Origin of the sequence: Methylobacterium sp. WL6 (assembly GCF_008040095.1) — a bacterium.
In the GTDB taxonomy this organism is placed as follows: Bacteria; Pseudomonadota; Alphaproteobacteria; order Rhizobiales; family Beijerinckiaceae; genus Methylobacterium.
This window is the reverse complement of record NZ_VRVH01000011.1, coordinates 1-48,650: the sequence shown is the minus strand read 5'-3', so window position 1 is coordinate 48,650 and position 48,650 is coordinate 1. Positions and strand designations below refer to the sequence as shown.

Annotated in this window: 43 protein-coding genes; 30 read left to right on the top strand and 13 right to left on the bottom strand. The window is 70.9% G+C overall.

Translation table 11 applies throughout. The annotated features are described in order from the left end of the window. On the bottom strand, positions 1 to 1,246 hold a 1,246-nt coding region (locus FV230_RS03280), incomplete at its 3' end, for an ABC transporter transmembrane domain-containing protein (protein WP_147841235.1). A 177-nt stretch (positions 1,247 to 1,423) separates the two neighbouring features. On the opposite strand from FV230_RS03280, the gene FV230_RS03275 reads away from it, so the two are divergent. From FV230_RS03275 to FV230_RS03230, 10 genes are all read left to right on the top strand, one after another. Then, positions 1,424 to 2,728 (top strand): glycosyltransferase, encoded by a 1,305-nt coding sequence (locus FV230_RS03275; RefSeq protein ID WP_348642120.1) that lies wholly within the window; start codon positions 1,424 to 1,426, stop codon positions 2,726 to 2,728. Next, a complete protein-coding gene (locus tag FV230_RS03270; RefSeq protein WP_147841234.1) occupies positions 2,725 to 4,032 on the top strand; it encodes a glycosyltransferase family 4 protein in 1,308 nt (435 codons plus the stop codon). Before FV230_RS03275 ends, FV230_RS03270 begins: the two co-directional genes overlap by 4 nt. Further along, positions 4,020 to 5,969 (top strand): glycosyltransferase, encoded by a 1,950-nt coding sequence (locus FV230_RS03265; RefSeq protein WP_147841233.1) that lies wholly within the window; start codon positions 4,020 to 4,022, stop codon positions 5,967 to 5,969. The genes FV230_RS03270 and FV230_RS03265 overlap by 13 nt, the downstream gene beginning before the upstream one ends. After that, a complete protein-coding gene (locus FV230_RS03260) occupies positions 5,966 to 7,807 on the top strand; it encodes an ABC transporter ATP-binding protein (protein WP_147841232.1) in 1,842 nt (613 codons plus the stop codon). The genes FV230_RS03265 and FV230_RS03260 overlap by 4 nt, the downstream gene beginning before the upstream one ends. Further along, entirely contained in the window at positions 7,804 to 8,718 is a 915-nt protein-coding gene (locus FV230_RS03255) for a hypothetical protein (protein ID WP_147841231.1), read from the top strand. Before FV230_RS03260 ends, FV230_RS03255 begins: the two co-directional genes overlap by 4 nt. A 134-nt stretch (positions 8,719 to 8,852) precedes the next feature. Then, complete coding sequence (locus tag FV230_RS03250; protein WP_246694709.1) at positions 8,853 to 10,712, top strand: ABC transporter substrate-binding protein; 1,860 nt, start codon at positions 8,853 to 8,855, stop codon at positions 10,710 to 10,712. After that, positions 10,709 to 11,725: an ABC transporter permease gene (locus FV230_RS03245; protein WP_147841230.1), complete on the top strand. Its 1,017-nt coding sequence runs from the start codon at positions 10,709 to 10,711 to the stop codon at positions 11,723 to 11,725. The genes FV230_RS03250 and FV230_RS03245 overlap by 4 nt, the downstream gene beginning before the upstream one ends. Positions 11,726 to 11,727: 2 nt before the next feature. Next, entirely contained in the window at positions 11,728 to 12,882 is a 1,155-nt protein-coding gene (locus tag FV230_RS03240; RefSeq protein ID WP_246694710.1) for an ABC transporter permease, read from the top strand. A gap of 76 nt (positions 12,883 to 12,958) precedes the next feature. Next, a complete protein-coding gene (locus FV230_RS03235) occupies positions 12,959 to 14,101 on the top strand; it encodes a dimethylmenaquinone methyltransferase (RefSeq protein ID WP_147841228.1) in 1,143 nt (380 codons plus the stop codon). A 159-nt stretch (positions 14,102 to 14,260) separates the two neighbouring features. Continuing rightward, on the top strand, positions 14,261 to 14,764 hold the full coding sequence (locus FV230_RS03230) for a MarR family transcriptional regulator (protein WP_147841227.1): 504 nt from the start codon (positions 14,261 to 14,263) through the stop codon (positions 14,762 to 14,764). Positions 14,765 to 14,878: 114 nt separating this feature from the next. Here FV230_RS03230 and FV230_RS03225 read toward each other — a convergent pair whose 3' ends face one another. After that, entirely contained in the window at positions 14,879 to 15,241 is a 363-nt protein-coding gene (locus tag FV230_RS03225) for a c-type cytochrome (protein ID WP_147725000.1), read from the bottom strand. Between the two features lie 306 nt (positions 15,242 to 15,547). On the opposite strand from FV230_RS03225, the gene FV230_RS03220 reads away from it, so the two are divergent. After that, positions 15,548 to 16,981 carry an FAD-linked oxidase C-terminal domain-containing protein gene (locus FV230_RS03220; RefSeq protein ID WP_147841226.1) on the top strand — a complete coding sequence of 478 codons (1,434 nt, stop codon included), beginning with the start codon at positions 15,548 to 15,550 and terminating at the stop codon, positions 16,979 to 16,981. Between the two features lie 226 nt (positions 16,982 to 17,207). After that, entirely contained in the window at positions 17,208 to 19,916 is a 2,709-nt protein-coding gene (locus FV230_RS03215; RefSeq protein ID WP_147841238.1) for a PAS domain-containing sensor histidine kinase, read from the top strand. 23 nt (positions 19,917 to 19,939) lie between these two features. On the opposite strand, the gene FV230_RS03210 is transcribed toward FV230_RS03215, so the two are convergent. Continuing rightward, on the bottom strand, positions 19,940 to 21,346 hold the full coding sequence (locus FV230_RS03210; protein WP_147725005.1) for a TAXI family TRAP transporter solute-binding subunit: 1,407 nt from the start codon (positions 21,344 to 21,346) through the stop codon (positions 19,940 to 19,942). Between the two features lie 107 nt (positions 21,347 to 21,453). On the opposite strand from FV230_RS03210, the gene FV230_RS03205 reads away from it, so the two are divergent. The 4 genes from FV230_RS03205 to FV230_RS03190 all read left to right on the top strand — a co-directional run bounded on the left by FV230_RS03205 (position 21,454) and on the right by FV230_RS03190 (position 25,375). After that, positions 21,454 to 22,044, top strand: coding sequence for a RecX family transcriptional regulator (locus FV230_RS03205; RefSeq protein WP_243984810.1), 591 nt, complete (start codon positions 21,454 to 21,456; stop codon positions 22,042 to 22,044). A 95-nt stretch (positions 22,045 to 22,139) separates the two neighbouring features. After that, complete coding sequence (locus FV230_RS03200; RefSeq protein WP_147841224.1) at positions 22,140 to 22,571, top strand: OsmC family protein; 432 nt, start codon at positions 22,140 to 22,142, stop codon at positions 22,569 to 22,571. Between the two features lie 112 nt (positions 22,572 to 22,683). Continuing rightward, positions 22,684 to 23,895 (top strand): putative DNA modification/repair radical SAM protein, encoded by a 1,212-nt coding sequence (locus FV230_RS03195; RefSeq protein WP_147725011.1) that lies wholly within the window; start codon positions 22,684 to 22,686, stop codon positions 23,893 to 23,895. A 64-nt stretch (positions 23,896 to 23,959) separates the two neighbouring features. Beyond that, positions 23,960 to 25,375 (top strand): UdgX family uracil-DNA binding protein, encoded by a 1,416-nt coding sequence (locus FV230_RS03190; RefSeq protein ID WP_147841223.1) that lies wholly within the window; start codon positions 23,960 to 23,962, stop codon positions 25,373 to 25,375. 17 nt (positions 25,376 to 25,392) lie between these two features. Here FV230_RS03190 and ybaL read toward each other — a convergent pair whose 3' ends face one another. Further along, complete coding sequence (gene ybaL / locus FV230_RS03185; protein ID WP_147841222.1) at positions 25,393 to 27,246, bottom strand: YbaL family putative K(+) efflux transporter; 1,854 nt, start codon at positions 27,244 to 27,246, stop codon at positions 25,393 to 25,395. A 195-nt stretch (positions 27,247 to 27,441) separates the two neighbouring features. Between ybaL and dapB the strand changes: the two genes are divergently transcribed. The 10 genes from dapB (at position 27,442) to FV230_RS03135 (ending at position 37,007) form a co-directional block, all read left to right on the top strand. After that, positions 27,442 to 28,239 carry a 4-hydroxy-tetrahydrodipicolinate reductase gene (dapB, locus tag FV230_RS03180; RefSeq protein WP_147841221.1) on the top strand — a complete coding sequence of 266 codons (798 nt, stop codon included), beginning with the start codon at positions 27,442 to 27,444 and terminating at the stop codon, positions 28,237 to 28,239. A 121-nt stretch (positions 28,240 to 28,360) separates the two neighbouring features. Further along, positions 28,361 to 28,996: a 2,3-bisphosphoglycerate-dependent phosphoglycerate mutase gene (locus FV230_RS03175; protein WP_147725019.1), complete on the top strand. Its 636-nt coding sequence runs from the start codon at positions 28,361 to 28,363 to the stop codon at positions 28,994 to 28,996. 10 nt (positions 28,997 to 29,006) lie between these two features. Further along, positions 29,007 to 29,654: an alpha-ketoglutarate-dependent dioxygenase AlkB gene (locus FV230_RS03170; protein ID WP_147841220.1), complete on the top strand. Its 648-nt coding sequence runs from the start codon at positions 29,007 to 29,009 to the stop codon at positions 29,652 to 29,654. A gap of 183 nt (positions 29,655 to 29,837) precedes the next feature. Further along, entirely contained in the window at positions 29,838 to 30,797 is a 960-nt protein-coding gene (locus FV230_RS03165) for a hypothetical protein (RefSeq protein ID WP_147841219.1), read from the top strand. A gap of 110 nt (positions 30,798 to 30,907) precedes the next feature. Continuing rightward, complete coding sequence (locus FV230_RS03160; protein ID WP_147841218.1) at positions 30,908 to 32,050, top strand: YihY/virulence factor BrkB family protein; 1,143 nt, start codon at positions 30,908 to 30,910, stop codon at positions 32,048 to 32,050. A gap of 41 nt (positions 32,051 to 32,091) precedes the next feature. Continuing rightward, positions 32,092 to 32,388: a nucleotidyltransferase domain-containing protein gene (locus FV230_RS03155; RefSeq protein ID WP_147841217.1), complete on the top strand. Its 297-nt coding sequence runs from the start codon at positions 32,092 to 32,094 to the stop codon at positions 32,386 to 32,388. Further along, positions 32,369 to 32,734 (top strand): HepT-like ribonuclease domain-containing protein, encoded by a 366-nt coding sequence (locus tag FV230_RS03150; RefSeq protein ID WP_147841216.1) that lies wholly within the window; start codon positions 32,369 to 32,371, stop codon positions 32,732 to 32,734. Before FV230_RS03155 ends, FV230_RS03150 begins: the two co-directional genes overlap by 20 nt. Positions 32,735 to 32,771: 37 nt before the next feature. Continuing rightward, positions 32,772 to 35,837 (top strand): DNA polymerase I, encoded by a 3,066-nt coding sequence (polA, locus tag FV230_RS03145; RefSeq protein WP_147841215.1) that lies wholly within the window; start codon positions 32,772 to 32,774, stop codon positions 35,835 to 35,837. 220 nt (positions 35,838 to 36,057) lie between these two features. Next, positions 36,058 to 36,804: a rhodanese-like domain-containing protein gene (locus tag FV230_RS03140; RefSeq protein WP_147841214.1), complete on the top strand. Its 747-nt coding sequence runs from the start codon at positions 36,058 to 36,060 to the stop codon at positions 36,802 to 36,804. Further along, positions 36,801 to 37,007 carry a SlyX family protein gene (locus tag FV230_RS03135; protein ID WP_147841213.1) on the top strand — a complete coding sequence of 69 codons (207 nt, stop codon included), beginning with the start codon at positions 36,801 to 36,803 and terminating at the stop codon, positions 37,005 to 37,007. Before FV230_RS03140 ends, FV230_RS03135 begins: the two co-directional genes overlap by 4 nt. A 68-nt stretch (positions 37,008 to 37,075) precedes the next feature. On the opposite strand, the gene FV230_RS03130 is transcribed toward FV230_RS03135, so the two are convergent. Both FV230_RS03130 and FV230_RS03125 read right to left on the bottom strand, forming a co-directional pair. Beyond that, the gene (locus tag FV230_RS03130) at positions 37,076 to 38,509 is read right to left on the bottom strand and encodes an NAD-dependent succinate-semialdehyde dehydrogenase (RefSeq protein ID WP_147841212.1); all 1,434 of its coding nucleotides are present in this window, start codon (positions 38,507 to 38,509) and stop codon (positions 37,076 to 37,078) included. A gap of 117 nt (positions 38,510 to 38,626) precedes the next feature. Continuing rightward, positions 38,627 to 39,418: a class II glutamine amidotransferase gene (locus FV230_RS03125; protein ID WP_147841211.1), complete on the bottom strand. Its 792-nt coding sequence runs from the start codon at positions 39,416 to 39,418 to the stop codon at positions 38,627 to 38,629. A 339-nt stretch (positions 39,419 to 39,757) separates the two neighbouring features. Between FV230_RS03125 and FV230_RS03120 the strand changes: the two genes are divergently transcribed. Further along, positions 39,758 to 40,150 carry a response regulator gene (locus tag FV230_RS03120; RefSeq protein WP_147725038.1) on the top strand — a complete coding sequence of 131 codons (393 nt, stop codon included), beginning with the start codon at positions 39,758 to 39,760 and terminating at the stop codon, positions 40,148 to 40,150. A 138-nt stretch (positions 40,151 to 40,288) separates the two neighbouring features. Here FV230_RS03120 and rpsU read toward each other — a convergent pair whose 3' ends face one another. Beyond that, positions 40,289 to 40,609 (bottom strand): 30S ribosomal protein S21, encoded by a 321-nt coding sequence (gene rpsU, locus FV230_RS03115; RefSeq protein WP_147725040.1) that lies wholly within the window; start codon positions 40,607 to 40,609, stop codon positions 40,289 to 40,291. A 404-nt stretch (positions 40,610 to 41,013) separates the two neighbouring features. On the opposite strand from rpsU, the gene FV230_RS03110 reads away from it, so the two are divergent. After that, positions 41,014 to 42,057, top strand: a complete 1,044-nt coding sequence (locus FV230_RS03110) for a low specificity L-threonine aldolase (RefSeq protein WP_147841210.1) — start codon at positions 41,014 to 41,016, stop codon at positions 42,055 to 42,057. A 222-nt stretch (positions 42,058 to 42,279) separates the two neighbouring features. Beyond that, complete coding sequence (locus FV230_RS03105; protein WP_147841209.1) at positions 42,280 to 43,752, top strand: SulP family inorganic anion transporter; 1,473 nt, start codon at positions 42,280 to 42,282, stop codon at positions 43,750 to 43,752. Between the two features lie 15 nt (positions 43,753 to 43,767). Here the strand turns inward: FV230_RS03105 and lysA are convergent, their stop codons facing one another. From lysA to FV230_RS03080, 5 genes are all read right to left on the bottom strand, one after another. Beyond that, positions 43,768 to 45,036, bottom strand: coding sequence for a diaminopimelate decarboxylase (gene lysA, locus FV230_RS03100; protein WP_147841208.1), 1,269 nt, complete (start codon positions 45,034 to 45,036; stop codon positions 43,768 to 43,770). 133 nt (positions 45,037 to 45,169) lie between these two features. Next, complete coding sequence (locus tag FV230_RS03095) at positions 45,170 to 45,529, bottom strand: lipoprotein (protein ID WP_147841207.1); 360 nt, start codon at positions 45,527 to 45,529, stop codon at positions 45,170 to 45,172. Positions 45,530 to 45,657: 128 nt separating this feature from the next. Beyond that, positions 45,658 to 45,924: a 3',5'-cyclic-nucleotide phosphodiesterase gene (locus tag FV230_RS03090; RefSeq protein WP_147729929.1), complete on the bottom strand. Its 267-nt coding sequence runs from the start codon at positions 45,922 to 45,924 to the stop codon at positions 45,658 to 45,660. A 130-nt stretch (positions 45,925 to 46,054) separates the two neighbouring features. Beyond that, positions 46,055 to 46,756 carry a hypothetical protein gene (locus FV230_RS03085; protein WP_246694708.1) on the bottom strand — a complete coding sequence of 234 codons (702 nt, stop codon included), beginning with the start codon at positions 46,754 to 46,756 and terminating at the stop codon, positions 46,055 to 46,057. A gap of 199 nt (positions 46,757 to 46,955) precedes the next feature. Further along, positions 46,956 to 47,612 carry a DUF1134 domain-containing protein gene (locus FV230_RS03080; protein ID WP_147841206.1) on the bottom strand — a complete coding sequence of 219 codons (657 nt, stop codon included), beginning with the start codon at positions 47,610 to 47,612 and terminating at the stop codon, positions 46,956 to 46,958. A 172-nt stretch (positions 47,613 to 47,784) separates the two neighbouring features. Here FV230_RS03080 and FV230_RS03075 point away from each other — a divergent pair, with 172 nt between their 5' ends. Beyond that, entirely contained in the window at positions 47,785 to 48,237 is a 453-nt protein-coding gene (locus FV230_RS03075; RefSeq protein WP_147841236.1) for a YHS domain-containing (seleno)protein, read from the top strand. On the opposite strand, the gene FV230_RS03070 is transcribed toward FV230_RS03075, so the two are convergent. Next, a partial coding sequence (locus tag FV230_RS03070) for an inositol monophosphatase family protein (RefSeq protein WP_281408245.1) occupies positions 48,215 to 48,650 on the bottom strand: 436 nt, incomplete at its 5' end. The two genes, FV230_RS03075 and FV230_RS03070, sit on opposite strands and share 23 nt — an antisense overlap.

The window sequence follows — 48,650 nt, the reverse complement described above, 5'->3', positions numbered from 1 at the left end:
CCACGTGGCCGAGGCCGCCCGCGGGGGCGAGGATCGCGGCCTGCACCGGCATCGGCAGGCTGACGGCCCCGAGCTCGAGCGCCGGGCCGCCGAGGGGATCCTTGAGGCTGACGCCGTCCAGCTCGAGCGGGCCGCCGAGGGGCCGGACCAGGCCCTGGCCCTCCGGCTCGGACGGCCGCAGCCGGTGCGGCGCGAAGTGGGCGGCGACGGTCTCGTACTTCACCTCGACGTCGAGGCGCTGCTGGTCCCAGTCGATCAGCTCCTTGAGCGGCGGCGGCAGGTCGCGATAGGCGGCCAGCACGGCAACGAGCTGGCCGATGTCGAGCTCGCCGCGCAGCGCGAACAGGCCGCCGATCGCGTAGAAGAGGAAGGGCGTCACCTGCGCGAGCAGGTTGTTCAGGTACTTCACCAGGAACTTGCGCCGGTAGATCCGCAGGCGCAGGTCGTAGAGGCTGAACAGCCGGCCGCCGATCTCGGCACGCTCCCAACGCCCGGTGTCGTTGACGGTGACCGCCTCGAGCCCGTCCAGCACCTCGCCGACTCGGCCGGCGAAGCTCCGCGACGCGATCTGGCGCTTCCGGCTCAAGCGGATGATCTCGCGGCGCAGGCGCGGGATCACAACGATTTGCACGAGGACGATCGAGCCGGCGACGAGCCCGAGCCACAGGTTCTGCATCAGGATGAAGATCAGCGCGGTCGCCGCCTGCGTGCCGAGGAAGCACGGCACCACGATCGCGTCGCCGATGAATGCGCCGATCGGCTCGACCTCGTCGCGGATGATGGTCGCCGTCTCCGACGACTTCACCTCGCGCGTCGTGTCCGGGGTGAAGCGGAGCATCAGCGAGAACAGCTCGAAGCGCAGGCGCCGCAGCATGCGCTCGCCGAGCACGCCCTTGCTGAGGTTGATCCAGAACTTGAACGCGCCGTTGATCAGCACGAGGGTCAGGAACAGCCCGGAGAGTCCGAACAGCAGCCCGGTGCGGTCGACCTCGAAGCCCGAGAACAGCACCTCCTGCTCGCCGCCGAGCCAGCCGGGCCAGTGGATGATGAGATCGAGGAAGTCGACGGTCTCGCGCCCGCCCTTGAACGCCTTGCCGGAGATGGCGTCGTTGACGATGCGCTTGGGCAGGTCGAGCGAGGCGAAATAGAACGGCAGCGATGCGAGCACGACGGCGCAGATCGCGAACTGGTCGCGCTTCGAATGTCGCCAGATATAGCCGAACAGCGTCGGCTCCAGATCCCGCATCGCCCGTCCCCGGCCCCCGTTCCGGCTCCCATACCCTCTCGCGAGCCCGCGCGTCACACGCATGTCATCGTGCAACGAAAAGGCGAAGCCCGAGCGTGCGCGGACTCACAGCCTCGGGCCTCCGTCACTCCGGAATGCGGTGTCGCCCCACGCGAGGCATTGTCACGGCGGCCCGGCTTGTGCGACCGCAGACCGGCTGCGACGCTGCACCTGCATGCGCTGCGCGTGCTGGGGCGCGGATGGCGGCGGCGCGAGGGGGCGTTCGAGGATGAGACCGTGATGCGCCCGAGCCGCGTCCTGATCTACAGCCACGACACGTTCGGGCTCGGGCACCTGCGCCGCTCGCGCACCATCGCGAACGCGCTGGCCGGCAACGGCGAGGTCGAGGCGATGATCGTCTCCGGCTCGACGGTGGTCGCCCGCTTCGCCTTCGCCCGCGGCGTCTCCTCCGTGCGCGTGCCCGGCGTGACCAAGCGCGCCGACGGCAGCTATGCCGGGCTCGACCCGCAGGCGTCGCTGCAGGAGACGGTCGCCCGGCGCGCCGACATCGTCCTGCGCACCGCCCGCGACTTCCGGCCGAACCTCGTGATCGTCGACAAGGAGCCGACGGGCTTCCACGGCGAGATGCTGCCGACGCTGGAGCACCTGCGCGCCCGCGGCTGCCGTGTGGTGCTGGGCCTGCGCGACGTCCTCGACGACCCCGACCGCCTCGTGCCGGAATGGGAGCGCAAGGGCGCTTCGGAGGCGGTCCGCCGGTTCTACGACGAGATCTGGATCTACGGCCTCGCGCGCATCCACCGGCCGCTGGCCGCGCTTCCCGTGGGTGCGGAATTCTCGGACCGGACGACCTATACCGGCTATCTCCACCGCGCCGCGCCGCGCCCCCGACCGGACCGGGCCGAGCCCGGCGTCGCGGCCGAGCCGTTCATCCTGGTCACCCCCGGCGGCGGCGGCGACGGCGACGGGCTGATCGACTGGGTGATCTCGGCCTACGAGGCCGATCCCGCGATCCCGCTTCCCGCGCTGATCGCCTTCGGACCCTTCCTCGCCTCGAAGAGCCGGGCGGCGTTCCTGGGCCGGATCGCGCGGCTGCCAGGCCGGCTCTCCGCGATCACCTTCGACAGCGAGATCGAGCTTCTGATGGAGAAGGCGTCGGGCGTCGTGGCGATGGGCGGCTACAACACGTTCTGCGAGATCCTGTCCTTCGACAAGCGGGCGGTGCTGGTGCCGCGCACCACGCCGCGGCGCGAGCAGGAGATCCGCGCGGTGGCCGCCGAAGGCCTCGGCCTCGCCCGCACCGTGCTGGAGGCGGACGGGCGCGACCCCATGCGCATGGCGGCGGCGCTCCGGGCCCTGCCGGACCAGGCGCCTCCGTCGCGCGCGCGGATCCCCGACCTGCTCGGCGGCCTCGACCGGATCGCCGAGCGCGTCCGCGTGCTGAACGCTGGCGCACCCGTCCTCGCCCTCGGTGACAGGCCGTGAGCGAGGCGCGCATCGCGATCGTGCTGAAGGGCTATCCGCGATTGTCGGAGACCTTCATCGCGCAGGAGATCCTGGCGCTCGAGGGCCGCGGCCTCGCACTGGCGATCTGGTCGCTGCGCCGCCCGACCGACGCGAGCCGCCATCCGATGCACGACGCGATCGCGGCGCCGGTGGCCTACCTCCCCGAATACCTGCACGAGGCGCCCCTGCGGGTGCTGCGCGGGCTGGCCTGGGGCCTCCGCCGCCGGCGCTTCGTCGCGCTGGCCCGGCAATTCGCCACGGACCTTCTCCACGACCCGACTGCTTCGCGCATCCGCCGCCTCGGGCAGGCTCTGGTGCTGGCGCGGGAGCTGCCCGAGGCGGTCCGGCACCTGCACGCGCATTTCCTCCACACGCCGGCCAGCGTCGCGCGCTACGCCGCGCTCCTGACGGAGCGAAGCTGGAGCTTTTCCGCGCACGCCAAGGACATCTGGACGACGCCGGACCGCGAGCTGTCCGACAAGCTCTCCGACGCGGCCTGGGGGGTGACCTGCACCCGCGACGGCCTCGGCCGCCTGCGGGCGGTGTCGGCGGGTCGGGCGGCAGCGGAAGCCGGCTCCGTCGCGCTGGCCTATCACGGCCTCGATCTCGCCCGCTTTCCGGCGCCGCCCCTCCGACCGCCGCGCGACGGCACAGATGCGCAGGATCCGATTTGGATCCTCAGCGTCGGCCGGCTCGTCGCCAAGAAGGGGCACGACGACCTGATCGACGCGCTGGCGGCCCTGCCGCCGGACCTGCATTGGCGCCTCGACCTGATCGGCGGCGGCGAGCTTCGGGAGGACCTGAAAGCCCGCGTCGCGGAGCGCGGGCTCGGCGGCCGCGTCGCGTTCCGGGGCGCCCTGGCCCAGCCGGCGGTGATCGCGGCGATGCGGGCGGCCGACCTTTTCGTGCTGCCGACCAAGCCTGCGCCGTCCGGCGACCGCGACGGCCTGCCCAACGTGCTGATGGAGGCCGCCTCGCAGGGGCTGCCGATCCTCGCGACCGCCTTCGCGGGCACGCCGGAATTCGTCACCGACGGCGTCGAGGGATGCCTGGTCGCGCAGAGCGATCCCGCGGCGTTGTCCGCGGCGATCCTGCGGCTCGCCGGCGATCCGGTGCGGCGCCGGAGCTTCGCGGACGCCGCCCGCGCGCGCCTGCTGCGGGATTTCTCGCTCGATGCCGGCATCGACCTGATCGGCGGGCGGCTCGCCGCCTCGGCGGGAATCGCGCCGCCGCGTCCCGCATCGGTGCCCGAGCGAGCGGAGGCCTGCGCATGCGGGTGCTGATCGCGGTCACGCATCTCCTCGGCGCCGGTCACTTGACCCGCGCCGCCGCGATCGGCCGCGCCTTCGCCGCCTCGGGCCATGCGGTGACCCTGGTCTCGGGCGGCGGCCCTGCGCCGATGGTGCGGCTCGACGGCCTGCGCCTCGTGCAACTGCCGCCGCTGCACATCGTCGGCACCGCCTTCGCGCGGCTTCTTGGCGCGGACGGGCACACGGCCGGCGCCGACCTGCTCGCGGCACGCCGGGCGCTGCTTCGGCAGGCGCTGGCCCAGACGGCTCCGGACGTGGTGATCACCGAGCTATTCCCGTTCGGCCGCCGAGCGCTCGAAGCCGAATTCCTCGACCTCGTCGAGGCGGCATCCGAGCGGCGCCCGCGACCGCTGATCCTCGCCTCGATCCGCGATGTGCTCGTCGCGCCGGAGAAGCCGCGGAAGATCCGCATCGCGCATGCGCGCGTGGCCGAGATCTACGACGCGGTGCTGGTGCACGGCGACCCCGATCTCGTCGCCCTCGACGCCTCCTGGCCGGTGGACGAGGATCTGCGCGCCAAGCTGCGATACACCGGCTACGTCGACGAGGACGCGGCGGCGTTCGAGGATGCGGGTGCCCGCGCGGGCGTCCTAGTCTCGGCCGGGTCGAGCGCGGCCGGGCTCGGCCTCTGCCGCGCCGCCGCGGACGCGGCACGGCGGAGGCCGGACCTCGGCTGGCGCATCCTTGCCGGCCACGGCATCGCGCAGGCCGAGATCGATGCCATGCGCGCGAGGCTGGCCGACGGCGTCCTGACGCGGGCGCAGCCGAATTATCGCGCGCTTCTGGCGCGGGCTGCGGTGTCGGTGAGCGCCTGCGGCTACAACACCGCGGTGGATCTCCTCGCCACCCGGACGCCCGCCGTGCTGGTGCCGTTCGCGGCAGGCGCCGAGACCGAGCAGAGCCTGCGTGCCCAGCACCTCGCCGCCCGCGGCCTGGCCCGGATCGTGCCCGAGGACGCACTTTCCGCGGCGACGCTGCTCGACGCCATCGCGTCTGCAGCCGGAGCGCCGATCCCGGCAGACCACGGCATCGCGCTCGACGGCGCACGGCGCACGGTCGCCATCGTCGAAACGCTCCTCGCCGCGAAGAAACGGAGCGCCCGTGCGGAGAAGACCCCGCTCGACCGCCTGCGCGCCGTCCTCGACGAGTCCGGCGCGCGCGGCCGCCGCGTGCCGATCTGGTGGCGGGACGACGATGCCGTCGCCGCGACGCCCGCCCTGGACCGCCTGCTCGACCTCTCGGACACCTTCGCGTCCCCGCTGCTCGTCGCGGCGATCCCGGCAGGCATCGAGCCGTCCCTCGGCGAGCGTCTCGCCGACGCGCCACGCGTCAGCCTCGCCGTGCACGGGCTGGCCCACACCGATCACGCCGCACCCGGCAGCAAACCGTCGGAGTTCGGCGCCGACCGGCCCCTGCCGCTCGCGATCGCGGACGCGGCGGAGGGCCTGCGCGTCGCCCGCGGGCGGCTTCCGGCGGACCGGCTCCTGCCGGTGTTCGTGCCGCCGTGGAACCGCCTCGCCCCCGAAATCGCCGCCGCCCTTCCGGCGCTGGGCTATCGCGGGCTGTCGTCGGTGCCCGGAGCGGCGGTGCCCGGCCTGATGCGGGCCGACGTCGCAATCGACCCGATCGACTGGCGCGGCACGCGCTCGCTCGTCGATCCCGCACGGCTGATCGACACCCTGTGCCGGACCATCGCGGAGGAAAACGATCGGCCGGTCGGGCTGCTCACCCACCACCTCGCCCACGACGAAGCGATCTGGAACTTCCTCGGCGCCCTGTTCGCGATCCTGTTCCGGCATCCGGCGGTGACGCTCTGCGACCCGCGGCATCTGTTCCGGCCGCCGGCGGTGGACGGGGCGGTTCCGGCGTGGTGGACTTGCCCGGCCGACGCGCCTGCGAGGATCGCTTGAGCCCGCTCCTGTCCATCCAGAACCTGCAGGTCGATTTCGGCGGACACGGTGCGCCGTTCCGCGCCCTGCACGGCCTGTCGCTCGACGTGATGCGCGGGCGGACCCTGGCGCTCGTCGGCGAATCCGGCTCGGGCAAGTCGGTGACCGCACAGGCGATCCTGCGCATCCTGCCCCGGGTGGCCACGATCAGCGCCGGCCGCATCCTGTTCGACACCGGCCGCGGGGCGACCGACATCGCGGCGCTGCCCCCCGACGGCCCGGCGATGCGCGCGATCCGCGGTGCCGGCATCGCGATGATCTTCCAGGAGCCGATGACCTGCCTGTCGCCGCTCCACACCATCGGCGACCAGGTCGGCGAGGCGCTGCGCATCCATGGCAACGCCACCCGGGCCGAGGCCGACGCGCAGGCCAGGGACGCCTTCGCCCGCGTCGGCTTCCCCGATCCGGCGCGGGCGCTGCACACCTATCCGTTCGAGCTCTCCGGCGGCCTGCGCCAGCGGGCGATGATCGCGATGGCGCTGATCCTCAAGCCCGCCCTGCTCGTCGCCGACGAGCCGACGACGGCCCTCGACGTGACGACCCAGGCCCAGATCCTCGCGCTGCTGACCCGGCTGCAGGACGAGACCGGCATGGCGATCCTGCTGATCACCCACGACCTCGGCGTCGTCGCCAACGTCGCCCACGACGTGGCGGTGCTCTATCGCGGCCGCCTCGTCGAGTCCGGCCCGCGCGGCGCGGTCATGCGCGACCCCGGCCACCCCTACCTCAAGGCGCTGCTCCACGCCGTGCCGCGCTTCGACATGGCGCCGGGCGAGCGCTTGACGCCGATCCGCCCGGCCAAGGCGGTGATCCCGCCGGCACGCAGGCCGGCGGCGATCGACGGGCCGATCCTGCGCATCGAAGGGGTCTCGAAGATCTTCACCCTGCGCTTGGGGCGGTTCGGCGGGCCGCCGCGGGTCGTGCGGGCGGTCTCCGACGTGTCGCTCGACCTCGTGCCCGGCAGGACGCTCGGGCTCGTCGGCGAATCCGGATCGGGCAAGACCACCGTTTCGAAGATGGTGATGCGCGCGCTCGCCCCCGACGCCGGCCGCGTGCTGTTCGACGACGGCACCGGCCCGCGCGACGTCCACGCCCTCGCCGGCGCCGACCTGTTCGCCTACCGCCGCGCCGTGCAGTTTGTGTTCCAGGACCCCTACGCCTCGCTCGATCCGCGGATGACCGTGCGCCAGATCCTCACCGAGCCGATGGAGATCCACGGGATCGGCGGGCGCGAGCGCCGGGCTCGGGCCGAGGCGCTGATGGCGATGGTCGGCCTCGAAGCCGGCGCGCTCGGGCGCTATCCGCACGCCTTCTCCGGCGGCCAGCGCCAGCGCATCGGCATCGCCCGGGCGCTCGCCCTCGATCCGAAGGTGCTGGTGCTCGACGAGCCCGTCTCGGCGCTCGACGTCTCGGTGCAGGCCCAGATCCTGAACCTGCTGAAGGACTTGCAGGCCGCGCTCGGCCTGACCTACCTCATCGTCTCTCACAACCTCGCGGTGATCGACTACATGGCGGATACCATCGCGGTGATGTGCCGGGGGCGAATCGTGGGGCAGGCCCCGAAGGCCGCCCTGTTCCGCAACCCGGTCCATCCCTATACCCGCGCGCTGCTCGCCGCGGTGCCCGACCCGAGCCTCGACCACCCGCTCGATTTCTCGGCGGTCACCGGCGACCATTCCGACCCGGGCCGCTGGCCGGAGCCCTACCGGCTGGCGCCCGACGAGGCCGGCCATATGGTCGAGATCGAACCGGGCTACCACGTCCGCCACGGCGCGGCCGATGCGCGGCGGGCCGCATGAGCACGCCCCGCCCCTCCCGCACGCTGGAACGGCTCCGCCGCCGCGTGCTCGCGCCGTTCTTCGACCGGCTCGGCTACGACCTTGTGCCCGCCGCCCCCGACTGGTCGCACCGCCCGACCTCGCCGCGCGAGGTCGACCAGTTGCTCGGCTCCGCGGCCGACAGCCTGCAGCGCGACCTCGCCGCGTCGGGCATCGCGACCGGCCTCGACGTGCCCGCGGCGGTGCGGCGGTTCTGGACGCTGATCCCGACGGCGCCGGTGCGCCAGCGCCGCGGCGGCAGCGGATTCAACGGCGCGCTCCAGCTCTACGTGGCGATGCGCGCGCTGGCGCCGTCCACGGTCATCGAGTCCGGGGTCTTCCGCGGGCTCACCACCTGGGTGATCCGGCAGGCCTGCCCGGACGCGACGATCCATTGCCACGATCCGGACCTGTCGAACCTGCATTATCGCGACCCGGGAGCGCATTACAGCACCGCCGACTGGTCGACGGCCGACTGGTCGCAGCTCGATGCGGCGACGACGGTCGCGTTCTTCGACGACCACGTCTCGCAGGGGCGGCGGGTGATCGAGGCGAGGCGCCTGGGCCTCACCCGCCTTCTGTTCGACGACGACGCCGCCGGCCATCGCATCCATGCCCATGGCGGCCCGGCGCATCCAACCATCGCGATGATCGAGACCTTGCGTGACGAGGCTGGGCGCGACGAGGCTCGGCGCGTCACACCCGAGCCGATCCGCTGGCAGCGCAACGGCCGCAGCTTCGAGCAGCCGGCCGACGACCCGCTCGCCCGCGAGGCCGCAGCCGGCGTCGCCTACGCGCACGCCTTCGACGACCTGCACCGCGCCACCGGCTACTCGCCGGCCCGGCTGACCTACGTGGCGCTGCATCCGCCGAAGCGAGGAATAGCCGCTTGATCGGGCTTCGGAACGACGAAAGCGCGGGCTCCCCCTCCCCCCCTGCTGCGCAAGGTACCCTTTCCCGCAAGGGGGGGAGGGAGACGCGCGCCGAGGCGGCGCGCACATCGGATGCCGGGATTTCGCGCCGTGCATTGTTGATCGGCGTCGCGACTGCCTCGACGGTTTTCGCCGCTGCGCGTTTCGCCCGCGCGGATACCCCTCGGACAGGGCCGCCCGAAACCCCGCTCGTCGTCGATCCCGCCGCCGCCGCGCGCAAGCTCGGCACCAGCGGCGGGACGATCCGCACCCTGATCGCCAAGGCGCGGGACGTGCGCTACCTCTCGGTCTACGGATACACCCGCCTCGTCGGCTACGATGCGGACCTCGTGTTGAAGCCCGACGTGCTGGCGGCTGTCGCGGTCGAGGGCGGCCGCTTCACCTTCACCCTGCGCAAGGGCCATCGCTGGTCCGACGGCGAGCCCTTCACCACGGAGGATTTCCGCTACTACTGGGAGGACGTCGCCAACGACAGGGATCTGAGCCCCGGCGGCCCGCCCGATTTCCTGCTGGTCGACGGCAAGCCGCCGACCGTCGAGATCGTCGATCCGATCACCGTGCGCTTCACCTGGGATCGGCCGAACCCGCGCTTCCTGCCGGCCCTCGCCGCGCCGCGCGACCCGCTGATCTACCGCCCGGCGCATTACTTGAGGCCGGTTCATCCGCGATACGTCGGGCGCGAGAAGGCCGAGGCCGCGGCCAAGGCGCAGAAGCTCCGCGGCTGGGCGGCGCTGCACAACCGGATGGACGACAACTACGAGCTGAACAATCCCGACGCCCCGACCCTGCAGGGGTGGCGGCCCCGCACCCGCGCGCCGGCGACGCGCTTCGTGTTCGAGCGCAACCCCTACTACCACCGCGTCGACACGGCCGGCACGCAGCTCCCCTATCTCGACCGCATCGTCATGGACGTCGCCTCGAGCGGGCTGCTCGTCGCCAAGACAAACGCCGGCGAGGCCGACCTGATGTTCCGCGGCCTGACGATGGCCGACATCCCGAGCCTCAAGGAGGGCGAGCGCGCGCACGGCTACCGCACCAACCTGTGGCCGCTCGCGCGCGGCTCCGAGATCGCGCTCTACCCGAACCTGACGACCCTCGATCCCGGCTGGCGCGCCCTCAACCGCGACGTGCGCTGGCGCCACGCGCTGTCGCTCGCCATCGATCGCCGCACCCTCAACAACACCCTGCTGTTCGGCCTCGGCACCGAGGGCAACGACACGCTGATCCCCGAGAGCCCGCTCTACGCGCCCGAGATGCGCACGCTGCATGCGGGCTACGATCCGGCGGCGGCCGAAAGACTGCTCGACGCCGCCGGCCTCGACCAGCGCGACCCCTCCGGCATCCGCCTGATGCCGGACGGCCGGCTGCTCGAGCTCGTCGTCGAGAGCGACGGCGAGGTCTCCATGGTCCTCGACGGGCTGCTGCTGATCGGCGAGTTCTGGCGCGAGGTCGGGATCAAGCTCGTGGTCAAGCCGCAGGAGCGCACGAACCTGCGCCGTCGCTCGGTGGCCGGGATGACGGTGATGGTGGCGGCGCAGGGGCTCGACCTCGCGGTGCCGACGGCGATCATGCCGCCGACCGAGCTGAGCCCGGCGCAGAGCGACCATTATTCCTGGCCGCGCTGGAGCCTTCACGTCGAGACGCACGGGGCGAGCGGCGAGGCGTGCGACGTCGAGGCCGTCCGCCGCCTGATCGACCTCGACCGCCAGTGGCGCGACACCGACGACGCGGGCAGGCAGGCGGCGATCTGGCGCGAGATGCTGATGAACCACGCCGAGAACACCTGGGTCATCGGCACGGTCGGGGGCGCGCTGCAGCCGGTGGTCGCGGCAAGCCATCTCGCCAACCTGCCGGCCAAGGCGCTGTACGCTTTCGAGCCGACGGCGATGATCGGCGTCCAGCGCCTCGACGAGATGTTCTGGGACCGCCCGGCCGAACGCCAGGCCCAGCTATGACGATCGCCGTGCTGCGCCGCGTCCTCACCATGGCGGTGACGCTGCTGGTGATCTCCGCCCTCGTCTTCGCAATCATCAAGCTGCCGCCGGGCGACTTCCTGACGAACCGGATCATGGAGCTGCGCTCCATGGGCGAGGCGGCGTCCGTCGCCAAGGCCGAGCTGCTGATCCGGCAATACGGCCTCGACCGGCCGGTCTACGAGCAGTACCTGATCTGGATCGGGCTGATGCCCGGCCCGGCGGGCTTCTCCGGGCTGCTGCAGGGCGATTGGGGCTGGTCGTTCGAGTACGATCGCCCCGTTTCCGAGGTGGTGGGCGATGCGCTCTGGCTGACGCTGGTGGTCAACCTCGCGGCCCTGGTCTTCGTCCATCTCGTCGCGATCCCGATCGCGATCTACTCGGCGACGCATCGCCATACCGCGGGCGACGCGGTCGTCACCGTGCTCGGCTATGTCGGCCTCGCCGTGCCCGGGTTCATGCTGGCCCTGATCCTGCTGTTCTACGCCAACATCTGGTTCGGCCTGTCGATCGGCGGCCTCTACGACGCATCCTTCACCGGCAAGCCCTGGGACTGGCCGAAGGTCCAGTCGCTGCTGGCCCACCTCGCGGTGCCGACGCTCGTGATCGGGCTCGGCGGCACGGCGGCGATGATCCGGCGGATGCGGGCGAACCTGCTCGACGAGCTCGCGAAGCCCTACACCGTGACCGCGCGGGCCAAGGGCCTGCCGCCGCTGCGGGCGCTGCTCAAGTATCCGTTCCGGATGTCGCTGAACCCGTTCGTCGCCGACATCGGCAACCTGCTGCCGCACCTCGTCTCCGGATCGGTGCTCGTCTCGCTGGTGCTGAGCCTGCCGACCGTCGGCCCGCTGCTGCTCGACGCGCTGAAGAGCCAGGACCAGTTCATGGCCGGCTTCATCCTGATGTTCGTCGCGCTGCTGACGCTCGTCGGCATGCTGATCTCGGACCTCGTCCTGGTCTGGCTCGATCCGCGCATCCGCATGGGGGCACGCTGATGGTGCCCGAGACGGCACCCGTGGCACCTCACTTCGTCGACCCGGCGCCGTTCGATCCGGAGGCCGGCGGCGGGCGTGATTCCGGCACGGCCTACGCCTCGGCTTGGCGGCTGATCTTCCGGAAGTTCCTCGGCCACCGCATCGCCGTCGCCTCGGCGCTCGTGCTCCTGGCACTCTACGCCGCCGTGCCCTTCGTCGAGTTCCTGGCCCCCTACGAGCAGGCGAGGCGCAACGGCGACTACCTGTTCGCGCCGCCGCAAGCGGTGCACCTGTTCCACGAGGGGCGGTTCGTCGGGCCGTTCGTCTATCCGTACCGGGCCGAGCTCGACATGGAGACCTTCCGCCGCGGCTACGTCACCGACGCCGTCACGCCGCAGCCGCTGCGCTTCTTCTGCCGCGGCGACGCCTACGCTCATCTCTGGCTCGGCCGGGGCGACCGGCACCTCGTCTGCCCGTCCGAGGGCGGGACGCTCTATCTGCTGGGCACCGACCGGCTCGGCCGCGACCTGCTCTCGCGCATGATCTACGGCGCGCGGGTCTCGCTGGTGATCGGCCTCGTCGGCGTCGCGATCTCGTTCGCGCTCGGGCTCCTGCTCGGCGGCATCGCCGGCTACTTCGGCGGCTTCGTCGACGCGGCGGTGCAGCGGCTGATCGAGGTGGTGCGCTCGCTGCCCGAGCTCCCGCTCTGGCTCGCCCTGTCGGCGGCGCTGCCGCCGAGCTGGAGCCCGCTCTGGGTGTTCTTCGGCATCACCATCATCCTCGGGCTGCTCGATTGGCCGGGCCTCGCGCGCGCCGTGCGCGGCAAGCTGCTGGCGCTGCGCGAGGAGGATTTCGTGCAGGCGGCGGAGCTGATGGGCGCCTCGCCCGCCCGCGTCATCGGCCGGCACCTGATCCCGAACTTCATGAGCCACCTGATCGCCTCGGCGACGCTCTCGATCCCGACGATGATCCTGGGCGAGACTGCCTTGTCGTTCCTCGGCCTCGGCCTTCGGCCGCCGGTGACGAGCTGGGGCGTGCTGCTCAACGACGCCCAGAACCTCTCGGCGGTGCAGCTCTACCCCTGGCTGCTGCTGCCGGTGGTGCCCGTGCTGGTGACGGTGCTGGCGTTCAACTTCCTGGGCGACGGGCTTCGGGACGCCGCCGACCCGTATCATTGAGGCACGCCTCGGCAGGGCTCGCCCCGGGCCGCGCCGTGCCGCATAAGGCGGCGAGATCGCTCCCGAGGACCGCCCCGTGACCGTCACCCAGATCACCCATCACGACCTCGACGGCTACGGCGCCGTGGCGATCGTCGGCAACCACGTCGACGTCGCGCGGATCGTCCACGTGCCGCGCTACTCCGATGTCGGCCCGGTGGTCGAGGAGGAGCTGAAGCGCCTGTCGAAGGCGGAAGCCTCCGAGACGCTGATCATGACCGATCTCGGGCTCGAGCCGGTGGCGGTGAAGTTCCTCAAGAGCTTCGTCGCGATGAACCGCAAGCGGGGCGAGGATGCCCGCCACCGCCTGATCGTCCTCGACCATCACGCCTCGTCGATCGACCAGCTGCGCCAGCACGGGGTCGAGCCGGTGGACGAAGCGGCCTCGCCGAAGCGCTTCGAGCTGGACGACCCGGACGTCGTCGTCCTGATCGACGAGACCTGCTGCGCCACGCGGATGGCGCACGCCAACCGCAGCCTCTACGCGACGCGCGAGGGCGAGGATCTTAACGCCCTGGTCGAGGCGGTGGACGCCCTCGACCTGTGGAAGAAGGAGCGCCCGACCTTCGCCGGCGGGCTGATGCTCGACGAGGTGTTCTGGGACAACGTCGGCAACCTCGTGCCGGTCGGCCACCCCTGGCACGACCGCTTCGTCGTGGCGCTGCTCCGCGCGGTCTCGGGGCTGATCGACGAAGGCCTGGCGCCCGCCGAGATCGAGACCCGGGTCGCCGCGCTGCGCCGGCAGGTCCTCGATCGGCTCCTCGATGGGGAGGACGACGACGACCGCAACCTGACCACGCGGATGCGGATCGCCCGCGTGCTCGCGCGCTCGGACGTGCTGTTCCGCCCCCTCTCGGACGGGACCCTGCTCTCGTTCGGCCTCGATTCGGGCACCTTCCAGCGCGTCTCGGACCTGATCATGGATCGCGGCGGCGCCAAGCGGGTGTGCAACGTCCAGCGCACGGGCTCCCTGTCGTTCCGCTCGAACGACGAGACCGCCCTGGATGCCGCGCGCAAGTTCCGCGGCGGCGGCCACAAGGACGCCGCCGGCGGCAAGCTGCCCGCCGGCTCGGCCTTCTCGCTCGCCGACGCGATCGCCCAGGTCGAGCCGATTCTCAATCCGCCGCCGCCGGATCGCTCGGGCAGCCCCTTCGCTGCGCTGAAGGATTGGAAAGGGTAGTCCGTCTCGAAAAGCCGCAGGATGATCGCGTAGATTGTGCAATCGCTCCGTGCTGGCTAAGATATTGCCCGACCGAGATACTGCGTCAGATCTGTGCCTACGCCTGACCGAATTCGTGCTGGGATTTGACCAGCGTCGTCAACCGGAGTCGAAAAGCCCATGTCCGTTCGGCAAGGCTCGCAGCGGCGAGCGCCGAGGAAGCCCGCAATCGTCCCGGAGGCGTCCGCGGACTCGCAGCGCCTCGACAACCAGCTCTGCTTCGCCGTCTACGCCGCGGCGCATGCCTTCGGCCGCGCCTATCGCACGCTGCTGGGCCAGCACGACCTCACCTACCCGCAATACCTCGTGCTTCTCGTCCTGTGGGAGGAGGAAGGGTTGTCGGTAAAGGAGATCGGGACGCGGCTGTTCCTCGATTCCGGGACGCTCACGCCGTTGCTGAAGCGGCTCGAGGCGTCGGGCCGGGTCCGGCGCGCCCGCGACCGTGCGGACGAGCGCCAGGTCAGCATCTTCCTGACCGATTCCGGCCGGGCCCTGCGCAAGCCGCTGGCCTGCATTCCCGATCAGGCCGGCGGCATGACCGGCCTTGACGTCGCGGGGCGCCGCGCCCTGCTCGACCATCTCGTCACCCTCCGCACCGGCCTGCACGACGGCACCGACGCCTGATCGGGCCGGCAATGTCGACTCCTGCGAAACTCGGCGACCGCAAAGAAAAAAAGCCGTCCCCGCGTGAGCGGGAACGGCCCTCGGCCTGACCTGAATGGCCGGGTCGTCGATCGCTCAGGTCTTGGACTTGAGGTAGGCGATGATGTCCTCGACCTTCTTCTCGTCCTTGATGCCCGGGAAGACCATCTTGGTGCCGGGGACCTTCTTCTTCGGGTCGACCAGCCACTCCTTGAGATTCGCCTCGTCCCAGGTGATGCCCGAGTTCTTCAGCGCCGCGGAGAAGGCGTAGCCGTCGCGGCCCTCGCCGGCCTTCTCGCCGACGATGCCCTTGAGGTTCGGGCCGACGCCGTTCTTCTCGAAGTTGTGGCAGGACTTGCAGGGTGCGAACGCCTTCTCGCCGGCGGCCGCATCGCCTTCCGCCTGAGCGGCGATCGGCAAGAGCAGGGCAAGGGCGGCGCCGAGGATGACATGACGCATCGGGATTTCCTCCATTATGACGGCTATGGCCGTCAGGCTTATGGCAGAGCTTGGTCGATTGGAACAGGTCGAAGGTGCAAACGCCGTTCACGCCGATGTGCCGGTGCGACTAAACGTTGCAGTAGCCTCTCAGTCGCCTTTGAGCCGCCCCTTCGCCCGACGGTGCGGACCCGCCGGGAGTGCGATAGACTGATCTCCAAACGGTCCCCGCACCGCCGCGGAACCCGTCTAGGCCCACGCTCCTGAGCGGCGGCTGAAGGGCCTGAGGCGGTGACGATCGGATCGACGAAATCCGGAGGTTTCGCCATGTCCATCCGCTTCCCCGAGCCCGATGCCGGCGTCGTCGCCCGCCGCGACGCGATCGTCGCCGGCCTGCGGCCGCTGGTCGGCCCCGAGGCCCTGGTGACCACGGAGGACGAGCGCCGCGCCTTCGAGACCGACGGGCTCACCGCCTACCGCAAGATGCCGCTGGCGGTGGTCCTGCCTTCGACCACCGCCGAGGTCTCCGCGGTGATGGCCTATTGCCACGCCCACGGCGTCCGCGTGGTGCCGCGCGGCGCCGGCACGTCGCTGGCCGGCGGCGCCATCGCGCAGGAGGATGCGATCATCCTCGGCGTGGGGAAGATGACCCAGGTGCTCGCCCTCGATTTCGAGAACCGCATCGCCCGCGTCCAGAGCGGGATCACCAACCTGGCGATCTCGGGCGCGGTCGGCCACGAGGGCTTCTTCTACGCGCCCGACCCGTCGAGCCAGCTTGCCTGCACCATCGCCGGCAACATCGCGATGAATTCCGGCGGGGCGCACTGCCTCAAGTACGGCGTCACCACCAACAACCTGATGGGCGTGACGCTGGTGATGAACGACGGCACCGTGGTCGAGATCGGCGGCGACCATCTCGATGCCGGCGGCTACGACCTGCTCGGGCTGATCTGCGGCTCGGAGGGGCAGCTCGGCATCGTCACCGAGGCGACCGTCCGGATCCTGCGCGCGGCCGAGGGCGCGCGCCCGGCGCTCGTCGGCTTCTCGTCGGTCGAGGATGCCGGCGCCTGCACCGCGGCGATCATCGCCGCCGGCATCATCCCGGTTGCGATCGAGTACATGGACCGCGAGGCGATCCTGATCACCGAGGATTTCGCGCAGGCCGGCTACCCGCGCGACGCCGAGGCGATGCTGATCATCGAGGTCGAGGGCTCGGACACCGAGTGCGAGGCGATGCTCGCCCGCATCGCGGCGATCGCGCAGGATTTCCGCCCGACGAGCATCCGGGTCTCGAAGTCGGAGGCCGAATCCGCCGCGATCTGGAAGGGCCGCAAGTCGGCCTTCGGCGCCACGGGGCGCATCTCCGACTACATCTGCATGGACGGCACGATCCCGACCGGGCAGCTGTCCGTGGTGCTGGAGCGCATCGGCGCGATCTGCAAGGCGCAGGGGCTTCGCGTCGCCAACGTGTTCCATGCCGGCGACGGCAACCTGCACCCGCTGATCCTGTTCGACATCAACAAGCCCGGCGAGCTGCAGAAGGCCGAGACCGCGGGCGACGAGATCCTCAAGCTCTGCGTCGAGGTCGGCGGATGCCTTACCGGCGAGCACGGCGTCGGCATCGAGAAACGCGAGCTGATGCGCTTCCAGTACACGCAGGCCGACCTGGAGCAGCAGATGCGGGTGCGCAACGTCTTCGACCCGCACTGGCTGATGAACCCGGCGAAGGTCTTCCCGCTCGAAGGGCGGGTCGCCGCCTGAGAGCAGGACCCGCCGGACCCGCGTTGACACCCATCGGACTTGCCGACATCCCTCCTGCGATGTTCCGGACCGACGTTTCGACAGCCACCGCCCGCCAGGAACGCCGCCTCGGCCGACGTCCGGATCGCGACCGGACCGTGCCGAGACCGACCCGGTGACGATCGGCATCGAGGACCCGAAGTTCCGCTTCCTCGCCGAGGGCGGCGAGACCGGCCGCGAGATCCTGATGAAGGATTGGTCCGGCTCGGTGCTCGGCCCGCTGGCGGAATGGCCGGTGGCGCTCCGCACCACGCTCGCGACGATACTCGCCTGCCCGGTGCCGATGTTCCTGGCCTGGGGGCCGGACCTCGTCAGCTTCTTCAACGACGCCTATCGCGAGGTGCTGGGCGATCGCGTCTCCCGTGCGCTCGGCGTGCGGTTTCCGGAGCTGTGGGCGGACCTGTGGCCGGAGATCGGGCCGCTCTGCGCCCGGGCGCTCGCGGGCGAAGGCGTGTCGGTGCGCGACCTGCCGCTGACGATACACCGCCGCGGGCAGCCCGAGCGGACCTGGTGGACCTTCTCGTACTCGCCGGTCCACGACGACGACGGCGCGGTCGCAGGCATGATCTGCATCACGCGGGAGACCACGGCGCAGATCCTGGCGGAAAAGGACCGCGAGGACAGCCGCAGCCGGCTCGACCTCGCGCTCTCGGCCGGCGACGGCATCGGCACCTGGGACTGGGACGTCGCGGCCGACCGCGTCACCGCGGATGCCCGCTTCGCCCGCCTCTACGGCGTCGATCCCGACCGGGCCGTTGCCGGCGCGCCGATCGCCGAGTTCTTCGGCGGCATCCATCCTGACGACCTGCCCGCCGTGCAGGAGCGGATCGCGGCGGCGATGCGGACGGGCGGCGACTTCGCGGCCGAGTACCGGCTCGTCCAGCCGGACGGCGTGCGCTGGGTCGCGGCGCAAGGGCAGTGCGTGCTCGATGCGGACGGCCGCCCCGTTCAGTTCCCGGGCGTGAGCTTCGACATCACCGAGCGTCGCGACGCCGAGGACGCGGTCCGCGCGGCTGCGCGCGAGCTTCGCCTGGTGGCCGACGCGCTCCCGAGCCTGATCGCCTTCATCGATCCGACGCTGACCTACCGCTTCGCGAACGCCGCCTACGAGACGTGGTTCTCGCGCCCGCTTTCCGAAGTGATCGGCCGTACCGTCCGCGACCTCGTGGACGAGGACGGCTTCGCGCGGCGTAGGCCGGCCTTCGCCGCGGCGCTCGGCGGGGAGGATGTCCGCTTCGAGATGGAGTGGCCGCATCCCGACGGGCGCGAGCGCGTCGCGGACATCCGCTACATCCCGCGGCGGGATGGCGACGGCGCCGTCGACGGCTTCTACGCCTTCGTGCAGGACATCACCGACCGGACGCGGATCGAGGCCGCGCTGACGCGGGAGGTCGAATCGCGCACCCGCGAGCGCAACCGGCTCTGGGAGACCACGACCGACCTGATGGGTACGGCCGGGCTCGACGGCTACCTCAAGGCGGTCAACCCGGCCTGGACGCGGGTGCTCGGCTGGAGCCGCGAGGAACTCCTCGGCGAGCCGTTCGCGACGATCATCGACACCGCCGACCATGCCGAGACCGCCGAGGTCGTCGCGCAGCTCGCCCGCGGCGAGACCGTCGACGGCTTCGTCGACCACGTCATCCGGAAGGACGGCGAACGCCTCACCATCTCCTGGAACGCGGTGCCGGAAGGCGACCTGTTCTACATCGTCGGCCGCGACATCACCGAGCAGCGTGCGGTCGAGGGGCTGCTGCGCCAGGCGCAGAAGATGGAGGCGGTCGGACAGCTCACCGGCGGCATCGCCCACGACTTCAACAACCTGCTCACCGGCATCGTCGGCTCGCTCGACCTGATGCAGACCCGGATCAAGCAGGGCCGGACCGAGCAGATCGAGAAGTACGCCACCGCGGCTTTGTCCTCGGCCAACCGCGCCGCCGCGTTGACCCACCGCCTGCTGGCCTTCGCCCGCCGCCAGCCGCTGGAGCCGAAGCCCACCGACGCCAACGGCCTGATCGCCGGCATGGAGGACATGCTGCGTCGGACGCTGACGGAGCAGGTCAACCTGGAGATCGTCACCGCCGGCGGCCTGTGGCTCACGCTCTGCGACCCGCACCAGCTCGAGAACGCGCTGCTCAACCTCGCGATCAACGCCCGCGACGCGATGCCGGACGGCGGCCGCCTCGTGATCGAGACTTGCAACACCCACCTCGATCGGGCCTACGCGCGGCTGCATCCGGAGGTGGAACCGGGCCAGTACATCTGCGTCTGCGTGACCGACACCGGCACCGGCATGAGCGCGGACGTGGCCGCCAAGGCCTTCGACCCGTTCTTCACCACGAAGCCGCTGGGCCAGGGTACCGGCCTCGGCCTGTCGATGATCTACGGCTTCGCCAAGCAATCGGAGGGGCACGCCAAGATCTACTCGGAGCTGGGATCGGGCACGACGATCAAGATCTACCTGCCGCGCTACCGCGGCGAGGCGGCGGCCGAGGGCACCGGTCCCGGGATCGCCACGGCCCTGCGCGCCGAGCGCGGCGAGACGGTGCTCGTCGTCGAGGACGACCCGGTGGTGCGCGATCTCATCGTCGAGGTGCTGGGCGAGCTCGGCTACCACGCCCTCGAGGCCGCCGACGGGCCGGCCGGCCTGCGCATCGCGGAGTCGCGCGCGCGGATCGACCTGATGGTCAGCGACGTCGGCCTGCCCGGCCTCAACGGACGCCAGCTCGCCGACCGCGCCCGGCTGGTGCGGCCCGGGCTGAAGATCCTCTTCATCACCGGCTATGCCGAGAACGCGATCTTCGGCAACGGCGGCCTCGACCCGGGCATGCAGATGATCACCAAGCCGTTCCCGGTCGAGGTGCTGGCCAGCCGCATCCGCGAGATCATCGAGGGATAGGGCACACCGCGTCCCGGGCTCGCCTATTCGGCGGCCGAGAGGTTGAGGGCGAGCGACCGGGCGGCCCGCGTGCGGCCGCCAGGGCGATGCTCGGCCCCGGCGGAAAGCCCGCGTCGGCCGTCGTTGATCGCCGCGTGGACCCCGTCCACCGCCAGAATCAGGGCGCTGACCGTGCGCGCGTCGATCGAGCGCTCGCGGGCGTAGCGCACCACGTCGGCGACGAGATCGTCCACCTCGATCGCCAGGGCGTCGAGTTCGGCCATCGTCGGCGCGGCGCGGACCTCGCGCATCACGTCGAGCAGGCGGTCGAGCACGATGTCGACCCGCTCGCGCCGCTTGCGGGCGAGGCGCTGGCCGAGCCAGGCGACGGCGGAGCCGATCGTGCCGCCGAAGAAGGCGAGCAGGTAGATGTAGTCCTCGTAGCGGTCGAGGAACGTCTGCTGCTCGCGCTCGAAGTAGTCCACCGCACCGGGGTGGTTGGGCAGGCGCGCCGAGGTGGCGGCGACCGTGGTGTCGAAGTCGGGCGCCTTCATCAGCCTGACGATCGGCGCGGCCGCCGCGAGGCGCGAGCGCCACTCGAACAGGTGCTGCGTCGCGGAGGCGACGGCGACCCGGCTCACGGTGCCCCGTGCCATCAGGCGATACGAGGCACCGACGGTCTTGACCTCTTCGGCCGGACGCTTCGGGCGCCCGCCGAAGGTTCCGGCCGGGATCGTGACGGATTGCAGCTCGGGATAGCGCTGCAGGATCGCGTCGCCGTCGGGCACCGAGACGAGGCCGACCTTCTTGTCGGGAAGGCCGATCTCGACGGCGTGGACCATAGCGCCCGCGGCCTTGGAGGTCGGGCTGGCGATGATCGCCACCGCGTCGACCCGCTTCTCGGCGATCGCGGCGGTGACCTCGGATGGCTTGAGCGGAACCAGCACGACCTGCCCCGGCGGGGCTTCCTCGCCGTCCGGGATGTCGGCGGCGGCGGGGACGAAGTCGTAGAAGGTCAGCAGGTTGGTGATGAACGGAATATCGGCGCTGTGGCGCACGACGATGCCGAGGCGCCGGCGTGCAAGGTCGGGAAAATCATCGATCTCGCCGGCCTCCGAGGCGGCGACGATCAGGGCCTCGTCGTGCAGGATGGCGAGCGTCAGGCCGTTCTCGGGCAGCAGCACGTCCGGCCGCACCACCGCGAGGTCGGCCTTGTTGGCCTGGAGCGCGGCCGCGCTGTCGCGCACGTCGGCGTAGCGCACCACCTTCAGGCGTACGTCCTCGCGGGCGCGGGACAGGGCGTTGGCGTAGGCCTCCATCAGCGCGGCCTCGGGGCCGTCCTGCGGCCCGACCGCTACGGTCAGCGTGGTCGGACGGGACAGGTAGACCACCGCCGCCGCGGTGGCGGCGAGCCCGAGAGCGAGCAGCACGAGGAGCCACTCGCGTCTCAACAGGATGGCCGATGCTGCGGGGAGGAGACCATGACCGATGCTGCCGCGTTGCCTGGGTTCCATGGCTGATCCATGAAACCGAAACCTGTCCGGATCGTGAAGAACCCGTGAAACGCGCAACTGTTGCAGACTCCGGTGCGGCCCGCGCTGCAAGGCCCGCGCCGCCCGTCACGGCCGCCTATCTCGAGCGGGCGGCGTTGCACTACCTCGAGCGCTACAGCGCCTCGGTGGAGATGCTGCGCCGGACGCTGCGGCGGCGGGTCGAGAAGCGCGCCCGGGCCCGCGGCGAGGAGGCGAGCGCCTTCTTCGAGATGATCGAGGCGACGGTGGCGCGGGCGGTCTCCGCCGGGCTGGTCGACGACGCGCGCTTCGCGACTGCGCGGCTCGCGACGTTGCGCCGGCGCGGCACCTCTTCCCGCGGCGCCTCGGCCAAGCTGTCGGCCAAGGGCCTGTCGCGCGATGCGGTCGAGACCGCGATGGAGGCCGAGCGCGAGGCCGTGCCCGAGGCGGATTCGGCGGCGATCGAGGAGAAGGCCGCCTTCGCCTACGCCAAGCGGCGGCGGCTCGGGCCGTTCCGCCGCCCGGACATCCGCGCTCTCCACCGCGACCGGGATCTGGCGGCGCTGGCGCGGGCCGGCTTCGGCTACGATCTCGCGCGCCGCACCGTCGACGCCGAGGAGGTGCCCGACGGGGCCTGAGCCTGGAACTCGCCGGAGCCTGCGCCACTTGGCCGGTCATCGACGGTGACGTCGCGCACGGTCGTGCGCGCCACCGCGAACCCTGGAGAGCTTCGATGATCAACCGCAAGGCGCACGCTGTCTGGCAGGGCAATGGCAAGGACGGCAAGGGCACGATCACGACCCAGTCCGGCGTGCTCTCGCAGCAGCCCTACGGCTTCAACACGCGCTTCGAGGACAAGCCCGGGACCAATCCGGAAGAGCTGATCGCGGCGGCGCATTCCGGCTGCTTCACCATGGCGCTGGCGTTCCAGCTGCAGGAAGCCGGTCTGGCCGCGACCGAGATGACCACCGAGGCGGTCGTGACGCTCGAGAAGGACGGTGCCGGCTTCAAGGTGACGAAGTCCGCGCTGACGCTGACCGCGGCGATCCCGGGCATCGACAAGACCAAGTTCGACGCGCTGGCGCATGCCGCCGAGATCGGCTGCCCGATCTCGAAGGTTCTGGACTGCGAGATCACCCTGAAGGCCACCCTCAAGCAGGGCTGATCGGTCTTCAGAGCCGCGCCCCGCGAAAGGCAGGCGGGGTGCGGCATCGCCGCCCGGGGGCAACGCCGGCCGACGCCTTGTATTCACGCTCCCCGGGTTCATTGTTTGTTCGATGGATGAAACGCTCGCCAAGAAACTGCGCATCCTCGCCGATGCCGCCAAGTACGACGCCTCGTGCTCGTCGTCCGGCGCGCCGAAGCGCAAGGCCGGCAAGGACGAGCTCGGCTCGACCACCGGATCGGGGATCTGCCACGCCTACACTCCGGACGGGCGTTGCATCTCGCTGCTGAAGATCCTGCTGACGAACTACTGCCTGTTCGATTGCGCCTACTGCATCAATCGCCGCTCCTCGAACGTCGAGCGGGCGCGCTTCTCGGTGCAGGATGTCGTGACGCTGACGGTGGAGTTCTACAAGCGCAACTACATCGAAGGGTTGTTCCTCTCCTCCGGCATCATCAAGTCGCCCGACTACACGATGGAGCTGCTGACGCGGGTGGCGAAGTCGCTGCGGCGCGACCACGGGTTCCGCGGCTACATCCACCTCAAGTCGATTCCCGAGGCGAGCCCATGGCTGATCGAGGAAGCCGGCCTCTACGCCGACCGCCTCTCGATCAACGTCGAGCTGCCGACCGAGGCGAGCCTGCAGAAGCTCGCCCCCGAGAAGGACGGCGCGACGATCCTCGGGGCGATGGCGCAGGTGGCCGAGCGCATCGTCGAGGCCAAGGCCGAGCGGCGGCGCTTCTCGCCGGCCGGGCAGTCGACGCAGGTGATCGTCGGGGCCGACGCGACCACCGACGAGGCGCTGATCCGCAAGAGCGCGCATCTCTACGGCAGCGTCGGGCTCAAACGAGTGTACTACTCGGCCTTCAGCCCGATCCCGGAAGGCTCCGGCATCCTTCCGCTGAAGGCGCCGCCGCTCCAGCGCGAGCATCGGCTCTACCAGGCCGACTGGCTGATCCGGTACTACGACTTCTCCGCCGACGACGTCGCCGATGCGGCCGACGACGGGATGTTCTCCCTCGACATCGACCCGAAGCTCGCCTGGGCACTGAAGAACCGCCACCGCTTCCCCGTGGACGTGAACACCGGCGACCGCGAGATGCTGCTGCGCGTCCCCGGCCTCGGGGCGCGGGCGGTCGACAAGATCATCCGCGCGCGCCGCCACACGCGCCTGCGCCTCGACGACGTGGCGCGGCTGTCCTCGGCACTGAAGCGCGCCCGCCCGTTCCTGATCGCGGCCGACTACACGCCGGGTGGGCTCACCGATCGGCTCGATCTGCGCAGCCGTCTGGTGGAGCCGGCGCAGCAGCTGAGCCTGTTCTGATGGATGCGCGGCGACACTCCCCTCCCCCGCACAGGGGGGAGGGACAGACAGCGCGCATCGTACGATCCACCTGCGCCCCGGTGCCGATCTCGATGGCTTCCGCGCTGCCCTGTGCCGGCTGGTCGCCGACGGGGTTCCGCCCGATCGCGTCACGTGGTCGGCGGGCGATGCGCCCGGCTTGTTCGGCACGTCCGCCAGCGACGAGCCCGACGCGCCGCCGGTCGCGCTGCCGAAGCCCGTGGCTGGGCTGATCCCGATGGTGGTGCCCCACCGCGATCCCGAGCGCTACGCGCTGCTCCACACCCTGGTCTGGCGCGTGCTCCGCGGCGAGCGCCACCTGCCGGAGGTGGCGAGCGACCCGCTGGTTCACCGCCTCAACGGGATGTGCAAGGCGATCGCCCGCGACCTGCACAAGATGCACGCGTTCCTGCGCTTTCGCCGTATCGAAACCGATACGGGCGAACGCTTCGTCGCGTGGTTCGAGCCGGACAACCACATCCTTGAGGCGGCGGCTCCGTTCTTCGTCGACCGGTTCCGCGCCATGGACTGGACGATCCTGACGCCGGACGGCTCGGCGCATTGGGACCGCACGGCGCTGACCTTCGGACCGCCGGGCGACAAGGCGCAGCTGCCGGCGGGCGATGGATTCGAGGCCGGCTGGCGGGACTATTACGAGAGCACGTTCAACCCGGCCCGTACCAACCTCAAGGCGATGCGGGCGGAGATGCCGAAGAAGTACTGGCACAACATGCCGGAGACCGCCGCCATCCCCGGCCTCGTCCGCGCGGCCGCGACCCGAACCACGCAGATGATCGAAAGGGCCCCCCAGATGACGATCAAGCGCGATCCGGCCAAGGCGGTGGCGGCGATGTCCGACCAGGCGCCGAAGACCCTCGAGGCGCTGAACGCGATCATCAAGCGTTCCGAGCCGCTGGTGCCGGGCGCGACGCAGGCCGTGCTCGGCGAGGGCCGCATCGGCTCGACCATCGCCTTCGTCGGCGAGCAGCCGGGCGACCACGAGGACCGGCAGGGCCGCCCCTTCGTCGGGCCCGCCGGCCAGCTGCTGTCGCGGGCGATGGCGGAAGCGGGTCTCGACCGCGCGGCGAGCTACCTCACGAACGCCGTCAAGCACTTCAAGTTCGAGGAGCGCGGCAAGCGCCGCATCCACCAGAAGCCGACCGCGGGCGAGGTCAGCCACTACCGCTGGTGGCTCGATCGCGAGCTGGACTTCGTCGCCCCGAAGCTCGTCGTCGCGCTCGGCGCGACGGCTGTGCTGGCGCTGACGGGCAAGCAGATCCCGATCACCCGCGCCCGCGGCCCGTTCCGGTTCGAGCGCCTCGACGACCGCTTCCAGGGCTTCATCACCGTCCACCCCTCCTACCTGCTGCGCCTGCCGGACGAGGCGAAGGAGGAGGCCTACGCGACCTTCGTCGACGACCTGCGTCGGGTCGCGGAATTGGGGCGCGCGCTGGCGGCCTAGGACGACGCGGCCGGCGCTCACCCCGCCGCCGGCTCCTCCTTGTGCGGCCGGAGTTCCGGCGATGGATCGATCTCGGCCTCCGTCGGCGCCTCGGCGCGGCTGTCGGCGCGGCTCGCATCGACGAAGAGGCGGGCCTCGCCCTCGGTCAGGCCGAGGCTGCGCAGGGCATAGAAGGTCATGCCGAAGGCGAGCTCGCGCTCGGCCATCAGCACCAGCCCGACCTTCTCCTCCTCCATCCGGCGGCGCTCGGCGTCGCTGTGGGTGCGGATCAGGGTGTCGATCCCCGGGTTCGCCTCCCGGGCGATCTCGACCAGCCGGCGCGCATAGTGCGAATCCGGTGTCGCGATCACCAGGAGGCGGGCCTGCGCGATGTCGGCGGCGGCGAGGATGCCCGGCGCCAGCGCATCGCCGAACACCACCTCCAGGCCCGAGGCGCGCAGGTCGAGCACCCGCCGGCGGTCGCGATCGACCACGACGAAGGGCAGGTCCCAGGCGTCGAGCGCCTTGCCGATCCCGCTGCCGACCCGGCCGTAGCCGACGATGATCGCGTGGCCGCGATGGGGCTTGGCGGGCTCGGCGACGGCGATCGCATCGGCGCCGCGCCGCTCGAACCGGCGCGCGAGGTCGGGCCTGTCGGCGAGGTAGCGCTCCACCCGCGCGGCGAGCACGAAGAACAACGGGTTCAGCGTGATCGACAGCAGCGCCCCGCCGAGGATGAGGTCGCGCCCCTCCTCCGGCAGCAGCTTCAGCGACAGGCCGAGCCCGACGAGGATGAAGGAGAACTCGCCGATCTGCGCCAGGCTCGCGGCGATGGTGAGCGCGGTGCCGACCGGATGCTTGAACGCCAGCACGATCGCCACCGCGGCGATCGACTTGCCGAGCAGGATCACGCCGAGCACCGCCAGCACCGAGAGCGGCTCGCGCACGAGGATGCCGGGGTCGAACAGCATGCCGACCGAGACGAAGAACAGCACCGCGAACGCGTCCTGCAGCGGCAGGGAATCGGCCGCGGCCTGATGGCTCAGGTCGGACTCGGCGAGCACCATGCCGGCGAAGAAGGCGCCGAGGGCGAAGGACACGCCGAACAGCTCCGCCGAGCCGAAGGCGATGCCGAGCGCGAGCGCGAGCACGGCGAGGGTGAACAGCTCGCGCGATCCCGTGCGGGCCGCCTGGTCGAGCAGCCACGGCACCATGCGGCGGCCTGCGACCAGCATCAGGGTGGTGAAGACGCCGACCTTGGCGAGCGTCAGCCCGAGGGTGAGCCAGATGCTGTCGCCGAGATAGCCGGAGAGCGCCTGCGCGAGGGTGTTGCCCGTGGCATGGTCGCCGGTACCGGCGCTCCCGCCGAGCGAGGGCGCCAGCGCCGGCAGCAGCACCAAGGCGAGGACCATCGCGAGATCCTCGACGATGAGCCAGCCGACCGCGATGCGGCCCTTGTCGCTGTCGAGCAGGTTGCGCTCCTCCAGCGCCCGCAGCAGCACCACCGTGCTCGCCACCGACAGGGCGAGGCCGAACACCAAGCCGGCGCCGAGGCCCCACCCCCAGGCGAGCGCCAGGCCGCCGCCCATCGCGGTCGCCACCGCGATCTGCACCACGGCGCCGGGCAGCGCAATCGTGCGCACCGCCATGAGGTCCTTGATCGAGAAGTGCAGGCCGACGCCGAACATCAGCAGGATGACGCCGATCTCGGCGAGCTGGCCGGCGAGCTTCTGGTCGCCGACGAAGCCCGGCGTGAACGGCCCGATGGCGATGCCGGCTACGAGGTAGCCGACCAGCGGCGGCAGCCGCAGGCGTTGCGCCAGCATGCCGAACACGAAGGCGATCACGAGGCCCAGGGCGATGATGGCGATCAGCTCGGTCGCATGCGGCACGGGGCGATGGTCTCCTGGCGTCGGCGTCGGGATGGGCGTTCCTGAACGCCGTAGCGGAATCGCGCATCGAATTCCGTACGCGATGGCACCCGGGGGTGTTCCGGCGCACAGGCACGTTCGGGTCGGCAGGATCGGGTTGGCAGGCCGGCACCGAGCCTATACCCGTGATCCTCGGATCGAAGGACGGCGAAGACGATGCGGCTGGTGGTGGTGGGCGCCGACGGGCGCATGGGGCGGATGCTGATCCGCGCGGTGGCGGAAGCCGAGGGCTGCACGCTCTCGGCCGCGATCGAGCGCGAAGGCTCGGACGCGATCGGCCACGATGCCGGGACGCTCGCCGGCCTCCACCCGCTCGGCGTGCCCGTCACCGACGACCCGCTGACGGCGTTCGCGGCCAGCGACGGCGTGCTCGATTTCACCGTCCCGGCGGCGACGGTGCAGTTCGCCGAGCTCGCGGCGCAGGCCCGCATCGTCCACGTGGTCGGCACCACCGGCCTGTCGGAGGACGACCTCGCCAAGCTCCGGGCCGCCGCCTACCACGCCCGCATCGTGCGCTCCGGCAACATGTCGCTCGGGGTCAACCTGCTCGCCGCCCTGGTGCAGCGGGTCGCCGCCGCCCTGGGGCCGGAATTCGACATCGAGATCGCCGAGATGCACCACCGCATGAAGGTGGACGCGCCCTCCGGCACCGCCCTGCTGCTCGGGGAGGCCGCCGCGGCAGGCCGCGGCGTCGACCTCGCCGACGTCCGCGTCTCGACCCGGGACGGCCATACCGGCGCGCGCCGGGCCGGCGACATCGGCTTCGCGACGCTGCGCGGCGGCAGCGTCGTTGGCGATCATTCGGTGATGTTCGCCGGCGCCGGCGAGCGCATCACCCTCTCGCACCACGCCGAAGATCGCAGCCTGTTCGCGGCCGGAGCGGTGAAGGCGGCGCTCTGGGCGCATCCGAAGCCGCCGGGCCTCTACAGCATGACAGATGTGCTCGGCCTGTAAGGCTACGCTCGACCACGGACGGGCGCGGGTGGTCGGCCCGCGCTTGGGGCCTCGGCCCGGCTCTGGTAGGAGCCGCAGCGACCTGCCCGATCGGGCGCCTCCCTAGAAAGACCGGACCCCGATGGACCGCTTGCTCGTCCTCGCTCGCCACGGCCAGAGCGAGTGGAACCTCAAGAACCTCTTCACCGGCTGGCGCAACCCGGACCTCACCGAGCGCGGCGTCGACGAGGCGCACAAGGCCGGGCGCTGGCTGAAGAGCGAGGGCTACGGCTTCGACGTGGCGTTCACCTCGAACCTCGGGCGGGCGCAGCGGACCTGCAAGCTGATGCTCGGCGAGATGGGCCTGTCCGAGATCGAGACGATCCGCTCGGAGGCGTTGAACGAGCGCGATTACGGCGACCTGTCCGGCCTCAACAAGGAAGACGCCAAGGCGCGCTGGGGGGCCGAGCAGGTGCACCAGTGGCGCCGCTCCTACGATATCCCGCCGCCCGGCGGCGAGAGCCTGAAGGACACCGCGGCCCGGGTGCTGCCCTACTATATCGAGACGATCCTGCCCCGCGTGATGGCCGGCGACCGGGTGCTCGTGGCCGCCCACGGCAACTCGCTCCGCGCCCTGGTGATGGTGCTCGACCGGCTCAACACCACGACCATCGCCGGCCTGGAGATCGCCACCGGCGTGCCGCTCGTCTATCGCCTCAAGGCCGACACCACCGTCGCCTCGAAGACGGTGCTGGAACGCGACATCGACGACGCGTGACGCGCAGCGCGTGGCGGTCGAACTCGCGCCGGGCCTGATCCACCATCCCGGCTGGCTTGATGCGGCCGCCCGGCGGCGCCTCTCCGACGAGATCGCGACCGTGCTGGCGGCCGCGCCGCCGTTCACGCCGCGGATGCCGCGCACGGGAAAACCGTTCTCGGTGCGGATGTCGAATGCCGGCCCGCTCGGCTGGGTCTCGGACGTCGCCGGATACCGCTATCAGCCGGATCATCCCGAGACCGGCGACCCCTGGCCGGCGATGCCCGCGACCGCACGCGCCGCCTGGGACGCGCTCGCCGATCATCCCCGCCCGCCCGAGGCCTGCCTGATCAACCTCTACGCACCGGGCGCCCGCATGGGCCTGCACCAGGACCGCGACGAGGAAGACCTGACGGCCCCGGTCGTGTCCCTGTCGCTGGGCGCGGCGGCGGTGTTCCGCTACGGCGGCCCGAAGCGCTCCGACCCGACCCGCTCGATCCGCCTGACGGCCGGCGACGCCCTCGTGATCGGCGGCCCCTCCCGCCTCATCCACCACGGCGTCGACCGCATCGTCGCGGGCGGCGACCTGCTGTCGGTGGCGGAAGACCCGGACCCGCCCTTCCTGCCCCCGGGCGGCCGCTGCAACCTGACCCTGCGGCGGGTGACGAGGGCGCCTTGAACGCGAAGGGCCCTGGTTGATGCGGACTCATGGAGACAGGCGCCTGGTTCGAAGTTCGCTCCAAGGCCCGCAGGTCCGGCATCCGGGCAGACGCGTGAACGCGTCCGCTTGACAGGACCCGGCCGCGGGCCGACGCATCGCATCCGGTCCGGCGCCATTCCGGATTGTGGAGATCCTGGTTCGATGCGCCTGCGCCCCCGTCTGTCCGCCCTCGCGCTGCTTGCCCTGGTGCTCGGCTTCGATGCGGGGCCGGCGTCGGCCGCCGAGCCGGTCTATCCCGCGGGCTCGCGCTTCGGGTTCGAGCCGCCCTCCGACATGTCGCCCTCGCGCCGCTTCTCCGGCTTCGAGCGCAAGGAGGGCGGGGCGACGCTCTCGGTGGTCGAGCTGCCGGCGACTGCCTTCGCCGACCTCGTGCAGACCTTCACCGACGCCAACCTGAAGAACCAGGGCTTCGCCGTCGAGACCCGCGAGCCGGTGAAGATCGGCGAGGCCGACGGCATGCTGTTCACCGGCTCGCAGCCGGGCGAACCGGGCAGCGCCACGCCGACGGTCCGCAAGTGGCTGCTGCTCGTCGGCGATCCGACCGTCACCGGCCTGATCATCGGGCAGGCGCTGCCCGATGCCGAGACCGAGAAGACCATGCGCAGCCTCGTCACCGGCGTGACGATCCGGCCGGCGCTGACGCTGGCGCAGCAGGTCGACGCGCTGCCCTTCCGCATCGCCGATCCGGCGGGGTTCCGCCCGCTGCGCGTGCTCGCCGGCAACTCGGTGCTGCTGACGCAGGGGCCGAAGGACCAGATGAGCAACCTTGAGCAGCCGATCCTGGTTCTGGCTCAGGCGGTGCAGCAGCCGCCGACGGCCGAGCAGCGCGACGGCTTCGCCAAGGCCGCGCTGTACTCCAACCAGACCATGAAGGATTTCGTGATCGAGCGCTCGCAGAGCTACCGCTCGAACGGAACCGATTGGCACGAGATCGTGGCGCGCGCCACCGACATGCCGACGAACACGCCGGTCGTCGTCTCCCAGACGATCCGCTTCGCGCCGGACGGCTATCTCCGCGCCCTCGGGGTGGTGCGCGAGGACCAGCGCGAGGGCACGCTCGCCAAATTTCGCGAGGTCGTGGATAGTGTTCAGGTGAAATAGCACGGGGCAGCCTGAGAATTCGCCCGTCGTCCGAGGAAACCACTCCTTGCGACCACCGGTTGTCGTCGCGACGCGCCGTCTCGTAGACGGCCATCGCGACGGGACCATTGATGACCGACCGAAACCATAGCGCAGACGGACTGGACGAGCGCCATTCCGCCGTGTGGACGCTGGCGCTCGCCGCCACCCTCGTCGGCATCGCCGCGCTGCCGTATCGGCGCGGTGGAGACCGGCCCGCGCCGGCCCCGGACGGTCCCCGTGCGCCCTCGCCCTCGCATTCCGGCGGCGACGCCCGGGCGGTGGCGCAAACCGAGTCGGACCGCGGCCGGCAGGCGAGCACCCCCTCCGAGATACCCAAAAGCGGCTGGAAGGATGTCGGGCTGCGCGTGTTCCGCGACCTGAAGGAGAATCGCCTGGTCTCGGTCGCGGCCGGCGTCACCTTCTACGTTCTGCTCGCGATCTTCCCGGCCGTGGCGGCGCTGGTGTCCTGCTACGGCCTCTTCGCCGACGTCGCCACGATCAACGACCACCTCGCCAGCCTCCAGGGGGTGATGCCCTCCGGCGCGATCGACATCGTCGGCGAGCAGGTCAAGCGCATCGCGGCCAAGGGCGACACGACCCTCGGCGTCACGTTCTTCACCGGCATCCTGCTCTCGGTCTGGAGCGCCAATGGCGGCATGAAGGCGGTCTTCGACGCGCTCAACATCGTCTACGAGGAGCGCGAGACGCGAAACTTCGTCTGGCTGAACCTGCGGTCCCTCGCCTTCACCGCGGGCGCGCTGCTGTTCATCATCCTGGCGCTCGGGGCGATCGTGGTGTTGCCGGTGGTGTTCAACACGGTCGGCCTGTCGGCGGACGCGTGGTACCTGGCGCTGCTGCGCTGGCCCGCCCTGTTCGTCGCCGTCCTCGGCGGCCTCGCCCTGCTCTATCGCTACGGCCCCTGCCGCGACGCGCCGCGCTGGCGCTGGGTGACGTGGGGCAGCGCGATCGCCGCCTTCGCCTGGCTCGCCGGCTCCCTCGGCTTCTCGTGGTACGTGGCGAACTTCGGCAAGTACAACGACACCTACGGCTCGCTCGGCGCCGTGATCGGGTTCATGACCTGGATCTGGATCTCGACGGTGATCGTGCTGCTCGGCGCGGAGGTGAATGCCGAGATGGAGCACCAGACCGTCCGCGACACCACGGTCGGGGCGCCGCAGCCGCTCGGCACGCGGCGGGCGAAGATGGCGGATACGGTGGGGGCTGCGACCTGAGGCGCGTTCCGCGAAGGTCGGATCCGCGGTAGGGTCGGTCCATGGATCGCGACGCCGCCATCGACATCCTGCGTGCGCATGAGCCGGAGCTGCAACGCCTCGGCGTGCGGCATGCCGCGGTGTTCGGCTCGGTCGCGCGGGGCGAGAACCATGCAGGCAGCGACCTCGACGTGATGATCGAGATCGACGCGCGGGCGGTACGAGATGCCTTCAACTACGTCGGGATTTGCCGAGCCATCGGGAGCCTGTTCCCGGTCCCCGTCGACGTCGCCAATCGCGAGACGTTGAAGCCGCACATTCTCTCGCGCGCCGAGCGGGATGCCGTCCGTGCTTTCTGAGCGTGAATCGGACGCCTGCGTTGATATCGTCGCCAACGTTCAGGCTGCCCGCGACTTCATCGACGGCATGCCCTACGAGGCCTTCGCCGCCGATCTGCGGACGAATTACGCGGTGATCCGCTGCATCGAGATCGTGTCCGAGGCGAGCCGACGCCTCGGAGCGGCATTCAAAGCCCGGCATCCGCACATCCCCTGGCAGGACGTCGCAGATACGGGCAACTTCTATCGCCACGCCTATCATCGTGTCGCGCTGGACATCGCATGGAGGACCGTCCACGAGCCGCTGATGGAGATCGCTGTGGTCTGCCGCGCCGAGCTCGAGGCGCATCAGGATCCGGCTGCGTGATCCTCTGTTCTCCCGTTCGCCGAGATGTCCGCGCACCATGACCGACGAGACGCTTCCTTCCCCCGTCGGCCCCGGCGATCAGGTGATCCTGGTGGACGGCTCGTCGTTCATCTTCCGGGCCTACTTCCAGGCGATAAACCAGCCGGAAAAGTTCAACTTCCGTCCCTCGGACGGGCTGCCGACCGGTGCGGTGCGGCTGTTCTGCACCAAGATCGCGCAGTTCGTTCAGGAGGGCGCGGCCGGCATCTGCCCGACCCATCTCGGCATCGTCTTCGACAAGTCGGAGGGCTCGTTCCGCAAGGAGCTCTACTCCGACTACAAGGGCCACCGCCCCGACGCGCCGGACGACCTGAAGCGGCAGATGCCGCTGATGCGCGACGCGGTGCGCGCCTTCGGCCTGCATGCGATCGAGATGGAGCGCTACGAGGCCGACGACCTGATCGCCACCTATGCCCGGCAGGCCGAGGCGCGGGGTGCCGGCGTCATCATCGTCTCGTCCGACAAGGACCTGATGCAGCTCGTCGGGCCGCTGGTTCGGTTCTACGATTTCGAATCCGGCTCCAAGGGCAAGCCGGGCCACCGCCCCGAGCGCAACCTCGACGAGGCGTCGATCGTCGCCAAGTGGGAAGGCCTGCAGCCGAACCAGATCGGCGACGCGCTGGCGCTGATCGGCGACACCTCCGACAACGTGCCCGGCGTGCCCGGCATCGGCCTGAAGACCGCGGCGGCCTTGATCAAGGAATACGGCAGCCTCGAGCAGCTCCTGGAGCGGGCGGGCGAGATCAAGCAGCCCAAGCGCCGCGAGATGCTGCTCGCCGGCATCGAGCAGGCGCGGCTCTCGCGCCGGCTCGTGGCCCTGGTCGAGGACGTCGACGTGCCGGTGGCGCTCGACGACCTGCGCCTGCCCAAGCCCGACCCGGAAAAGCTCGTCGGCTTCCTCAAGGCGATGGAGTTCAACACGCTGACCCGGCGCATCGCCGCGATGCTGCATGTCGACCCGGAAGCGGTGAAGCCCGATCCGCGCCTGCTCCCGGGCCATGTCCCGGGCGACGACGCCCCCTTCTCCGACGCCGCAGCCGCGGTCGGGAATGGCGCCGAGATCGACCCCTTCGCCGATCTCGGCCTGCCGGACGCCGCGCCCAAAGCCCGGGGCCCGTCCGATCCGACGCCGTCGAACCTCGTCGCGGCGCGCGCGGCGGAGGCGAGCAAGCCGTTCGACACCAGCGCCTACGAGACGATCCTCTCGCTCGAGCATCTCGATGCCTGGATCGCCGAAGCGCACGAGGTCGGCGTGATCGCAGTCGACACCGAGACCGACTCGCTCGATGCGCACCACGCCAACCTTGTCGGCGTGTCGCTCTGCGTCGCGCCGGGGCGCGCCGCCTACATCCCCCTCGCCCATGTCCGCGCGGTCGAGGCCGCGCCGAACGCCGACGACCTGTTCGGCGGCGGGGCGACGGCGTCCGATCTCGTGGAGCCGCTGCCTTCGCAGATCGACCGCGACGCCGCGCTCAGTCGGCTGAGGCCGCTGCTTGAGAGCCCGAGCGTCCTCAAGGTGGCGCAGAACCTGAAATACGATTGGCTCGTGTTCCAGCGCTACGGCATCACCGTGGCGCCGTGTGACGACACCATGCTGATCTCCTACGTGCTCGATGCCGGCAAGGGCGGGCACGGCATGGACGAACTCGCCAAGCGCCATCTCGGCCACCAGCCGATCACCTTCTCGGACGTGGCCGGCACCGGCAAGGCCAAGGTCACCTTCGACCGGGTGCCGCTCGACAGGGCCACCGCCTACGCGGCCGAGGATGCCGACGTGACGCTGCGGCTGTGGCGGATGATGAAGCCCCGCCTCGTCGCCGAGCGGCGGCTCGCCGTCTACGAGACCCTGGAACGGCCCCTGATCGCGGTGATCGCCCGGATGGAGCAGCACGGCATCCGCGTCGACCGCAACATGCTCTCGCGGCTGTCCGGCGACTTCTCGCAGATCCTGGCGCGTCTCGAGGAGGAGATCCAGGAGGATGCCGGCGAGCGCTTCCAGGTTTCCTCGCCGAAGCAGATCGGCGACATCCTGTTCGGCAAGATGGGCCTGCCCGGCGCCAAGAAGACGCCCTCCGGCCAATGGGCGACGCCAGCGACCCTGCTCGAGGAGCTGGCCCAGGCCGGGCACGACCTTCCGAAGAAGATTCTCAACTGGCGCCAGCTGGCCAAGCTGAAGTCGACCTACACCGACTCGCTGCAAGAGCACGCCGACCGCGACACCAACCGGGTCCACACCTCGTTCTCGCTCGCCGCCACCACCACCGGACGGCTGTCCTCCTCGGACCCGAACCTGCAGAACATCCCGATCCGCACCGAGGAGGGCCGCCGCATCCGCCGCGCCTTCGTCGCCGACCCCGGCAACCGCCTGATCTCGGCCGACTACAGCCAGATCGAGCTGCGCCTGCTCGCCCACATGGCCGACATCCCGCAGCTGCGGCAGGCCTTCGCCGACGGCATCGACATCCATGCGGCGACCGCGAGCGCCATGTTCGGCGTGCCGCTCTCCGAGATGACGCCGGACCTGCGGCGGCGGGCCAAAACCATCAACTTCGGCATCATCTACGGCATCTCGGCCTTCGGGCTCGCCGACCGCCTCGGCATCGGCCGCGAGGAGGCGAGCCTGTTCATCAAGCAGTATTTCGAGCGCTTCCCGGGCATCCGCGACTACATCGACACCACCAAGCGCGCCTGCCGCGACAAGGGCTACGTCACGACCCTGTTCGGCCGCGTCTGCCACTACCCGCAGATCCGCTCCAACAACCCGTCCGAGCGCGCCAGCGTCGAGCGCCAGGCGATCAACGCCCCGATCCAGGGCACCGCCGCCGACATCATCCGCCGGGCGATGACCCGGATGGAGGCGGCGCTCACCGCCGAGCGCCTGAACGTCCGCATGCTGCTGCAGGTGCACGACGAGCTGGTGTTCGAGACGAACGAGGCCGAGGTGGATCGCGCGATCCCGGTGATCAAGCGCATCATGGAAGAGGCCCCGGCTCCGGCGCTCACGCTCCACGTGCCGCTGGTGGTCGAGGCGCGGGCAGCGGAGAACTGGGAGGAGGCGCATTGAGCGGGGGCTCACCCGGTCGTCAAGTGATCGAGCTTCAGACCTCCGTCAAACCACCGCATCCTGAGGCGTCGAAGCCCAGCGGAGGCCTCCAGGTCGCACCGAGGGTTCTGGAGGCCTCCTTCGAGGCCCGCTGACGCGGGCACCTCAGGATGAGTCGAGGACGGGAATGGCGAACCGCGTGTGAATTCCCCGGATAGCCAGGCCCTGCTAAACCCGCGCCATGCCCCAAACCGTCGCCACCCTCTACCAGTTCGTCCCCCTCCCCGATGCCGCAACGCTCGCGCCGGTGATCGAGGGCTTGTGCCAAGACCTCGGCCTGACCGGCACGCTCCTGCTGGCGCACGAAGGCATCAACGGCACGGTGGCGGGCTCGGCCGAGGCGATCGCGGCGTTCCTCGCCGCCCTGAACGGGCCCGACCTGTTCGGCGGCCGCCTCGATCGGCTCGAATGCAAGCTGTCGACGGCCGAGGCACCGCCGTTCGCGCGGATGAAGGTGAAGCGCAAGCCGGAGATCGTGACCTTCGACGGCGGCGCCACCGACCCGGCCGACGGGGTCGGGACCTACGTCGCGCCCGAGGACTGGAACGCGCTGCTCGACCGGCCGGGGGTGGTGGCGGTCGACATCCGCAACCGGTTCGAGGTGGCGCTCGGCACGTTCGCGGGCGCGGTCGATCCGGGGCTGTCGCGCTTCGGCGAGTTTCGCGCGTTCGCGGAGACGCTCGATCCCGGTGCGGAAGTGGCGCTGTTCTGCACCGGCGGCATCCGCTGCGAGAAGGCCGGCGCCTACCTCAAGGCGCGCGGGTTCGCGCACGTCCATCTGCTCCAGGGTGGCATCCTGAAATACCTCGAGACCGTGCCGGAGGCCGAGAGCCGCTGGACCGGCGACTGCTTCGTCTTCGACGGCCGCATCGCGCTGGGGCCGGCGCTGGCCGAGCGGCCCGACCATCCGCCGGAGGCCCTGCGATGAGCGAGTCCGCCCGCATCGACCATCTCGAGATGCGCCTCACCGAGCAGGACGCGACCATCGACGACCTCAACCGCACCGTCACCGAGCAGTGGCGGCTGATCGACCGGCTGCGGCGGCAGGTGGAATCGCTGATCGAGCGCGTCGAGGAGGCGGGCGCTCGCACGGCTGTCGGCGGCGCCGAGCCCCCACCGCCGCATTATTGAGGGCATCAGCGCGCCCTTCCCTCCCCCGCAGGGGGGGAGAGAAGACGCGGTGAACCTGAATTCGAGGCCTAGAAATTCGCCTGCGTGACGAACTTGGTGGCGAGGTAGCCGTCCAGCGCTTCGGAGCCGCCCTCGCTGCCGTAGCCGGATTCCTTCACCCCTCCGAAGGGCGTCTCCGGCAGGGCGATGCCGTGGTGGTTGATCGAGACCATGCCGCTCTCGACCATGCTCGACACCCGCGTCGCCCGCTCCGACGAGCGGGTGTAGGCGTAGGCCGCCAAGCCGTAGGGCAGGCGGTTGGCCTCCGCGTAGGCTTCCGCGTCGTCGGAGAAGCGCTGGATCGCCGCGACGGGGCCGAACGGCTCCTCGTTCATGATCCGGGACGTCAGCGGCAGGTCGGTCAGCACCGTCGGCTCGAAGAAGTTGCCGCGGTTGCCGATGCGCTTGCCGCCGGTGCGCAGCGTGGCGCCCTGCGCGTTGGCATCGGCGACCAGCGCTTCCATCGCCTCCAGGCGCCGCCCGTGGATCAGCGGGCCCATCTTCGTCTCGGGATCGAGGCCGTCGCCGACCTTCAGGTTGGAGGCGAGGTCGGTGAAGCCGTCGACGAAGCGGTCGAACACCGAATCGTGGACGAGGAAGCGGGTCGGCGCGACGCAGACCTGGCCGGCGTTGCGGAACTTGTTGGCGCCGAGCACCGCCACCGCCTTCTCGACGTCGGCATCGCCGAAGACGATCGCCGGCGCGTGGCCGCCGAGCTCCATCGTCGCCCGCTTCATGTGCTGGCCGGCCAGGGCCGCGAGCTGCTTGCCGACTACGGTCGAGCCGGTGAACGAGATCTTCCGGATCACCGGATGCGGGATCAGGTATGAAGAGATCGTCGCCGGATCGCCGTAGACCAGCGCGAGGCAATCGCCCGGCACGCCGGCATCGAGGTAGGCGCGCACCAGCTCGGCGCAGCTCGCCGGCGTGTCCTCGGGGCCCTTGAGGATCACCGGATTGCCGGTGCAAAGCGCGGCGGCGATCTTGCGGACGGCCTGGTTGATCGGGAAGTTCCACGGGGTGAAGCAGGCCACCGGCCCGACCGGCTCGCGCACCACGAACTGCAGCACCCCGTCACCGCGGGGCGGGATCACCCGGCCGTAGGCGCGCTTGCCTTCCTCGGCGAACCAGTCGGTGACGTCGGCCGCGGCCATCGTCTCAATGCGCGCCTCGGCGAGGGGCTTGCCCTGCTCCAGCGTTATGATCCGGGCGATGGCGTCGGCGCGCTCCCGCAGCAGGTCGGCGGCCCGGCGCAGCACCTTGCCGCGATCGAAGGCCGAGACCTTGCGCCACTGCGCGAAGCCGCGCGCGGCGGCCTCGAGCGCCCGGTCGAGGTCGTCCCGGGTCGCGACGGCACATCGCCCGATCGTCTCGCCGGTGGCGGGGTTGAGCACCGGCAGCGTCTCGCCGCCCGAGCCGGCGACCCAGGCGCCGGCGATGTGAAGCGTCACGTCCGGATACATGTCGGCCCTGCGATCCCTGCCCGACCGGCCGCGATGGGCCGGCGACCGAGGCAATGTCGCGCTCGACGCCGCCGGGGGCAAGGCGCCGGCGGGAACGAACCGGCCGGGATGTCCGGCTCAGGCGGCGATGCTGCGCTTGACCGGCTCCGGGCCCTTCACCGTGACGGGGCCGCCGCGGCGCGCGCGCAGCGTGCCGCCCTTCGGCACGACCTGCCAGCCGTCCTTGGCGCCGTCGATCGGCTCGGAGACCACGACCAGGCCGGCCTCGGTCTGGCGATAGTACAGGCTCGGGGGTCGCGCGTCGCAGGCCCACCGATAGGCGATGAGCTCGTCGCCGTCGGTCAGCAGCGCGGTGAAGCGCAGCGGCTCGGTGATGCCGGCCGCCTTCATCAGGTCGCGCACGGTGGCCAAGGTCTCGGCCATGGCGCCGATCGGGTCCTCGGCAAGGCCGTTGGAGAGGGCGAGCAGGAAAAGGGCCTCGGAGTCGGTGCTGCCGCGACGCCCGTCGTACAGGGCGTCCGGGATCAGCGACTCGAGGCGGCGCTTGATCCGCAGGTATCCGCCGATCTGACCGTTGTGCATGAACAGGTGCCGGCCGTTCACGAAGGGGTGGCAGTTGGTCCGCGCGGTCGCCGTCCCGGTGGAGGCGCGCACGTGCGCGAAGAAGGTCCGGGCGCGGACCTGCCCGCACAGGTTGACGAGGTTCTCGTCCGACCAGGCGGGCGAGATGTCGCGATAGACGCCCGGCTCCGGTCGTTCGCCGTACCAGCCGAGGCCGAAGCCGTCGCCGTTGGTCTCGGTCTTCCCCTGCTCGGCGTGCAACGATTGATGCACGAGCGAGTGCGTCGGCGCGCAGACGAGGTCCGACAGGAAAACCGGCTCACCGCTATAGGCCAGGAAGCGGCACATGGTTGGGGCCAACCTCTTGCTGATCGCGCTGGCGCGAACCTCACCCAGTCTGCCCTCGGGCAAGCCCGGTGCCGCGCCGTCGCCGAACCGTAACATTTCGTTGTCGATGATGAACAGTTCGCTAACGCACTGCAGCATGCACGGAGTTTGTGCGCTCCTGAACGGATCCTCGCCAAACCGGTCGCAACGCAGGCATGCGCTTGAGACGAATTCGGACTCTTGTTACCCGGCTTCGGACGGCGCAGCATGGCTCATCCGGGAATCAGCGCCCCACGCATGAGGTCGCGTCGCCGGTCAGGCATCGAACCCGCATCCGCAACATCTCGTGAAGGAGGTCCCATGGACCGCGCCCCCTCCCCTTGTCCGGTCGCCCTCGTCGTCGAGGACGATGCCGCGGTCCGCAACCTCGCCGCCGCCGTGCTCGAGGAGACCGACCTCGGGGTGATCGCCTGCGACAGCGCGGAGGCCGCGATCTCGATCCTGGAGCGCGACGACGTCACCGTCGCGCTGCTCTTCGCCGACATCCGCCTGCCGGGCGCCATGGATGGGCTCGCGCTCGCCCGCACCGTCGAGCGCCGCTGGCCGGACGTGCGGGTGGTGGTGACCTCGGGCTACGATGCCGGCGGCGATGCGAGGATGCCGGCGCAGGCGGTGTTCATGCAGAAGCCGTGGCGCGCCCTCGACGTGCTGGTCCAGGCCGAGCATGCGACGGAAGCCGCCCGCGCCGCCTGAGCGCGTTCCGGTCAGATACGAGGACGGCGCACGCGGCGTCGTCCGAAATCCTTTCACGAACGAAAAAAGCCCGGACCGCAAGGGCGGCCGGGCCTTTTTCGAGGATTGCGATCGACGGGCCTCGCGGCCCGGATCGTCTTACTCGGCGGCGGAAGCCGCCGGAGCGCCACCGGCCGGAGCGGACGGGGTCATCGACGGGAAGCCGGGACGACGGGGGGCGCCGGCGCCGAAACGGGGCTTCGGCTTCGGAGCAGCGATCAGGCCCTCGCGGATCGCGGTCTTGCGGGCCTGCTTGCGGGCGCGACGCACCGCCTCGGCCTTCTCGCGCGCCTTGCGCACGGACGGCTTCTCGTAGGCCTTGCGCTGCTTCATCTCGCGGAAGATGCCTTCGCGCTGCATCTTCTTCTTGAGGACGCGGAGCGCCTGATCGACGTTGTTATCGCGAACGAGTACCTGCAACGGAGTGGATCCTCTAGAACCGGTTTAAACGTGGCATTCGGTCGGCGCGGTCAGCGTGACGCCCGCGAGCGTTGCGGGAAACCGACAGCGCCCCGGACCCGGGGATCGCCCGGGCGGGACGCGGTTCGGACCGTCTCGATTCGGCACCAAATCTGCACCTTGGGCAGGCTCTTACACCAAGCGCCCGCGAGTTCCAACCGGATTGGCGACGCGACGTCGATCCGCGTGCGGTGTGACCGCGCGGACGCAGGGCGGAAAGCCGTCGTCCGCCCGCACAGGGCATGCCGGGCGCAGCAATCCGGCCCGGCTCCTGCAATGCCGTCCTAAGTCGGGTATGACATCCCAGGCCGGACTCGTCCCGGCAGGGCTGGCGAAGGGACGCTCATGACGGGTGAGAAACAGCGATGACCGACGACGCGCAGCAATTCGCCAGCGACAACTATTCCGGCATCTGCCCGGAAGCCTGGGCGGCGATGGCGGCCGCCAATGCCGGGCATGCGCCGGCCTACGGCGAGGATGCCTGGACGGTACGCGCGGCGAACGCCTTCCGCACCCTGTTCGAGAGCCGCTGCGAGGTGTTCTTCGCCTTCAACGGCACGGCCGCCAACGCGCTGGCGCTGGCCGCGCTGTGCCGCTCCTACCACAGCGTGATCTGTGCCGACGCCGCCCACGTGGAGACCGACGAGTGCGGCGCGCCGGAGTTCTTCTCGAACGGCTCGAAGCTGCTCACGGTCCGCACCGAGAGCGGCAAGCTGACCCCGGACGCGATCCGGGCGCTCGCCACCAACCGCAAGGACATCCACTTCCCGAAGGTCCGCGTGGTGACGGTGACGCAGCCGACCGAGACGGGGCAGGTCTACACCCTCGCCGAGTTGCGGGCGATCTCGGCGACCTGCCGCGACCTCGGCCTGTCGCTGCACATGGACGGGGCCCGCTTCGCCAACGCCTGCGCCCATCTCGGATGCAGCGCGGCGGACATGACGTGGCGGTCGGGCGTCGACGTGCTCTGCTTCGGCGGCACCAAGAACGGCATGCATGCCGGCGAGGCGGTGGTGTTCTTCGACGCCGCACTGGCTGAGGATTTCGGCTATCGCTGCAAGCAGGCGGGGCAGCTCGCCTCGAAGATGCGCTTCCTCTCGGCCCCCTGGGTCGGGATGCTGGAGAGCGGGGCGTGGCTGAGAAACGCCGCGCACGGCAACGCCTGCGCACAGGGCTTCGCGGCGGCGGTCGCGGACATGCCCGGCATCGCGCCGATGTTCCCGGTCCAGGCCAACGCCGTGTTCCTGGCGATGCCGGCGGACACGATGGAACGCCTGCGCGGCAGGGGCTGGCGCTTCTACACCTTCATCGGTGGTGGAGCCCGGTTCATGTTCGCCTGGGACGCGAAGCGTGAGCGCGTCGCCGAGCTGGTCGCGGATCTGCACGCCGTCGCTGCGGCACCGGCATGAGCGGGCGGCGGGTTGCGTGGCCGGGTGCCGCTGTCTAACAGGGTCTCATGGTTCCGGCAGACGTTCGCCCGTCATCGATGACGCCGCCGTAGCGCGCGCGACGCCCCGCGGTCCCCGTTTCCACGGGGCATCGTGCTTGGGCCGCCGAACCGTCTCCCGTCGAAATCCCGTCTCTCATGAGCCCGCACGCCGCCCTCCGCGGGCGCGGGCCGGATCCTTTGCATGACCTTTCAAACCTTGCGGGCCGAATGGGCCCCGCACGTGCCGCGCGAGCTCCTCGCCGGCACCGTCGTCGCGCTCGCGCTCATTCCGGAGGCGATCGCCTTCTCGCTCATCGCCGGCGTCGATCCGCAGGTCGGGCTCTACGCCTCGTTCTGCATCGCGGTGACCACCGCGATCGTCGGCGGACGGCCGGCGATGATCTCGGCCGCCACCGGCGCCACGGCCCTGGTGATGGCGGGGCTGGTGCGCGAGCACGGCCTGCAATACCTGCTGGCCGCCTCGATCCTCGCCGGCCTGATCCAGATCGGCGCCGGCCTGCTGCGGCTCGGCGACCTAATGCGCTTCGTCTCGCGCTCGGTGATCACCGGGTTCGTCAATGCCCTCGCGATCCTGATCTTCCTCGCGCAGATGCCCGAGCTGATCGGGCGCGGTCCGACCGTCTACGCGATGGTCGCGATCGGGCTGGCGATCATCTACGGCCTTCCGCGCCTCACCAGGGCGGTGCCCTCCCCGCTCGTCTGCATCGTCCTCCTGACGATCGCCGCGATCGCGCTGGCGCTGCCGATCCGCACGGTCGGCGACATGGGCGCGCTGCCGAGCAGCCTGCCCTCGTTCCTGCCTCCGCAGGTCCCTCTGAGCTTCGAGACCTTGCGGATCATCCTGCCCTACGCCGCCACGGTCGCCATGGTCGGCCTGCTCGAATCGCTGATGACGGCGGCGATCGTCGACGAGATGACCGATACCGGCAGCGACAAGAGCCGGGAATGCCTCGGCCAGGGCACCGCCAACATCGTCTCGGGCTTCTTCGGCGGCATGGCCGGCTGCGCCATGATCGGGCAGACGGTGATCAACGTCACCTCCGGCGCCCGCGGTCGCCTGTCGTGCCTGTGGGCGGGCTGCTTCCTGCTGTTCCTGATCGTCGCGCTCGGCGCCTACGTCCGGCAGATCCCGATGGCGGCGCTGGTGGCGGTGATGATCTTCGTCTCGATCCAGACCTTCTCCTGGCGCTCGATTCGCGATCTCGCCCGGCACCCGGGCTCGTCCAGCGTGGTGATGCTCGCCACCGTCGCGGTGGTGGTCGCAACCCACGACCTCGCCCGCGGCGTCCTCGTCGGCGTGCTGCTGTCGGGCGTGTTCTTCGCGCGCAAGGTCGCCCGCGTCTTCCGCGTCGAGAGCCGCCGGGAGGGCGTGGTCCGCACCTACGTCGTCACCGGGCAGCTGTTCTTCGCGACGGCCGAGGCATTCCACGGCGCGTTCGATTTCCGCGACGACGCCGAGCGGATCGTGCTCGACCTCGCGGCGGCGCATTTCTGGGACATCACGGCGATCAATGCCCTCGACCGGGTGGTGCTGAAGTTCCGCCATCACGGCCGGGCGGTCGAGATCGTCGGCCTCAACCGCGCGAGCGCGACCCTGGTCGAACGTCTCGGCACCCACGACAAGCCCGGTGCGATGGCAGCACCGGGACACTGACGCGACGGCCGGCGCTCAGGCGAGCCAGTCGGGCATCCGGTCGAGGCCGATCAGCGCGTCGTAGCTCTGGCGCGGGCGCACGATCGCCGCCTGCGAACCGCTGACCAGCACCTCGGGCACGAGGCGGCGGGTGTTGTAGGTGCCGGCCTGGACCGCTCCGTAGGCGCCCGCGGTCATCACCGCGATCAGGTCGCCGGCGACGACCCGCGGCATCTCGCGCTGCAGGGCGAGATAGTCGCCGGTCTCGCAGACCGGTCCGACCACGTCCGCCGTCACGCGCGGCGCGTCGGCGGCCGGAGCCTCCACCGGGCGGAGGGCGTGATAGGCCTCGTAGAGGGTCGGCCGGATCAGGTCGTTCATCGCGGCATCCACGATGACGAAGGTGCGGCCCTCGCTTTCCTTCACGTAGACCACGCGGGTGACCAGGATGCCGGCATTGCCCGCGATCATCCGGCCGATCTCGAAGACCGGCCGCAGGCCGAGCGGGGCGAAATGCGGGCGGATCGTCGCGGCGAGTGCCGCCGGGTCCGGCGGGGCTGCGTTGTCGTCGCGATAGGGGATGCCGAGGCCGCCGCCGAAATCGATGTGGCGGATCGGATGGCCCTCGGCGATCAACCGGCCGGCCAGCCCGGCGAGCAGCCGCGCCGCATTCTCGAACGGCGCGAGATCGGTGATCTGGCTGCCGATATGCATGTCGACGCCGTGGATCGCGAGGCCCGGAAGGGTCGCCGCCAGGGCGTAGACGGTGGGCGCGCGCGTGATCGGGATGCCGAACTTGTTCTCGTACTTGCCCGTCGAGATCTTGGCGTGGCCGCCCGCGTCGATGTCAGGATTGACCCGGATCGAGACCGGCGCCTCGATCCCGAGGCTGGTCGCCACCTCGGACAGCGCCAGCAGCTCGGGCTCGCTCTCGACGTTGAAGCAGTAGATCCCGGCCTTCAGCGCCGCCGCCATCTCGTCGCGGGTCTTGCCGACGCCGGAGAACACGATCTTCTGCGCGTCGACCCCGGCCCGAAGCGCGCGGAGCAGCTCGCCCTCGGAGACGATGTCCATGCCGGCACCCCGCCGGGCGAGCGTCGCCAGCACGGCCTGGTTGGAATTCGCCTTCATGGCGAAGCAGACCAGCGCGTCGTCGCCCGAGAACGCCTCGGCGAAGACGTGGAAGTGCCGCTCCAGGGTGGCGGTGCTGTAGCAGTAGAACGGCGTCCCGACCCGCTCGGCCAGGGCCGTCAGGTCGACGTCCTCGGCGTGCAGGCGTCCATCGCGATCCTGGAAATGGTGCATCGTTCGGCCGTGTCCGGGAAGCGTCGAGATCCGCCGTTCGGCTCGAGATCCCGTCCGCGGGGAAGCCTCCCCCGGGGCGGGAGAGCAGGGTGGAAGACGAGGGCGCCGTGCGATCCGGCGCGGGAGCGGCGCGCTACAGCAGCGGATCGAGGATGAAGGGATCCTTCGGGATGCGATAGCCGCGCTTGGCCCCGCGGCCGGTCTCGACCGGCGCCTCCGTGCCGGAGGCCGGGGCGAGCGCGGAGGGCGGCAGCTCGTCGCCGTCGCGGACCGCGGACGGATCGGGCTCCGGCGTGCCGCCGCCGAGGCCGGTGCTCTGCGGAAGGGTCCGGGGTCCGGCCGTCGCCGTGGGGGTGCCTTGGGCTGCACTCCGTTGCGGCGTCGTCGCCGAGGCGCCCGGCGGCTCGAGGGCTCCGCGGCGGCCGCACCCTGCCAGCGCGAGCGCGGCGAGGCCTGTGGCGAGGGTCAACGTCAGGACGCGGGTGGGCGGCATCGCGGAGGGTCCGGCGGGCACTTCTGGGGCGGTCCTCCCGAGGGAGGATCGCACCTTAGCCGTTGCCGGAACGCGAGGCGAGCGTTCGCGCGCCACAGCTTCGCCTCGAACCGGCTCGGTCGAGCGGTTCAGCCCTTCTTGTCGCCGTTGGTCGCCTCGTAGGCGTCGATCGCCCGGCGGCAATTCTCGGACAGCGACTTCCAGTTCTTCTCGAAGCAGGCATCGAGCTTCGGGTCCTCGGGGGCGAGGTTGCCGCAATAGTTCAGGTAATCGCCGGTGCAGTACTTCTTCAGGGTCTCGTTGCCGCGCTTGGTCTCGGGCGCCGCCGAGGCCGGCGCGGAGAACGACACGGCCAGGCCGAGCGCGAGGGCGAGGGACATGAGCTTCAAGGCCATGGGGCGTCGTTCCATCTGTCGGATCGAGAGGGGGGATGGCGGTGCGATGATGCCATCGCGTGGTGGAAACAAGGCATCGCGGCGCGGTTTCGCAACCGCAACCCTAGGATTTTGGTGGCTCGACGGCCGCTCAGTGCGAGGAGGCACGCATCGCGTAGGCCGCGACCGGCGGAAGGCGCTCGCGCTGCGTCAGGGTGTCGGCCACCTCGGTGATGCGCCGGCGAAGGTCCGCATTCTCGCGCTCGACCGACTCCCCGCGGTCGGACACGGCCTTGGCGAGCGCCGCCTCGGTGGCCGCGAGCTTTTCGCGCACGCTGCCCTCGCTCTCCGCCGCGCCGGCATCGGATGGGACGTCCTCGACCGTGCCGAGGGCGTTCCGCGCGGCGAGCAGGCTGTCCAGGAGGTCGGCATGCGCCTCTTCCAGGGCGAGCAGGGTCGCGAGGCTCGACGAGCCGTCGGCCTGCGCGGTCGAAAGCTCGTTCTCGAGACGACCGCGAAGCGCCAGCGCCTCGGCGATCTCGGCGTCGCGCGCGGCGACGTCGCGCGCGAGGGCGGCCGCCTCCATGGTGCGGTTGCCGAGGGCCGCCATGTCGGCCTGGCGCTTGCTGCGCGCGTCCTCGACGGCACGCTCCATCCGCCGCTGCCGCACCGCGAACTCGGCGCGCAGAAAGTCCTTCTCGGCGGCGATCTCTCCGACGGACAGCGGCAGCTGCGCCTCCGTCCGGCGCCGCGCCAGGCGGGCGGCGCGCGCGTTCACGGCGGGCAGCGCCAGCAGCGCGCACAGGATCGCCACCAGGAAGCCGAGGGCGAAGACCATCACGGTTTCGATCACGCGGGCGAACTCGATCCCTTGAGCGCCGCCGCAAGACCGGACCCTGCCCGCTCGTGCGACGATGCGACCACACGCAGAACGAGCCCGGACACCGGGGCTGAACCCGGATGCCGTGCCCGTGGGCCGAGCATGCCCGGCCGAAGCTGACCCGCAGTCTAACCGGTTTTGCGCGCGGGCGCGAAGTCGAGATTCGGTCGCGTCAGAACGGGTTCCAGGTCGGCGTGCCGGTGAACTTCAGATAGCCGACGTTGATGCCGAGGCGGGCGCCGACGCCGGTCCGGATCGGAACCACGACGATGCCGTCGTTGGTCACCGCCGTCATGCCGAAGCCGCCGACGAAGTAGGCCGAGCCGTCGACCCCGCCGAAGCGGCGGTAGATCCCATTCACCGCCGGCAGGTTGTAGACCAGCATCATGGTGCGGTCGCCGTCGCCGCCGATGTCGAAGCCGAGGGTCGGGCCCTGCCAGTAGATCCGGCGCTGGCCCGCATTGCGGGTGTAGAGCGTGCCCTCGCCGTACCGGACGCCGCCGACGATGGCGCCGGAGGCTTCCTGGCCGAGGATGTAGCCGTTGGGCTCGCCCCAGCGCTTGGTCGCCTCCTGCACCGTGAGCGCCAGCCCACGCGAGACGCTGCCGAAGAACTTGTGGCCGGAATCGACGATCTCGCGTGGCCGGAAGGTCTCCGGCGCGCCGGGATCCTCGACGCCGCGGGCGGAGGCCGGCACGCTCGCGGAAACGCCGAACGCGGCCGTCGACGCGACGAGGAGCCCGGCCGAGCTCAGGCCGGCCAGGGCGCGGCGGCGTGTCGGCGCGTCCTGCCGCAGGGTGGCCGTGCGGGGGGAATCGGGTGTGGTCATGGTTCCTCCTCGATCCGCTGAAGGCGGCGCCGTCATGGGACGCGATCGCGCGCCTGGACTTGGATGCGCACCTGGACGATGCCTTGCGTCCGCCCCCAAGGACATGCGGCAGACCTGCCGCCGGAGCGTACGGCGGTCGATCCGGGCGCGAGCTAGGGGACAGGTGGACACGATGTGGTTAACGCGGCGTGACTGCGCCATCCTCGTCCTGGCGGGCCTCGCGGAGCCGGCGATCGGACAGACGCCCGTCGCCGGCCCGCTCGCGCTCTTGGGCTTCGACCCGGTGAGCTACTTCCTGCCGAAGGGCCCGCGGGCGGGCTCGTCCGCGTTCGAGGCTTCCGGCGGCGGCAGGACCTGGCGGTTCGCCGGTGCCGCCAACCGCGCCGCCTACCTGCGCGACCCTACGGTCTACACGCCGCGGCTGGGCGGATACGACGTCGTCGGCATCCTCGACGGACGGCTGGTCGACGCCGATCCGCTGGTCTTCGCGGTGATCGAGGAGCGCCTTTACCTGTTCCGCAACGCCGAGCGACGGGATCGGGTGCTGGCGGACCCCACGCTGGCGGAGCGGGCGGAGGCGTCCTGGCCGAGCCTGCAGCCGCTCACGGACGGAGGACGGGAGTGAGCCGCGTCACCGCTGCGCCCTCCCGCGGCCGCAGGATCGGCCCGCGATCGGGAAGCGCGACCCGGGCGGCGAGCGCCGGATCGCCAAGAGCCGCGAACGGGCCGTTGCGATAGGCCATCGCGTGCCGGCCATAGATGATCGGCCGGCCGGTGGGGGTGACGACACGGCCGCCGGCGGCGGTCAGGATGTGGTCGCCGGCCGCGGTGTCCCATTCCATGGTCGGTCCGCAGCGGACGTAGAGGTCGGCCTCGCCCGAGGCGATCAGCGCGAACTTGAGGGCCGAGCCGGCCGCGCGGCGCGATGTCACGCCGAGCGCGTCGAGGCAGGCCTCGGTCTCGGAATCGCCGTGGCGCCGGCTGCCGAGCGCGGTCAGCCCGTCCCGCGGCTCGGGCCGGGTTCGGACGGCGCGAGAG

Excerpts from the sequence above, each read along its gene's own strand:
- FV230_RS03265 (WP_147841233.1), top strand. The coding sequence starts at position 4,020 with ATGCGGGTGCTGATCGCGGTCACGCATCTCCTCGGCGCCGGTCACTTG.
- FV230_RS03255 (WP_147841231.1), top strand. The coding sequence starts at position 7,804 with ATGAGCACGCCCCGCCCCTCCCGCACGCTGGAACGGCTCCGCCGCCGC.
- FV230_RS03245 (WP_147841230.1), top strand. The coding sequence starts at position 10,709 with ATGACGATCGCCGTGCTGCGCCGCGTCCTCACCATGGCGGTGACGCTG.
- FV230_RS03230 (WP_147841227.1), top strand. The coding sequence starts at position 14,261 with ATGTCCGTTCGGCAAGGCTCGCAGCGGCGAGCGCCGAGGAAGCCCGCA.
- FV230_RS03225 (WP_147725000.1), bottom strand. The coding sequence starts at position 15,241 with ATGCGTCATGTCATCCTCGGCGCCGCCCTTGCCCTGCTCTTGCCGATC.
- FV230_RS03220 (WP_147841226.1), top strand. The coding sequence starts at position 15,548 with ATGTCCATCCGCTTCCCCGAGCCCGATGCCGGCGTCGTCGCCCGCCGC.
- FV230_RS03215 (WP_147841238.1), top strand. The coding sequence starts at position 17,208 with ATGAAGGATTGGTCCGGCTCGGTGCTCGGCCCGCTGGCGGAATGGCCG.
- FV230_RS03200 (WP_147841224.1), top strand. The coding sequence starts at position 22,140 with ATGATCAACCGCAAGGCGCACGCTGTCTGGCAGGGCAATGGCAAGGAC.
- FV230_RS03195 (WP_147725011.1), top strand. The coding sequence starts at position 22,684 with ATGGATGAAACGCTCGCCAAGAAACTGCGCATCCTCGCCGATGCCGCC.
- dapB (WP_147841221.1), top strand. The coding sequence starts at position 27,442 with ATGCGGCTGGTGGTGGTGGGCGCCGACGGGCGCATGGGGCGGATGCTG.
- FV230_RS03175 (WP_147725019.1), top strand. The coding sequence starts at position 28,361 with ATGGACCGCTTGCTCGTCCTCGCTCGCCACGGCCAGAGCGAGTGGAAC.
- FV230_RS03165 (WP_147841219.1), top strand. The coding sequence starts at position 29,838 with ATGCGCCTGCGCCCCCGTCTGTCCGCCCTCGCGCTGCTTGCCCTGGTG.
- FV230_RS03160 (WP_147841218.1), top strand. The coding sequence starts at position 30,908 with ATGACCGACCGAAACCATAGCGCAGACGGACTGGACGAGCGCCATTCC.
- FV230_RS03155 (WP_147841217.1), top strand. The coding sequence starts at position 32,092 with ATGGATCGCGACGCCGCCATCGACATCCTGCGTGCGCATGAGCCGGAG.
- FV230_RS03150 (WP_147841216.1), top strand. The coding sequence starts at position 32,369 with ATGCCGTCCGTGCTTTCTGAGCGTGAATCGGACGCCTGCGTTGATATC.
- polA (WP_147841215.1), top strand. The coding sequence starts at position 32,772 with ATGACCGACGAGACGCTTCCTTCCCCCGTCGGCCCCGGCGATCAGGTG.
- FV230_RS03140 (WP_147841214.1), top strand. The coding sequence starts at position 36,058 with ATGCCCCAAACCGTCGCCACCCTCTACCAGTTCGTCCCCCTCCCCGAT.
- FV230_RS03135 (WP_147841213.1), top strand. The coding sequence starts at position 36,801 with ATGAGCGAGTCCGCCCGCATCGACCATCTCGAGATGCGCCTCACCGAG.
- FV230_RS03130 (WP_147841212.1), bottom strand. The coding sequence starts at position 38,509 with ATGTATCCGGACGTGACGCTTCACATCGCCGGCGCCTGGGTCGCCGGC.
- FV230_RS03125 (WP_147841211.1), bottom strand. The coding sequence starts at position 39,418 with ATGTGCCGCTTCCTGGCCTATAGCGGTGAGCCGGTTTTCCTGTCGGAC.
- FV230_RS03120 (WP_147725038.1), top strand. The coding sequence starts at position 39,758 with ATGGACCGCGCCCCCTCCCCTTGTCCGGTCGCCCTCGTCGTCGAGGAC.
- FV230_RS03110 (WP_147841210.1), top strand. The coding sequence starts at position 41,014 with ATGACCGACGACGCGCAGCAATTCGCCAGCGACAACTATTCCGGCATC.
- FV230_RS03105 (WP_147841209.1), top strand. The coding sequence starts at position 42,280 with ATGACCTTTCAAACCTTGCGGGCCGAATGGGCCCCGCACGTGCCGCGC.
- lysA (WP_147841208.1), bottom strand. The coding sequence starts at position 45,036 with ATGCACCATTTCCAGGATCGCGATGGACGCCTGCACGCCGAGGACGTC.
- FV230_RS03095 (WP_147841207.1), bottom strand. The coding sequence starts at position 45,529 with ATGCCGCCCACCCGCGTCCTGACGTTGACCCTCGCCACAGGCCTCGCC.
- FV230_RS03090 (WP_147729929.1), bottom strand. The coding sequence starts at position 45,924 with ATGGCCTTGAAGCTCATGTCCCTCGCCCTCGCGCTCGGCCTGGCCGTG.
- FV230_RS03080 (WP_147841206.1), bottom strand. The coding sequence starts at position 47,612 with ATGACCACACCCGATTCCCCCCGCACGGCCACCCTGCGGCAGGACGCG.
- FV230_RS03075 (WP_147841236.1), top strand. The coding sequence starts at position 47,785 with ATGTGGTTAACGCGGCGTGACTGCGCCATCCTCGTCCTGGCGGGCCTC.